At 71.4% G+C, this 43,501-nt stretch carries 34 protein-coding genes and 1 pseudogene; 20 read left to right on the top strand and 15 right to left on the bottom strand.

Annotated features, from left to right (window positions below; translation table 11 throughout):
- Nucleotides 1-1,005, bottom strand: a 1,005-nt coding sequence (locus tag VGB24_RS03805; protein WP_331071631.1) for a tetratricopeptide repeat protein, incomplete at its 3' end; no start/stop codon positions are given.
- Nucleotides 1,006-1,590: 585 nt separating this feature from the next.
- Here VGB24_RS03805 and VGB24_RS03800 point away from each other — a divergent pair.
- The gene (locus VGB24_RS03800; RefSeq protein ID WP_331071630.1) at nt 1,591-1,782 is read left to right on the top strand and encodes a type II toxin-antitoxin system PrlF family antitoxin; all 192 of its coding nucleotides are present in this window, start codon (nt 1,591-1,593) and stop codon (nt 1,780-1,782) included.
- Nucleotides 1,783-1,950: 168 nt separating this feature from the next.
- Nucleotides 1,951-2,292, top strand: a pseudogene (locus tag VGB24_RS03795) (type II toxin-antitoxin system YhaV family toxin); the annotation flags it as partial.
- A gap of 85 nt (nt 2,293-2,377) precedes the next feature.
- On the opposite strand, the gene VGB24_RS03790 reads toward VGB24_RS03795, so the two are convergent.
- From VGB24_RS03790 to ggt, 7 genes are all read right to left on the bottom strand, one after another.
- Nucleotides 2,378-3,751 (bottom strand): M56 family metallopeptidase, encoded by a 1,374-nt coding sequence (locus VGB24_RS03790; RefSeq protein ID WP_331071629.1) that lies wholly within the window; start codon nt 3,749-3,751, stop codon nt 2,378-2,380.
- The gene (locus tag VGB24_RS03785; RefSeq protein ID WP_331071628.1) at nt 3,748-4,131 is read right to left on the bottom strand and encodes a BlaI/MecI/CopY family transcriptional regulator; all 384 of its coding nucleotides are present in this window, start codon (nt 4,129-4,131) and stop codon (nt 3,748-3,750) included. The genes VGB24_RS03790 and VGB24_RS03785 overlap by 4 nt, the downstream gene beginning before the upstream one ends.
- A gap of 190 nt (nt 4,132-4,321) precedes the next feature.
- Nucleotides 4,322-5,341 (bottom strand): tetratricopeptide repeat protein, encoded by a 1,020-nt coding sequence (locus VGB24_RS03780; protein ID WP_331071627.1) that lies wholly within the window; start codon nt 5,339-5,341, stop codon nt 4,322-4,324.
- Nucleotides 5,342-5,432: 91 nt separating this feature from the next.
- Nucleotides 5,433-6,002, bottom strand: a complete 570-nt coding sequence (locus tag VGB24_RS03775) for a hypothetical protein (RefSeq protein ID WP_331071626.1) — start codon at nt 6,000-6,002, stop codon at nt 5,433-5,435.
- A gap of 47 nt (nt 6,003-6,049) precedes the next feature.
- A complete protein-coding gene (locus VGB24_RS03770) occupies nt 6,050-7,699 on the bottom strand; it encodes a HAMP domain-containing sensor histidine kinase (RefSeq protein WP_331071625.1) in 1,650 nt (549 codons plus the stop codon).
- 306 nt (nt 7,700-8,005) lie between these two features.
- The gene (locus VGB24_RS03765; protein ID WP_331071624.1) at nt 8,006-8,389 is read right to left on the bottom strand and encodes an endonuclease domain-containing protein; all 384 of its coding nucleotides are present in this window, start codon (nt 8,387-8,389) and stop codon (nt 8,006-8,008) included.
- 234 nt (nt 8,390-8,623) lie between these two features.
- Complete coding sequence (gene ggt, locus VGB24_RS03760) at nt 8,624-10,411, bottom strand: gamma-glutamyltransferase (protein ID WP_331071623.1); 1,788 nt, start codon at nt 10,409-10,411, stop codon at nt 8,624-8,626.
- 181 nt (nt 10,412-10,592) lie between these two features.
- Between ggt and murQ the strand changes: the two genes are divergently transcribed.
- The 10 genes from murQ to VGB24_RS03710 all read left to right on the top strand — a co-directional run bounded on the left by murQ (nt 10,593) and on the right by VGB24_RS03710 (nt 25,782).
- Nucleotides 10,593-11,513, top strand: coding sequence for an N-acetylmuramic acid 6-phosphate etherase (murQ, locus tag VGB24_RS03755; RefSeq protein ID WP_331071622.1), 921 nt, complete (start codon nt 10,593-10,595; stop codon nt 11,511-11,513).
- Nucleotides 11,510-11,983 carry a hypothetical protein gene (locus VGB24_RS03750; RefSeq protein WP_331071621.1) on the top strand — a complete coding sequence of 158 codons (474 nt, stop codon included), beginning with the start codon at nt 11,510-11,512 and terminating at the stop codon, nt 11,981-11,983. Before murQ ends, VGB24_RS03750 begins: the two co-directional genes overlap by 4 nt.
- A gap of 3 nt (nt 11,984-11,986) precedes the next feature.
- Entirely contained in the window at nt 11,987-13,132 is a 1,146-nt protein-coding gene (locus VGB24_RS03745) for an anhydro-N-acetylmuramic acid kinase (RefSeq protein ID WP_331071620.1), read from the top strand.
- Nucleotides 13,133-13,136: 4 nt separating this feature from the next.
- Complete coding sequence (locus VGB24_RS03740; RefSeq protein WP_331071619.1) at nt 13,137-14,354, top strand: HEAT repeat domain-containing protein; 1,218 nt, start codon at nt 13,137-13,139, stop codon at nt 14,352-14,354.
- Between the two features lie 521 nt (nt 14,355-14,875).
- Nucleotides 14,876-16,345 (top strand): glycoside hydrolase family 3 protein, encoded by a 1,470-nt coding sequence (locus VGB24_RS03735; protein WP_331071618.1) that lies wholly within the window; start codon nt 14,876-14,878, stop codon nt 16,343-16,345.
- A 370-nt stretch (nt 16,346-16,715) separates the two neighbouring features.
- Nucleotides 16,716-17,969, top strand: coding sequence for an AmpG family muropeptide MFS transporter (locus tag VGB24_RS03730; RefSeq protein ID WP_331071617.1), 1,254 nt, complete (start codon nt 16,716-16,718; stop codon nt 17,967-17,969).
- Nucleotides 17,970-17,987: 18 nt separating this feature from the next.
- On the top strand, nt 17,988-19,937 hold the full coding sequence (locus VGB24_RS03725) for an N-acetylmuramoyl-L-alanine amidase (RefSeq protein ID WP_331071616.1): 1,950 nt from the start codon (nt 17,988-17,990) through the stop codon (nt 19,935-19,937).
- Between the two features lie 642 nt (nt 19,938-20,579).
- Nucleotides 20,580-23,561 carry a hypothetical protein gene (locus tag VGB24_RS03720; RefSeq protein WP_331071615.1) on the top strand — a complete coding sequence of 994 codons (2,982 nt, stop codon included), beginning with the start codon at nt 20,580-20,582 and terminating at the stop codon, nt 23,559-23,561.
- 584 nt (nt 23,562-24,145) lie between these two features.
- Complete coding sequence (locus VGB24_RS03715; protein ID WP_331071614.1) at nt 24,146-25,129, top strand: fatty acid desaturase; 984 nt, start codon at nt 24,146-24,148, stop codon at nt 25,127-25,129.
- Entirely contained in the window at nt 25,126-25,782 is a 657-nt protein-coding gene (locus VGB24_RS03710) for a hypothetical protein (RefSeq protein ID WP_331071613.1), read from the top strand. Before VGB24_RS03715 ends, VGB24_RS03710 begins: the two co-directional genes overlap by 4 nt.
- A gap of 15 nt (nt 25,783-25,797) precedes the next feature.
- Here VGB24_RS03710 and VGB24_RS03705 read toward each other — a convergent pair whose 3' ends face one another.
- Nucleotides 25,798-28,479, bottom strand: a complete 2,682-nt coding sequence (locus VGB24_RS03705) for a histidine kinase N-terminal 7TM domain-containing protein (protein ID WP_331071612.1) — start codon at nt 28,477-28,479, stop codon at nt 25,798-25,800.
- Nucleotides 28,480-28,736: 257 nt separating this feature from the next.
- On the opposite strand from VGB24_RS03705, the gene VGB24_RS03700 reads away from it, so the two are divergent.
- Nucleotides 28,737-29,405: a lytic transglycosylase domain-containing protein gene (locus tag VGB24_RS03700; protein ID WP_331071611.1), complete on the top strand. Its 669-nt coding sequence runs from the start codon at nt 28,737-28,739 to the stop codon at nt 29,403-29,405.
- Between the two features lie 324 nt (nt 29,406-29,729).
- Here the strand turns inward: VGB24_RS03700 and VGB24_RS03695 are convergent, their stop codons facing one another.
- The gene (locus VGB24_RS03695) at nt 29,730-31,067 is read right to left on the bottom strand and encodes a hypothetical protein (protein WP_331071610.1); all 1,338 of its coding nucleotides are present in this window, start codon (nt 31,065-31,067) and stop codon (nt 29,730-29,732) included.
- Nucleotides 31,068-31,787: 720 nt separating this feature from the next.
- Between VGB24_RS03695 and VGB24_RS03690 the strand changes: the two genes are divergently transcribed.
- Entirely contained in the window at nt 31,788-33,158 is a 1,371-nt protein-coding gene (locus tag VGB24_RS03690; RefSeq protein WP_331071609.1) for a M24 family metallopeptidase, read from the top strand.
- A 919-nt stretch (nt 33,159-34,077) separates the two neighbouring features.
- Complete coding sequence (locus VGB24_RS03685; RefSeq protein ID WP_331071608.1) at nt 34,078-35,265, top strand: M14 family zinc carboxypeptidase; 1,188 nt, start codon at nt 34,078-34,080, stop codon at nt 35,263-35,265.
- A 110-nt stretch (nt 35,266-35,375) separates the two neighbouring features.
- On the opposite strand, the gene VGB24_RS03680 is transcribed toward VGB24_RS03685, so the two are convergent.
- From VGB24_RS03680 to VGB24_RS03665, 4 genes are all read right to left on the bottom strand, one after another.
- Nucleotides 35,376-36,284: a dihydrodipicolinate synthase family protein gene (locus VGB24_RS03680; protein ID WP_331071607.1), complete on the bottom strand. Its 909-nt coding sequence runs from the start codon at nt 36,282-36,284 to the stop codon at nt 35,376-35,378.
- A complete protein-coding gene (locus tag VGB24_RS03675) occupies nt 36,275-37,156 on the bottom strand; it encodes a HAMP domain-containing sensor histidine kinase (RefSeq protein WP_331071606.1) in 882 nt (293 codons plus the stop codon). The genes VGB24_RS03680 and VGB24_RS03675 overlap by 10 nt, the downstream gene beginning before the upstream one ends.
- 24 nt (nt 37,157-37,180) lie before the next feature.
- A complete protein-coding gene (locus VGB24_RS03670) occupies nt 37,181-37,546 on the bottom strand; it encodes a hypothetical protein (RefSeq protein WP_331071605.1) in 366 nt (121 codons plus the stop codon).
- Between the two features lie 109 nt (nt 37,547-37,655).
- Nucleotides 37,656-38,783, bottom strand: coding sequence for a site-2 protease family protein (locus VGB24_RS03665; protein WP_331071604.1), 1,128 nt, complete (start codon nt 38,781-38,783; stop codon nt 37,656-37,658).
- A gap of 186 nt (nt 38,784-38,969) precedes the next feature.
- Between VGB24_RS03665 and rho the strand changes: the two genes are divergently transcribed.
- From rho to VGB24_RS03645, 4 genes are all read left to right on the top strand, one after another.
- Nucleotides 38,970-40,223 carry a transcription termination factor Rho gene (rho, locus tag VGB24_RS03660; protein ID WP_331021123.1) on the top strand — a complete coding sequence of 418 codons (1,254 nt, stop codon included), beginning with the start codon at nt 38,970-38,972 and terminating at the stop codon, nt 40,221-40,223.
- 126 nt (nt 40,224-40,349) lie between these two features.
- Nucleotides 40,350-40,775 carry an NYN domain-containing protein gene (locus VGB24_RS03655; protein WP_331071603.1) on the top strand — a complete coding sequence of 142 codons (426 nt, stop codon included), beginning with the start codon at nt 40,350-40,352 and terminating at the stop codon, nt 40,773-40,775.
- Nucleotides 40,776-40,789: 14 nt separating this feature from the next.
- Entirely contained in the window at nt 40,790-40,969 is a 180-nt protein-coding gene (locus VGB24_RS03650) for a hypothetical protein (RefSeq protein ID WP_331071602.1), read from the top strand.
- Between the two features lie 120 nt (nt 40,970-41,089).
- On the top strand, nt 41,090-41,761 hold the full coding sequence (locus VGB24_RS03645; protein ID WP_349263889.1) for a thymidine kinase: 672 nt from the start codon (nt 41,090-41,092) through the stop codon (nt 41,759-41,761).
- A gap of 69 nt (nt 41,762-41,830) precedes the next feature.
- Here VGB24_RS03645 and VGB24_RS03640 read toward each other — a convergent pair whose 3' ends face one another.
- Nucleotides 41,831-42,406: a pyridoxamine 5'-phosphate oxidase family protein gene (locus VGB24_RS03640; protein ID WP_331071600.1), complete on the bottom strand. Its 576-nt coding sequence runs from the start codon at nt 42,404-42,406 to the stop codon at nt 41,831-41,833.
- Between the two features lie 154 nt (nt 42,407-42,560).
- Here VGB24_RS03640 and VGB24_RS03635 point away from each other — a divergent pair, with 154 nt between their 5' ends.
- Nucleotides 42,561-43,445: a DMT family transporter gene (locus VGB24_RS03635; protein WP_331071599.1), complete on the top strand. Its 885-nt coding sequence runs from the start codon at nt 42,561-42,563 to the stop codon at nt 43,443-43,445.
- Nucleotides 43,446-43,501: the final 56 nt, after the last annotated feature.

Below are 43,501 nucleotides of genomic sequence, written 5' to 3'. Positions count from 1 at the left end.
GTACGCCGCGGCGCGCGCCATCTGCTCGTCGGCCGTGGGCTCCGTGGCTACCTCGCCCAGCCGGGCCGCCGCGCGGACGCGGACGGAGCCGGGCACCGCGTCGTCGCCGGCCACGCGGCGAAGCGCGTCGCGCGCGTCGCCCAGACGTCCGCCCGCGATCAGCAGGCGGACGCGCTCCAGCGCCAGCTCGGCCGCGTGCGGGTCCGCCCCGGCGCCGCGCAGGATGCCTTCTTCGCGCGCCAAGCGGTCCATCGCCTGGGCCGTGTCGCCCTGCGCAAGCCAGTACCTGCCCTCGGCACGCGCCAGCCGCACGCGCACGGGGGCGCTGGAGCTGGCCGCGCCCGCCACCGCCAGCGCGGCCTTGTCGCCCGCCTTGGACAGCGCCTCGGCCTGCAGGACGCGCAGCCAGTCGCCTTCGCGCGCCAGCGCCTGCGCCGCCTTGTCGTAGGCGTCGGCCGCCCCGGGATGGTCGTTCAGCCGGCCGAGCGCGCGGCCCAGGCGCGCGGCCGCCTCGGCCTGGCGGGGGGCGCGGCGCACCTTGGCGTAGCGGCGGTAGCCGTCGGCCGCGGCGGGCCAGTCGCCCTTGGCCTCGTGGGCGCGGGCCAGCAGGAACAGCCCCTCGCCGCCCGCGCGCTGCGCCAGCCAATCGCGGCCGTTCAGCAGGCGGCGGACCTGCGTCCATCCTTCCCACCCCGCCGCCGCCCGCGCCGCCAGCAGCACCACCGCGTCGGGCGCGTCATCCGGGTTGTTGACGAACGGGCGCAGCTCCTTCCACGCCTCCCAGGGACGCCCGCCCTCCACCAGCCCCTGCGCCTCGCGCACCGCCAGCGCCATCCGCGCGTTGCTGAACGCGGGCATGGGGTCGGCAGGAAGGCTGGGCGTGAGCTCGGAAACCGTGGGGACGCTGGACAGGAACGCACGCTCGCCCGCGGCGTTGCTGATTGCAAGGCCGGTTGCAAGGCCCACGAGGGCCGCCAGGGCGGGTGCGAAGCGATGCTGGATCATTGGGTACCACGAAACCGCGAGTGGGAACGCGCTCGCTCCCGGCACGGAAGGGCCTGAGTCCGGCCCAACCACGCGCTGCCACCCGCGCGAAAGAGCACGAACCGTTCCCCAAATCTTGCCGTGACAGCGAGTTGGATCGTGGCGGGGCACACGGGCGTTTCCTGGAGATACCCCGGCGGACGGCCGGATGGTTCCGTCTACGGAGGGCTTTGCGTTTCCGAGCTCGTCCTGCGCGGGTCACTCTCCCGGTCTGTGCTGAAAATTAGCACAGGCGCCCGACGGATCAATGTCGCTTCATTCGTCAGCCGCTCCGCGTCGCGGGCGATTGCGGCGGCAGCCAGTTGAGCAAGGCGCCAGTGCCCGGCTCCGCCGCGGAACCTTGACGCGCGCAGGGAGGTAATTACGTTTGTACTAACCGATGGGTTAGGGTCGATTGCAAGGGAGGGATGCATGCCATACAAAGGACGCTTCACCAGGACCGGGAACTCGAAATCATTCGCATTCGAGTCGGCCCTCTTCCGTTCGCATCCAGAGTTCGATTCCCGGAACGTCGAAGCGGATTACATCGGCCCGGGTGTGCTCCTGGTGCGCACCGTCGAGAGCGCGGATGAGTGGGTGCCGGGCGACGACCCCGTGCTCGGCGCCTTCCTTTCGTTCATCGAGCGCGACATGCTCGACAACCCCGAAAGCATCCAGCCGCTGTCAGCAGATCTTCTTGCGCGCGCGGAGCGGCTGGTGGGCGGGATGCAGGTGAACCTGGATGCTCCGCTCGACTAAGTGACGGACCTCCGCAATCGCTCGCGTGCGCCTGACAACCGCCGCGAGCCACCCGCCAGGAACGGGTGGAAGCTCTACCAGTGGCGGGCATTCGGCGAAGTTTTCGCCGATCTCATCCACGAGGTGGAGCAGCTCCAGCGTGCCGAGCCACGGTGATTCCAGTCTCACCGCTCGACGAAGCGGCTCGCCGCGATCTACCGCCTGATCACAGAAATCATTCCGGCGAACCCGAACTCGCCGGAGTTTCGGCAGGGAAATACGCTAGGCCGAGAGAACAAGCATTGGTTCTCAGCCGGATTCTACGAACGATATCGCCTGTTCTTTCGATTTCGCTCCGACACTCGCGTCATCGTGTACGCCTGGGTGAACGATGACGACACGCTCCGCGCCCGCGGTGCGCGTTCAGATGCCTACGCCGTCTTCCAGCGGATGCTCGAGGCCGGGGCGCCTCCGGGAGACTGGGATGAGCTGCTGGCCCAATCCGAAGGTCTGGAGCTTCCCGGCGAGTAGCTCCCCTCGAAGCGCGCTACCAGCCCGACGAAAGCTCCGGCGAACCCTCTCGCCGGAGCTTTCGTTCACATTTCATGGGTCCGAGCTACCGGACGCTCGCGGTCTTCATGGCGGGCCCCATGGTGAGCTGAAGATCCATTTCCTGCGTGCCGCGGCGGACGCGCACGGCATAGCGAGTTCCCGGCCGCCGGTCCTTGAACGGGTTGCCCCGGAACTCCCGGGCATCGCGGCCGTCGACGCTCAGGATCTGGTCCCCGTCTCGCAGTCCGCCCTTCCATGCGCTTCCGCCTTCCTTCACCCGCACAGCCGCATGCGCCGTCGGGTTCAGCATGCCCTTGCCGGGCTCGTAGCGCGGGCCGCCCCCCGCGGGCCACGAGATGGAATTGATGTCCAGGCTGCCGAGCGAAGGGTCACGCGGCCCCGTCGGCGCGCTCACCACCGTGTCGACCTCCTGTTCGGGCGCCGTGCCGGCCCCGGCGCTTGCGTCCGGCAGCTGCGGCGCGGCGGTGAGCGTGTTCGGCTCGACGCCGGTCCGGTCCGCGACATCGCACGCGGCGGCGGTCACCGCGGCGGCAATCGCGAGCAGGGGAATGGAGTTCAGCAGGCGGTGCTTGGGGGGGCGCGCGGTCATGGCCATGATTCTCCGCTCCAGTTCGCGGGTTGACTCGCCCCAGGCCGGAATGCCCAGAGGCAAAGGAGGGATGCTCGCGGCGGCGCGGAGCAGCGCGCGGCCGTACAGCTTGCGGCTGGCGCCCCGGGCGACCACACGGCGGTCGCAGTCGGTTTCCACCGCCAGCCGCAGCCGCCGATGCTGCCACCAGAGCGGCAGGTTCCACGGCATCGCGCCGACCGCGACGGTGGCGACAAGGAGCAGCCACGTGTCGCGCCCCGCCACGTGCTCCTGCTCGTGCAGCAGGATCAACCGGCGCTCCTCGGCAGATGCGTCCACCACCCACCGCGGGACCAGGAGCACGGGATGCAGCAGCCCGATGACCGCTGGCCCCGTGCGTTCCGAAACGCGAACCGTCACGCCATCCACTTCCGTTGGGATGGAGCGGGCGCTGATCGTCCGCAGCTTGCGGCCGGTCCACAGAAGCGTGGTGAAGATCGCCAGCGAGGATGCTGACCAGGCAAGGCCCAGGATCGTGAAGAGGCTGACCGCCCGGCGACCGTCATGATCGGGGAGCGGCGAGCTCTGCGCGCCGTCCGCCATCGGCTGCGGGACGGGCGCATCCATCGCTGCGATCGCGGCGGCGGGATCCGGAATGAGGCCGAGGTCCGGGAGGAACCCCGGGGCGGACAGGGCGAGTGCCGGCAGGAGGACGGAGCCCAGCACCGCAGCGGTCCAGATGCCGCGCCGCGGCGCCCCGAACCACCCGGCGACCCGTTCCGCCGCCAGGGCAGCGGCGCCCAGCAGCACGCCAACGAGAACGCTTTGGAATATCCAGTGCGGAGTCATGCGTCCTCCTCCTCGGCAAGGCGCCGGTCCAGCAGGTCGCGCATGCGTTCCAGTTCCCTGGCGGGGAGGTCGCGTTCCTTGACGAGCTGGGCCAGCAGCATCTCGGCGGAGCCGTGGAACACCCGGTCGACGATGCGGCTCAAGGCCCCACCGCTGGCCTCTTCCTGCTCGATCGCCGGAAAGTAGCGGTGCGCGCGGCCCTCCTTCTCGCGCCGCACGAATCCTTTTTCCTCCAGCGTCTGCAAGAGCCAGAGGACGGTGGTGTAGGCCAGGTCGTCGGGAAACTGCTCACGGACTTCGTTGACGGTTCCGGAGCCATGCTTCCAGAGGATGCTCATGGCGTCCAGCTCGCGATCGGTCAGGCGGGGGCGATCGGGCATTCCGCTCTCCTTTCTACGGGTCTGCCCGTAGTTTAATCGGCTTGCGGAACTTTGTCAACGGGTTCGCCCGTAGTTCGATCACGAGGACGCCCATTTCGCGGAAACGAGGGAAAACGAGAGCCGCGGAGGGGTGCGATCCCCCTCCGCGGCTCTCCCGCATCTTTCGTCGTCGTGAGGGCTGGACGTGCAGCTACGCCGCCACCGGCTCGTCCTCCCAGAGCATCTCGGCGACGCGCCCGGCGTCGCGGTCGGCGCCGATGCGGGTGAACAGCTCGCGGGCGCGCTCCAGCGAGGCGCGCGCCTCGTCCCCGCGGCCGCGCAGGCGCTGCAGGTCGCCCATCTCGCGCAGGGCCTCGGCCTCTTCCAGCTCCAATTCCGCGTCGCGGGCGATCTCTACCGCGCGCGACAGGTGCGCTTCGGCGTCGCCCAGGGCGCCCTCGGCGCGCGACACCATGCCGCGGAAGCGCGCCACGTCAGACAGCGCGCCGTGCGCCCCCACGCGCAGGGCCAGCTGCTCGGCGCGGTCCAGCGACTCGCGGGCCTCGCGCACCTTGCGCAGGCGCAGCAGCGGCTCGGCGCGGTTGGCGTACATGCGCGCCAGCAGGGGGTTGCCCGACATCCGCCCGGCGATCTCGATGGCCCGTTCGAAGCACACCTGCGCCTCCAGCCACTCGTTCAGGTCGGCGCACACCATTCCCAGATTGTTGTACACCAGGGCCGCGTTCTGCTTGTCGCCCGACCGCACGAACGAGCCGATCCCCTCCAGGTAGCGCGTGCGGGCCTCGCGCAGGTCACCGCGGATGTTGGCCACCACCCCCAGGTTCAGGCACGCCCACCCGATCAGCGCGTCGTCGCCCACGTCCAGCGCGCGCTCCAGCGCGGCCTCGAACAGGGTGCGCGCCGCCCCGTACTGGCGCTGGAAGTAGCGGATGGCGGCGCAGGTGTTGACGGCACGCGCCGCCGCCTGCCGCAGCCCGTTGCGTTCGGCCAGCTCCAGGCTGAGCTCCGCCAGCTCCTCGGCCTCTTCCCAGCGCTCTTCCTGCTGGCGGATGCGCGCCTGCCCGCGCACCGCGTCGGCGGCGGGCGCGACGTCGCCACCGCGGACGGATGCGTGGAACACCGCCGCGTACGCCGTGTCGGCGGCCGGCCAGTCGCCCTCCCGCTCCAGCCTGGACGCCTGCGCCTGCAGCGCGGCCATGTCGTCCGTCATGGGCTCATCGGCACTGGGGATGGTCGCCATCGGCAAAACGGGCCCCGCGACGTTCTGCCGCGGGGCCCCCTGTTCGCAGCGCGGGCGGCGGTCAGTTGCTGCCGTCGCCGCCCGAGTCGCCGCTGCGGCCCTGCCCGATCAGGTATCCGCTGAAGTGGTCCGTGGCCGTGGTGACCGTGCGGGTGAGCTTGTTGTCGACGCCGCCCTTGTCCTCCAGGATCTCCCGCGTGCCGGAATCGACGTAGTAGATCCGCAGGTTTCCCCGGTCGATGTCGGCGCGGGTGCAGCGCGCGTAGCTCAGCGACAGCACAACTGGCTGCAGGAACTCGAAGTGCTCCAGCCCCGCGGCCTTCACGTCCACTTCCACGTACCGCGACGCCGGGACCGTCATGGTGAAGCGGGTGGGCATCAGCACCGCGTTCGCGGGGATGATCACCCGGTGGCCTCCGGCCTCGAGGACACCTCCGAGGGCTCCGATGGTCGTCGTGCTGCTGGTGGCGGGGGCCGCCGGGCACTCCAGCGGCGACACGTCCGTGGAACGGGCCAGCAGGGCGGGCTGCACGGCGGCCGGGGGCGCAGCCGGGCTGTCGGCGCACGAAGCTGCCGCGCCTGCCAGGACGGCGAGCATGGTGAAGTGTAGCGTAGTCCGGAGCGTGTACATCGTCCGACTGCCTGCTGGAGGAAAACAATCCGTTTACCGCGAGCCGGTCATTTCGCAATCGTCGTGCCCGCCGGCGCGGCGGCGGGGAGGCGAACGATGAAGCTGGAGCCCTCGCCCACGCAGCTCTCCACCACCAGGTCGCCCCCCAGCATCTTCGCCAGCTTGCGGGAGATGGGCAGTCCCAGCCCGGTCCCTCCCCGCGTGCCGCGCACCTGCTCGAACTCGTGGAAGATGCGCTGCTGGTCTTCGGGCGCGATGCCCGGGCCGGTGTCGCGCACCCGAAGCTCCACGCCTCCGTCGCCCAGGGCGTCGGCGGAAACCGACACTTCGCCGCCGGCCGGGGTGAACTTGACAGCGTTCGAAAGAAGGTTCACCAGGATCTGCCGCACCCGCGCGGCGTCGGTGCCGATGACGGACGCGCACGGCGGCTTCTGCAGCGACAGGCGCACGCCCTTTTCGTCCGCCACAGGCTGCAGCGTGGCGGCCGCGTCTTCCACGAGCTCGCGGACGGCGGCGGGCTGGATGGTAAGCTGCACGCGTCCGGCCTCGATCTTGGCGTAGTCGAGGATGTCGTCGACGATGCGCAGCAGGTTGCGGCCGGCGGTGCTGGCCTTTTCCAGGAAGCCGCGGGCCGTCGGCGGGATGTCGCCGGCCAGTCCGTCGAGAAGCAGCGCCTGGTATCCAAGGATGCCGTTCAGCGGCGTGCGCAGCTCGTGGCTCATCGACGCGAAGAAGCGCTCCTTGGCCCCCGACGTTTCGCGCAGCTCGTCCAGCGCGTGCGCCAGCTCCTCGCCCCGCCCGGCCAGGGCGCGGTGAAGGCGGGCGTTGGAGATGGCGACCGCGGCGTGCCCGGCCAGGGTGAGCGCCAGCCGCGTGTCCTGCGGCGACGGCTGGTAGGCGCGCCGGTAGCCGATCACCAGCGCCCCGAACGTGCTTCCGAACAGCGCCAGCGGAACGCCGAGGCCGGCCTGCATCTGCTCGCTGGCGTGGAACGGGTATTCGGCGGGGGAAAGGCCGTCGGCGCCGCCGAGTGAGATGGGGTTCTCGGCCTCGATCACCCGCCGGGCGAACGGGTCGTCGTCCAGCACCGGCGCGTCGGTTCGCAGCCCCACGGCCGCCATCGTCCGCACGTTGTCTCCCTCGCGCGTGCTGACGGTCACGTAGTGCGCACCCAGCAGCGTGCGGGTGAACCGGGCGACCAGGGTCAGGACCTCGTCGGGGTCCAGCGTGCGGTTGGCGGCCAGCCCCAGGATGTGAAGGGCCTCGCTTTCCTCGGCGCGGCGCAGCAGGGTTTCGCGCTCGGCCTCTACCTCGGTGCGCTCGCGGTCCTGCTGGGCGACGGCGTGCAGCGCCAGCCGCACCCGCTCCCATCCACCATCCTGGCCAAGGGGCACGCCGAACGCCTCGCGATCCGCCAGCACCACCACGCTTCCCAGCGGGCCCCCCAGGGCCAGCACCAGGGCGGCACCCCGCTCCGTCCCGTGGCAGGAAACGCCTTCGGGCGAGGCGGCGAGGGCGGGGGGCTCCGAGCCTTCCGGCCACGCCGCGGGCGAGCTGCCGCCCACCCACCACGCACCGTGGACGAGCGCCGCCTCGCGCAGCGGCTCCAGCAGCGCGCGGAACGCGGCGGCGCAGGTGCCGCTCTCGCGGATGAGGAGCGCAAGCTCGGTCGGGGAGATAGCGGGTGCTTGAATCACGATCGCCCGGCGATGCAGAAATCGTTCTTGGGCGCCGCCAGCATTGGGTGCAACGAGAGCCGCGCCAAAACTTCGGTCGGCAGTAGAGATTCCGACCGTGCTCCACGGGGCGAGTGCACGAAAATCGGGAATGGGGCGATAAAATGGGGCGCCGGGGCGGTTGCTGAGCCTGGAGGCGAACACGAGGACGGGATGAGGTGCACACGGGGCTGGGGGGCGCGTCCTCGGCTGCCGTGGGGCCCTCACCCGTCCGCGCTGACACGCGTCCACCCTCTCCCACAAACAGCGTGGGAGAGGGGGTACACTTCAGCCCCGTGCGGTCCGGCAGTCATGTGTAGCGGCCCTAGCGATGCGCTGGAGCACGGTAGGCAGATCGTCCAGGACTTCTTCGTTGCGGAAGCGGATTACGCGGATGCCATGGGCTGTGAGATGTGCGGTGCGGGCCGCGTCGCGCTCGCGCTGGAGTGGATCATCGTGAACGCTGCCGTCGAGTTCTACGCAGAGTCTCACCTCGGCACAGAAGAAGTCGAGCACGCAGGAGTGCAGCGGGTGCTGGCGGCGGAACTTGAGCCCGTTGACCGCCCGTCCCCGGAGCACGCGCCACAGCTTCTCCTCGGCAGGAGTCTCCGCCCGCCGAAGCGCCCGGGCGGCGGCGCGCACCTCTCGCGACGAATGCCGGCTCTGCTTCATACCAGACCTCGCACCGAACTCAGAAGTGTACCCCCTCTCCCACGCTGTTTGTGGGAGAGGGTGGACGAGCCTAAGCGAGGACGGGTGAGGGCCCCGCGGGGCGGAGGACGAGCACTGTAACATCCGTCCACACCACCGTCCAGGTTCTTGTCTGTCGTACCATGCGCAAGGCAAGAAGAGAGGGCCGCCCCGGCACCAGGGGCGGCCCTCGTCTTCTCCGCGCCGGCGCGCCGGTTACTGCACCACGCGCCTCACCTCGCCCACGCCGACGGCGGCGCCGCCGCGGCGGGGGTCCGCCACGCCCGACTGGTAGCCGTTGGGCAGCACGATGATGGACTGCACGTCGCCCTGGAACCCCCCGCGCTCCGCCACCGCGTGCCCCATGGCCCGCAGCCGCGCCGCCGTGGCGTCGGTCAGGCCGTTGCGCTCGTAGCGCAGGGTGTCGGGCAGGTGCTGGTGGTGAAGGCGCGGCGCCAGCGTCGCCGTCGCCACGTCCATCCGGAAGTCCACCACGTTGCTGACGATCTGCGCCACCGAGGTGATGATCGTGGATCCCCCCGGCGTCCCCGTCACCAGCAGCACCTTGCCCGCCGGGTCCAGCACGATGGTGGGCGTCATCGCCGACAGCATCCGCTTGCCGGGCTGCACCGAGTTGGCCGCGCCCTGCACCAGGCCGAACTGGTTGGCCACCCCCGGCTTGCTGGTGAAGTCGTCCATCTCGTTGTTCAGCAGGAACCCGGCGCCCTCCACCGTCACCAGGTTGCCGTACAGCGAGTTGATCGTCGTCGTCACCGCCACGGCGTTGCCCCGCGCGTCCACGATGGAGTAGTGCGTGGTGTGCTCGCCCTCGGACGGCGCGCCCAGCCCCGGCGCCACCTGCGTGGAGGGCGTGGCGCGCGCCCGGTCGATCCCCCGGCGGCGCTCGGCGGCGTACGCGTCGGACACCATCCGCTCCGTGGGCATCCGCACGAAATCGGGATCTCCCAGGTACGCGTTGCGGTCCGCATAGGCGCGGCGGGTGGCCTCGGCGAAGGCGTGCACGTGCTCGGGAGACAGGTAGCCCATCCGCGGAACGTCGTATCCCTCCAGGATGTTCAGGATCTCCGCCATGGTCACCCCGCCCGACGACGGGGGCGGCATGGAGATCACCTGGTGCCCGCGGTATCCGAAGTTCACCGGATCGCGCCAGATGGCCTTGTAGCGCGCCATGTCTTCGCGGGTGATCAGCCCGCCCCCGCGCTTCATCTCCGCTTCAACCAGTTCCGCCGTGCGCCCGCGGTAGAAGCCGTCCATCCCCTCGGCGGCGATGCGGCGGAAGGTCTCGGCCAGGTCCGCCTGCACCAGCCGCTCGCCCGTGCGCGGCACCCGGCCGGCGGGCACGAACACCTTCGCGGTGCCGGGAAAGCGGCTCAGCCGGTCTTCGTACGAGCGCAGCGAGCTGGCCAGCCGCTCGTGCACCACGATCCCCTCGGCCAGGGCGATGGCGGGCTGCACCAGCTCGGCCCAGGGGAGCGAGCCGAAGCGCTTGTGGGCCTCCCACATCCCCGCGACCGAGCCCGGCACCCCCGCGGCCTTGTGGCCCACGATGGAAAGCGAGTCCGACACGTTGCCCAGCGAGTCCAGGAACATGTCGCGGGTGGCGGCAAGGGGGGCCGCCTCGCGGAAATCCAGCGACGCCGTGGTGCCGTCGGCCATGCGCACCACCATGAACCCGCCGCCGCCGATGTTCCCCGCCTCGGGGTTCACCACGGCCAGGGCGAAGTGGGTGGCGACGGCCGCGTCCACCGCGTTGCCGTTGCGGCGCAGGACCTCGGCGCCCACCTCGCTGGCCACGCGGTCCGTGGTCACCACCATCCCGCGGGCGGCCAGGGTGGGCGAGATGGAGCCGCGCGGAAACTCCCAGTCGGTGGCGAACCGCACGGTGTCGCCGGCGGCCGCCTCGGCGCGGGCGGGGCCGGACGGGCCGCAGGCGGGCGCCAGGGCAAGGAGGAACAGCGGGAGCGCGCGATGGATCGTAGTCACGGTTCGGCCGCCTGGCAGCAGGGGACTGGTCGGCACGGCGCGGGTGCCGTACGTTGCCGGAACTAAACTACGGCGGAGCGCGGCGGGGGCAACCGGGCGGCGACCCGGAACCTTCCTTGCGTTCCCCTTCGGAACGGCGCACGTTGCGTCCGGCTCCGTACTTCTCCCGCGTCACCGACGGATGACTCCCAGGCCGCCGCTGGACCCCCGGCTCACCGAGCAGCGCAACCCCGCCACCGCGGAAATCGACCGCCTGTCGGCGCTGGAAATCGCCCGCATCATCAACCTCGAAGACCAGAAGGTGGCGCCCGCCGTGGCCGCCCAGATCGACGCCGTGGCGCGCGCCATCGAGTTCGCCGAGGCGGCGTTCCGCAAGGGCGGCCGGCTGGTCTACGTGGGCGCGGGCACCAGCGGCCGGCTGGGCGTGCTCGACGCGTCGGAGATGCCGCCCACCTACGGCATCGATCCCCAGATGGTGCAGGGGATCATCGCCGGCGGATACACGGCCCTGCTCAACGCCGTCGAGGGCGCCGAGGACAGCCGCGAGGCGGGGTGCGAGGAGATGGATGCGCGCGAGGTGGGGCCCAACGACTTCATCTTCGGCATCGCGGCCTCGGGAAGCACGCCGTACGTGCACGGCGCGCTGACGCGGGCCAAGCAGCGGGGGGCCCGCACCGGCTTTCTCCTCTGCACCCATCCCGACGAGTGGATGCTGCAGGTGTACGACGTGGTGATCTCCGTCCTGGTGGGCCCCGAGGTGGTGACGGGGTCCACGCGGATGAAGGCGGGAACGGCGACCAAGCTGGTGCTGAACATGGTGACCACCGGCGCCATGATCCGGCTGGGCAAGGTGTATGGCAACCTGATGATCGACCTGCGCGCGACGAACGAAAAGCTGCGCGACCGCAGCGAGCGCATCCTGATGGAAACGCTGGACCTGGAGCGCGAGCCGGCCCGCGCGCTGCTCAAGGCGTCCGGCGGAAGCGTAAAATTGGCGATGGTGATGAAGTGGACGGGCGCCGACCGCGAGCGCGCCTCGGCCGAGCTGGCGCGCCATGGCGGCCGCGTGGGCGAGGTGCTGAAGGAAAGCCGCGCCCGATGACGCCCTTTCCGGGCGGGTTCGACCGCTTTCCCCAGCGCCCGCCCTCCGAGGTGGAGTGGGAAGACCTGCTCCTTCGGCTGGAGATCGCTCCGCGCGCCCTGGCGCTGGCGGTGGAAGACGCGGGCGGGCGCGGCGCCTCGCTCCTTCCCGAGCTGAAAACGGCGGTGCTGTCCGACGAGTGGCTGGGGCAGGCCATCGAGGCGCTGTCGGAGGGCCGGCCGCTGGCGCGCGGCGGCGACTTCCTGCTGCAGCTTCCCAACGAGCACGACGTGGGCAAGCGTTACCTGGGCGCCTTCGCCTCGCGCCGCGCCCGCAACTTCGCCATGCTGCAGCGGCGCGGGATCAACGTGTGGGACTGGCGCGCCGACGTGGACGGCGAGCCGGTGAGCATGTACCAGCTGGTGTCTGCGGTGGTGGATGCAGACGGCGAGCGGCTGGCCCGCGTGCGCCAGGCCGGCCGGGAGGGCTGACCCGTGCGCATCGTCGGCCTGATGTCGGGCACCTCGCTGGACGGCATCGACGCCGCGCTGGTGAAGGTCTCGGGCGAGACGACGGACGACGTCGCCGTGCGCATGGACGGCTTCGTCACCCTGGCCTTTTCCGAGGCGCGCCGGACGGCCATCCACGACGCCATCCTGGCGGGTACGGCGGAAGCGCTCTGCGACCTGCACGCCGACCTGGGCGAGTGGCTGGCCGAGGCGGCGCTGGCGGTCTGCGAACAAACGGGGACGCCCGTCGAGCGGGTGGACGCCATCGGCTCGCACGGGCAGACGGTGTGGCACCGCCCGCCGGGGAATGGACGCCGCGGCGCCACCCTGCAGCTGGGCGATCCCGCGACCATCGCCGAGCGCACCGGCCGCCCCGTGGTGGCCGACTTCCGCCCCCGCGACGTGGCGGCGGGCGGCCAGGGAGCGCCGCTGGTGCCGTGGGTAGACCAGCTGCTGTACGCCCTGCCGGACCAGGCGCGGGCGCTGCAGAACCTGGGCGGCATCGGCAACGTCACGCGCGTGCCGCCGAAGGGAAGCGGCGAGCAGGTGTTCGCCTTCGACACGGGCCCGGCCAACTCGCTGATCGACGCCGCGGTGGAGATCGCGACGGGGGGCCGGCACCGGTACGACAAGGACGGCCGGCTGGCGGCGCGCGGGACGGTCGACCAGGCGCTCCTGCGGGACCTGCTGCGGCACCCGTACTTTGCCGCCGAGCCGCCCAAGTCTACCGGGCGCGAAGAGTTCGGCCGGCCGTTCGTGGAGCGGCTGGTGGAGGCGATCAAGCCCGAGGGCGACCAGGACTGGATGGACCTGGTGGCCACGCTGACGGAACTGACGGCCCGCACCGTCGCCGACGCGTACCATCGCTGGGTGATCCCCCTGGGCGTCGGCGAGGTGATGCTGACGGGCGGCGGGGCGCGGAATCCCACGCTGGCGGGGCGAATCCGCGAGCTGCTGGCCCCGCTGCCTGTCACGGATGGGGGGGGGCTGGGCGTTGATCCCGACGCGAAGGAAGCCGTGGCCTTCGCCCTGCTGGCGTGGGCGCACCTGAAGGGCATTCCCGCGAACGTGCCCTCCGCCACGGGTGCCGCCGGCCCCCGCGTGCTGGGCTCGCTGACGCCCGGCGCCTGACCCGATGACCCTGAGGCCGATGCCGCCGCACCGCACCCTCGCCCTTTGCCGCCTGGCCCGCCGCGCATTCGTGCTGGCGGGCATGTGGGCGCTGGGCGGATGCGTGCTGTGGGGCGGCCCCGGCGGCACGCGCCACGGCTCGCGGCCCATGATGGCCGACGTCAGACGGGTGCTGGACGTGGACGAGCCCTCGCCCGCCTACTTCCGGGCGCGGGCGCGCCTGGAGGTGCTGGGGCCGGAGCTGGACGCCATCCTGATCGGCCTGGTGGAAGACGCCACGGCCGACGAAAACGTGCGCGCCAACGCCATCGCCCTGCTGGCAGAGCGGCGGGCGGCGGGGTCGCTGGACCTGATCCGCCGTCAGCTGGCCGGCAGCGCGAGCGACGTGGTTCGCGCCGCGGCGGCCCGGGCGCTCCAGCGATTCCTCCCCGACTCGGCGGGGGCGCGCAACGCGCTGCGGGCCGCCGCGGGCGATCCCTCGTCGCTCGTGCGGCTCACGGTGCTCCAGCGGCTGGACGTGGAGGACGCGCCGCTGGTGCGCACGATGGTGATGCGCGACGAGAACGCCGAGGTGCGCACGATCGCCCGCCAGGTGCTGGAGCTCCTGGAGGCGCGCGGCGCCCCGCTGACGCGCGACGCCCGCCGGGACCTGCGGACCAGCGGGCCGGAGGACGCGCCCACCATCGTCTTCCATCCCGCGTGGACCGACTCGCTGGGCGGGGTGCAGGTGGGGGCGCTGTGGGTGGAGGTGCGGGGCGCGCCGTCGCTGGTGCCGCTGGGCCAGCAGGTGGAGGTGGTGGGGAACGTGGTGCCCGGGTTCTTCGACGCGACCCGTTCGGTGGTGGTGTTCGAGGCCGACCGCGAGATCCGCATCCGCGACCTGCGCACCGGGAACACGGTGACGCTGGGGCCCGGGGTGGCGCCCCGCGTGGTGCCCTTCACGGGCGGCTTCGTTTTCGTGCGCGAGGTGCCCGGCGCGCGCCGGGAGCTGGGCGGTGACGTTACCGAGCTGGACTACGAGGTGCTGCGCGCCTCGTTCTCAAGCACCACGGTCGAGGTGGTCGGCCGGATCACGGCGACGGCGCGGCCCGAGGTGAGGCGCGGGGCCTCGCCCGTGCGGTGGATGGTGGTGGGCGAGGGGGCCGAGGGATTCGTGCTGCGCGGGCCGGGCATCACGCCGTTCACCCTTCCCGGGCCGGTCGACTCGTATCCGCAGCCCTGATCCGGCTCTCCTTCCCGCCGGATCGCGCGTCTTCCCAGAACCGTTGGACCGCAGGTTGCGTCGGCGCGGCGGGCCCTCACCCCGCCGCGTTGACACGCGTGCGACCCTCTCCCACAAACAGCGTGGGCGAGGGGGTACACTTCGGGGTCGGACGCGGGAGAATCCAGGGCGCGCGCTCCGGGTCGATCCCGGGCGGTTGAAACCGCGGCTGGCACGTCACGAAGTCCGCCTGCGCGGACTGGGCGGGCCGGTGCCGTGCACACGCCCGCCGGAGCGCGCCCGACTGGCTCCCTTCCCCCGCGGGGGTTTGCGGGGGAAGGGCTGGGGATGGGGGCGGCCGACGCATGAGCCAGAGCCCGTCGACCGGGATCGAATTCTCCCCCTCTCCCGCTTGCGGGAGAGGGGGCCGGGGGGAGAGGGCAGCCGGGGACCGCGCTGGAGTGACCGAAGCGCACCGCCTCGTGTCCGCCGGCCGGGGGAGGGGCCTCCCGCGCAAGACGACAACGACAGAATCGGAATCGATGAGCTACGAGGGTCTGAACGTCGCGCGGCTGCTGCTGCCCGCGGTCCGCTGGAGCAGCGAGATCGGGTGGGACGGCTACCGCGACGCCATCGAGCGCGGGCTGGAGATGGGCGTGGGCGGGTTCATCCTGTTCGGCGGCCCGGTAGACGCGGTGCGCGCGCTCACCGCGGAGCTGCACAGCCGCTCGCGCCACGCCCTGCTGATCGCCAGCGACCTGGAGCGTGGCGCCGGCCAGCAGTTCCGCGGCGCGACGCCGCTGCCCCCCGCCGCCGCCATCGGGTGGCTGAACGACCCCGCCGTCACCGAGCGCGCCGGCGAGCTGACCGCGCGGGAGGCGCGGGCGCTGGGCGTCAACTGGATCTACGCCCCCGTGGCCGACGTGGACCTGGAGCCCGAGAACCCCATCATCGGCGTGCGGGCGTTCGGGACGGACCCGGACAACGTGGCGCTGCACGTGGCGGCGTGGGTGCGGGGGTGCGCGCGCGGCGGCGCCCTGTCGTGCGCCAAGCACTTTCCCGGGCACGGCCGCACCGTCGGCGACTCGCACGTGGAGAAGCCCACCGTTCGCGTGGACCGCGCGGCGCTGGAAAAGGACCTGGCTCCCTTCCGCTCGGCCTCGCAGGCGGGGGTGGACTCGGTGATGACGGCCCACGTGGCCTATCCCGCGCTCGATCCGGACGGGCAGCCGGCCACGCTGTCGACCCGCATCCTGGTGGACCTGCTGCGCGAGGAGATCGGCTTCGAGGGGCTGGTGGTAACCGACGCCATCATCATGGAGGGGCTGACGGAGGGCGGCAGCGAGGCCACGGCCTCGGTGCAGGCCCTGGCCGCCGGGTGCGACGTGCTGCTGTATCCGCAGGACGCCGAGGCGGTGATCCGCGAGGTGCAGGCGGCCATCGGCGACGGACGGCTGAGCCGCGCGCGGGTGGAGGATGCGCTGAACCGCACCGCCGCCGCCGCGGAGAAGTACGCCAGCGCTCCCGAGGGCGGATACGGCTCGGACGCCGACCGGCGCTGGGCGCTGGACATCGCCGTCCGCTCGCTCCGGGTCTGCCGCGGGACGCCGGAGCTACCGGCGCGCGTGCGGCTGGAGGAGGTGGAGGACGACCTGGGCGGCCCGTGGCCCCCGTATCCGCGCGACGCCTTTCCCGCGTCCCTCCGCGCGGCCGGGATCGAGATCGCGGACGACGGCGCGCCGCTGGTGGCGGTGTACTCCGACATCCGCGCGTGGAAGGGGCGGCCCGGCATCTCGGCCGCGGCGCAGGAAAAGGTGCGCGCGATCACCGAGGCGCACCCGGACGCGACGGTGGTCCTGTTCAGCCACCCGCGCCTGGCGCACGAGCTTCCCACCGCACGCCACCTGCTGGCCGCGTGGGGCGGCGAGGCCATCATGCAGCAGGCGGCGGTTGCTTGGCTGACAGGGATGGAGGGTGGGCTGGTGGAACTGGCGAGCGGGCTGGACCGGTAGGGGCCCCACCCCCGGCCCCACCCCGCACAAACTGCGTGCGGAGAGGGGAGGATTCGAACGCGCTCTGGCAGGTGTGGCGCGCGTGCAGGTGAAGCCCCGAACCGCGGCGCGCAGCGGCGGCGTGTCGGGGCTTTCCGCTTTCCGAGCGGCGGGTTCACCCGCTCACCAGGGCGGGAGATGCGCCGCGATGGTGGATGGCCGTCCCGGCTGATGCACACCTCGCTGATGCACACCCGCGCTGGACGTGGACATCTGGTGCCGAACTTGCGACCCCGCGCCCCAGGCACTCACACAGCCCCCGCGAACCCACACCGCCGTGAACCAGCCACACGCGTCCCGGTCCGTCTTCAGTGTCTTCGGACAGCGAAAGATGGCCGCGCTGCTCGTCCTGGGGTTCTCCTCCGGGATGCCGCTGTTCCTGACCAGCAAGACCCTGCAGGCCTGGATGACGGTGGAAGGCGTGGACCTGGCCACCGTGGGCAGGGTGAGCTGGCTGGCGCTGCCGTACACGCTCAAGTTCCTGTGGGCGCCCATCCTGGACCGCTACATCCCGCCCTTCCTGGGCCGCCGCCGCGGGTGGCTGCTGATCACCCAGGTGCTCCTGGGCCTGTTGATCGCCGCGATGTCGCTGCACGATCCCAAGCAGGCGCTCTTCATCCTGTTCGTCAACACGCTGCTGATCGCCTTCTTCAGCGCCACGCAGGACATCGCCGTGGACGCGTACAGCGTGGACGTGCTGGAGGATCGCGAGATGGGCGCGGGCGCCTCGCTCAAGGTGATGGGCTACCGCATCGCGCTCATCCTTACCGGCGGGCTGGCGCTGGTGATGGCCGACCGCATGCCCTGGGGCACGGTGTACATCATCATGGCGGCGTTCATGCTCCTCGGCATCCTGGGGACGTTCCTGGCGCCCGAGCCGGTGCTGCGCGAGGGCCCGCCCGCCTCGCTGGCCGACGCAGTGGTGAAGCCGTTCATGGAGTTCTACCACCGGGCGGGCCCCACGATGGGGCCGCTGCTGCTGCTGTTCATCATCCTGTACTCCATGGCCGACCGGTTCGTGCAGAACATGGCCAACCCGTTCCTGCTGGACGTCGGCTACACGCTCACCGAGGTGGGGGCGATCACGCAGGCGTTGGGGCTGGCGGCCACCATCGCCGGCGTTCTCGTGGGCGGAGCGTTCATCGCCAAGCTGGGCATCAACCGCTCGCTGTGGATCCTGGCCGTCATCCAGATGGGCAGCAACCTCGCCTACTATCTCCTGGCGGTGCGGCCCAAGGACCTGTCGCTGCTCACCGGCGCCATCCTGGTGGAAAACTTCAGCGGCGGGCTGGTGACGGCGGGCTTCGTGGCCTTCATGATGTCGCTGTGCAGCCGCCAGTTCTCGGCGACGCAGTTCGCGCTCCTCAGCAGCTTCATGGCCTTCGCCCGCGATTTCGTGGCGGGCTTCGCCGGCGACATCGCCAAGGCCACGGGATGGCCGCAGTTCTTTTTGATCAGCATCGCCGCGGGGATCCCCGCGCTGCTGATGCTGCCCATCGTGGCGCCGCTGACGCGCGAGAACCCGCGGGGCGCGGCGGAGCACACCGGCGAGGTGGCCGACGAACCGCTGACGCGCCCGGCCTGACCCTTTTCCGATGGATGCATGACGACGCGCACCCCCGCCCGTTCGCTGCTGGCGCTGGCCCTGCTGGCAGCGTGCGGCGGCCCGCCCCCGCCAGCGCCCGTGCCGCCGCCGGCCGTGGGGCCTGAAACCAGCACCCTGCGCCCCGGCGAGGCGCCGCGCATCCGCAACCTGCTGCCGCCCGTTCCGGCGGGGACGGGCACGCTGCGCATCCAGGTGATGTACCCCGGCGAGAACGCCGCGCTGACGGCCGCGGACAGCAACTTCATCTTCGGCAACGTGGGCACCGGCGGCGCCTCGCTCACCATCAACGGCGCCGCGGTGGACGTGGCGGCGAACGGCGCCTTCCTGGGCTTCGTGCCCGTCCCGGCCGATGGCGTGTACCGTTTGCGTGCGAGGGCGGGCGGGCAGGCGGCGGAGATGGAGCGGCGTGTCCGCGTTCCCGGTGGGCGTGGCGGCGGCCGCACGTCCGCGGGGATCGTGGGCGGCTCCGTCCTGCCGCGCGGAACGATCACCGCGATGGAGGGCGAGGCGGTGACGGTGCACTTCCGCGGCTCGCCCGGCGCGCAGGCGCGGATCGTGTTTCCCGGCGGAAGCTCGGTTCCGCTGGTGGAGCGCCGGACGGTGGAGCGCGACGAGGGCTTCATGCAGGACCGCACCTCGGTGCCGCGCGAGTTCACCGAGTACGCGGGAAGCTTTGCGCTCTCGCAGCCGCTCGCGGCGCGCGACACCGCCATGCGCGCGCCGACGCTGGCGGGTTCGGGCGGGCGCGCGGGGACGGCGATGATCGAGTACGTGCTGGACGGGCGCACGGTCCGCGAGCCGCTGGAGCTTTCCGCCGCGGTCCTGCGCGCGGGCGAAACGCGGACGGGTGTGGCCGCATCGGCCCGGCCGGACGGGATGGTGATCGGCACGGCACTGCCGGGGAGCGGCACGCCCTACCACTGGAGCTTCCCCAACGGTACCCGCTTCACCATCACCGGCGAGCGCGAGGGGGCCTACCGGGTGCGGCTTTCGGGCGACCAGTCGGTGTGGGTGCCGGTCGGGGACGTGCGACTGGAGCCCGCCGGTGCGCCGGCGGTGACGGGAACGGTGGGCGCCGTGCGGCTGGACCCGGCGCCGGGATGGATCGACGTGCGGCTTTCCACCTCCGACCGCCTGCCCTTCGAGGTGCGGGCCGAGGACGACGCGCTGACCATCAGCGTCTACGGCGCGGAGAGCCGCACCAACTGGCTCCATTACGGCCACGCCGACCCGCTGGTGAGGCGGGCGGAGTGGAACCAGCCGCGCGACGACCTGTACACGCTGCGGCTGGAGCTGGCGGAACCGGTGTGGGGGTGGCGCACGTTCTGGGACGAGTCCGGCGCGCTGGTGGTCCGCGTCCGCCGTCCGCCGCACATCGATCCACGGATGCCCATGCGGGCGCTGCGCATCGCCATCGACGCGGGCCATCCGCCCGGCGGCGCCATCGGGCCGACGGGGCTTACGGAGGCCGAGGCGAACCTGGCCATCAGCAAGCACCTGGTCCGCATGCTCCGCGAGGCGGGCGCAGAGGTGCTGGAGACGCGGCCCGACGCGCAGGCGGTGGACCTGGGCGCGCGCCCGCTGCGTGCGACCGTGGAGGACGCGCACCTCCTGGTGTCGGTGCACAACAACGCGTTCCCCGACGGGGTGAACCCGTGGGAGAACAACGGCACCACGGTGTTCTACAACCAGCCGCAGTCGCTGGACCTCGCCCGGCACATGCAGGCTGAGATCCTGGCCGAGATCGGCCTGCGCGACCTGGGGATCGCGCGGGCGGACCTGGCGCTCACCCGCCCGACGTGGATGCCCTCGGTGCTGACGGAAACCATGTTCCTGATGATCCCGCAGCAGGAGGCCGCCCTCCGCGACCCCGCGGTGCACGAGCGCATCGCCGCCGCGCATCTCCGCGCCATCCGCGCGTTCCTGGAGGGGCGCGCGGGGAGGTGAGTGCGTGAGTGCGAAAGTGCGAAAGTGCGAAAGTGCGTGAGTGCGAAAGTGCGAAAGTGCGAAAGTAAGTCCGGGGACGCGCTAAGGCCTGTCATCCTGAGCCCCAGGCGCACCAAACTGGCCCGCACGCCATGCCTCGCGGGGCGAAGGATCTAGCAGCGGAAACGTACAAGCCAGGGCGCGGCAGCGGTCACGGATGCTTGGACCTCGGCTGCCGTGGGGCCCTCACCCGTCCGCGCTGACACGCGTCCACCCTCTCCCACAAACAGCGTGGGAGAGGGGGTACACCCCAATCGGGTGCACCGAGCCAGCCGGGACGCAGTCGAATTCTCCCCCTCTCCCGCTTGCGGGAGAGGGGGCCGGGGGGAGAGGGCAGCCGGGGACTGCACGGCCGATCTCGAAACGCCTCGCCGCTCGCCAGGGTCTCAGCCGACGCACTGCAGACCGCCGCGCGCACCGGGCTGGCTCCCTTCCCCTGCGCAGTTTGCGGGGGAAGGGCTGGGGATGGGGGGCGCCCGCCGCCGCCCCGAATCAGCCTCTCCCCGACCGAAGTTCCCCCCTCTCCGCACGCAGCTTGTGCGGGGAGGGGCCGGGGGAGGGGCGCCCGCCCCCTCAGGATGACAATCTTCCGACGAGTGCTTCATGACCCGAATCCGGGCCGTTCGCTCCATTCTCCTCCGCATCGCCGCCGCCGCTTTCGCGGTGGCCGCGCTCGTGCCCGCGCCGGCTGGCGCGCAGCTGGCGCCGGATGCGCGGTGGCGTACGTTCGACACCGAGCACTTCCAGGTGCACTACTCGGAAGGGCTGGAGGACTTCGCCCGGCGCGCGGCCGCGCGGGCCGAGGAGGCGCGCGCGCTGCTGAACGACGCGCTGGTCCCCGCCCCGGCCGGCCGCGTGCACCTGGTGCTGGCCGACAACGTGGACTTCGCCAACGGCTTCGCCACGCCGTTCCCGCGCAACCGCGTGGTGGTGTACGCGCATCCGCCCGTCGATGAGCCGACCCTGGCCTACACCTACGACTGGCTGGAGCTGGTCGTGGGGCACGAGCTGGCGCACATCCACCACCTGGACCATGCCAGCGGAATGCTGGCCAACCTGCGCCAGGTCTTCGGCCGCAACCCGCTGCTGTATCCCAACCTGTTCGTTCCGCGCTGGACCACGGAGGGGCTGGCCACCTACCTGGAATCGCGCCTGACCGGCGCCGGCCGCGTCCACGGCAGCTACCACGAGATGGTGCTGCGCACCGCCGTGCTCGAGGACGAGTTCTTTCCCATCGACCGGCTGGCCGGCAACCCGGCGGACTGGCCCGGCGGCGGCGCCGCGTACGTCTACGGCTCCGAGTTCGCCGACTGGCTCTCGCACCGCTACGGGCCGGAGCGCGCGGGCAAGTTCGTGCGCACCGTGGGCCGTCGCGTGATCCCGTACGCGGTGGATGCGGCCGCGCGCGCCTCGTACGGGGTGTCGTTCTCCAGCGCGTACGGCGAGTGGCGGCAAGAGCTGCAGGCACGCTACGCCGCCAGCGCCGATTCCATCCGCGCCGGCGGGCTGACCGAGCCCGAGCTGCTGACCACCTCCGGCCGCAACACGGAATGGCCGCGGTACTCGCCGGACGGCTCGCGCATCGCCTACTCCGCCTACACGGGGCGCGACGACCCCTCCACCCGCATCCTGGGGCCGGAGGGCGAGGTGCAGGTGATCGCCGGGCGCACGTCCATCGGCCCCGCGTCGTGGCGGGGGGACGGGCTGGGGCTGGTGACGGGGCAGGTGGACCTCGTCGATCCGTATCGCGCCTTCTCCGACCTGTACGCGGTGGGCGTGGATGGCGGAGTGGAGCGGATGAGCCGCGGCGCTCGGCTGCTGGAGCCGGACGTGCGGCGGGCGGATGGGTGGATCGTGGCGGCTCGGGGTGGGGGAGAGTCTACGGAGCTGGTGCTGGTGGATGCGGACGGCCGCAACCCGCGCCCGCTGACCGGCGACGATCCCGACGTGCGCTGGTCGATGCCGCGCTGGTCGCCCGACGGCTCGCGGATCGCCGCCAGCCGCTGGCGCACCGGCGGGCTGTTCGACGTGGTGGTGATGGACACCGCCGGCCGCGTGATCCGCGAGTTGACGGCCGACCGCGCGCTGGACCTGCATCCGGCGTGGTCGCCCGACGGCCGCTACGTCGTCTTCTCGTCCGACCGCACGGGCATCAGCAACCTGTACGCGTACGACCTGCAGGCCGGGCGGCTGATGCAGGTCACCAACCTGCTCTCCGGCGGCTTTCAGCCCGACGTGTCGCCGGACGGGCGCTGGATCGCCTTCGCCTGGTACCGCGCGGACGGCTATCACCTGGCGCGCATTCCCTTCGATCCCGCCACCTGGCGCACGGCCCCGCCGGTAACGGCCGAGTTCGCTTCGCCGGCCCGTGAGACGGAGCGGTACCAGCGGACGGCCGGCGGCCCCTCGCGTCCGTACTCCCCCTGGCGCACGCTGCTCCCGACCACCTGGACGCCGCTGGTCTTCGAAGACGAAATCCTGGGCCCGGCCTGGGGCGTGGCCACGGGTGGGTCCGACGTGGTGGACCGGCACGCGTGGGGGATCGCGGCGCAGGTGTACCCGGTCAGAGGGCAGGTCGGCGGCGCGGCGGCGTACCTCTACTCCGGGCTGGGAACGCCCGTGCTCGGCTTTTCGGCGCGCCAGGAGTACGACGGATTTCGACAGGACACCTTTCCCAACCTGGTGCGGCGGGAGCGGTCGGCGTCGGCGATCGCCACGTTCCCGTTCCCGCGCTACCGCTCGTTCGGGTGGATCAGCACCGGCCTGAACCTTCGCGAGAGCACCTTCGACTGGCTGAACGACGTGGATCGCGCGTTCCCGTTCTCCCGAGGCAACGGGTTGGACCTGGGCGCGGTGCTCACCGTCGGCCGGTCGAGCGCGAGGGGCTTCGACTACTCCATCAGCCCGGAAGAGGGATGGCTGATGGCGGGCACCGTCGAGGGCCGCCGCTACCTGCGCGCACCGGAGGAGGAGGGAGATCCACAGGGTTACGTGCGCCTGGCGGGGCGCGGAACCGGGTTTCAGCCGCTGGGCAGGGTGAGCTTTGCGCGGAGCGTGCTGGGCGCGCGTGCGGTGGCGGCTGGCGACATGGGCGCGCGCAGCCCGGGATTCCAGCTAGGCGGCCTGAACGGCGGAAACGTCGCTGGGCCGCTGGGTTCGGAGACGGGAATCGGAGGGCGGCTGGAGTTTCCGGTGCGCGGGTACCAAAGCGGGGTGCAGTTCGGAGACCGCGCGGTTTCGACCAGCCTGGAGTATCGCGTTCCGCTGGTGCTGGTGGACCGCGGGTACCGGATGCTCCCCGCGTTCCTGGGCCGCAGCTGGGGCGCCGTGTTCGCGGACGGCGGCGCCGCCTGGTGCGTGGATGCCTGCTCCCCCGTGTTGGCTCCCACCCGGGAGATTTCGCCCATCTACTCCATCGGCGCCGAACTGGGCGCGCGTACGACGCTGTTCTACTACGCGACCATGGACATCATGGCGGGCGTGGCCGTGCCGCTGAACGAAGTTGCGTGGAGCGACGGCGACGACATCTACACGGTCGAGCGTCCAAAGCCGAGCTTCTACCTGCGGCTCGGACGGGCGTTCTAGGTAGATGGGGAGATGGGGCAACTCTGGTTTTGAGGCGCTCCGACGTGACCCGGCGCATGCCGTGGGCGCCCCCCTCTCCCGGACTCTCCCCCATAAACCCCATGGGGGAGAGGAGAATTCGATTGCGCTTCGGCTGGCCCCGCGCGCTCGATTGGCTCCCTTCCCCCGCGCGGTTTGCGGGGGAAGGGTTGGGGATGGGGGGCGCCGGCCCGAGCAGCCAACCCCGTCTGAAGGCTCCAAACCCCGAAGTGTACCCCCTCTCCCACGCTGTTTGTGGGAGAGGGTCGCACGCGTGTCAGCGCGGCGGGGTGAGGGCCCCACGGCAGCCGAGGCCCCGGGTTGGGTGTCCGCTGCCGCGCCCGGGCTTGTACGTGCCCTCTGCTGGATCCTTCGGCCCGCGAGGGTTGTGCTGCGGGCGGGTGTCGCTCGCCTGGGCCTCAGGATGACAGGCTTCGGTGCTCGCGAGGTGGATTGCGTGAGGTGGACAGAGTCGGACATCCACGCGGTGGATTGCGTCAGATGTTTTGTTCGATTAGCGTAGCAGGCGTTCCCGCACGAACTTCCCCGCACCACACCTCCGCCCGATGACGACCGCCACACTTCCCCAGGCCCGGGTATCCTTTCGCCTGCTCGCCGAAACCTTCCTTGTGTTCGGCATTTTGATGGCGGCCAGCATCGCCTGCCTGGGCTGGGAATCGCCCGCGCGGTGGCTGGTGCTGGCGGGGCTGATCGTGGCGCAGGGGCTGTGGCTGGACCGCATGTACATCGCCGCGCACGAGGCCATCCACAAGAAGCTCTTTCCCGACCACCCGGCGCTGAACGACGCGCTCGGTACCCTCCTGCTGCTGCCCGTCGCCGCCCCGTTCACCGTTTACCGGAAGATCCATTTCTTCCACCACGGCCACAACCGTCGCGACGCGCACACCGCCAACCTCGACACCTTCGCATCCGCGCGCCCGCTGACGCCGCTGCGGCGGGGGTACTACCACGCGGTGTGGATCTTTTTCGTATTCCTCGGCGGTTTCTTCGTCCACTCCATCGCAGCGGTGCTGATCTTTCTGCTGGTGCCCACCGCGCGCGCCGAACGGATCGCGCCCGTGTTCAAGCACTGGCGGGGCTCGCGACGGCTGCGCGCCTGGGCCGAGTTCGCCGGCGGCCTGGGCTTTCACGCCGCCGTGTGGTGGGCGCTGGGCTTCGAGGCGTGGCTGGTGGCGCTGGGGCTGCCGCTGGCGGTGTTCGCCTGGGTGTGGTCGCTGCTCCTGTACGTGTACCACTACGACACCACCGTGGGGCCCGACGTGCGCCACAACGTGCGCTCGCTTCCGCGGCAGCGGTTCTTTTCGTGGCTGCTGCTGAACTTCAACGAGCACGCCACGCACCACTACGATCCCAACATCCCCTGGCACCAGCTGCCGGACCGCCGCCACATCCTGCCCGAGGCGCACCACCACAATCAGGGCGTCACCTCGCTCTGGCAGGCCATCTGGCAGCAGACGAAGGGGCCCCACATCGAGGAAATCGCCGAGGTCGGCGAGTTTTCGGTGGACCTGGGGCTGATGCGCAGATGAAGATCCGCCCCGCGCGGCCGGACGACGTAGAGGGGATGCTGCGGATCAAGCAGGAGCTGAGGCTGGATCCCGCGGGAGGTGATGCGCCCGGTGGCGGCTTTCTGCTGGGGGCCACGCGCGAGCAGTACGAGTTCCTGGTGGCGAACGCGCAGGTCCTCGCCCTGGCGGATGATGGCGGGGCGCTCGGCGGCTTCGCGATCGCGCTCCCCGACCCCGTGCTGCGAGCGACGGATGTCTGGACCCGGCGCCGGTCGATTGCGTGGGGCGATGGAAACTGGGACGCGCTGGAGGGCGCGCGCGTGGCCTACTTCGACCAGCTCGCCGTGCGCCCTGGCCGGCGCCATCGCACGTACGCACCCGCTCTCGCCCTCGCCGCCCTGGAACGACTCGCCGAAAAAGGGCACCAGCACCTGTTCGCCACCGTGGTCCGCGAACCGGTGATGAACCTCACCTCGCCCCCGCTGCTGCACGCCATCGGCGCGGCGCGGGTGGGCACCATCGACGAAGAATATCCCGGGGTCGGCCGCGTCCTTTCCGACGTCTACCACCTCGCTCTCCATCCCGGAACCGCCGCGGACCTGGCCTCCGGGTCCGCGCTGGGGCGGCGGATCGCCCGCACCCTCGCCGCTGCAGCCGAGCCCTCCATCCCCTGACGCGACGTCGTCGAATCAGGCCACTGGCAATGTGAACCAGAAGTCGGCGCCCTCGCCCGGCACGGTGTCGACGCCCACGCGGCCGCCGTGCGCCTCGACGATGCCGCGGACGATCGGCAGCCCCAGCCCCGCGCCGGCGCGGCGGGCGGGGCCGTCGGCCTGCCAGAAGCTTTCCCACAGCCGCTCCACGTGCTCGGGCGCGATGCCAGGCCCGGTGTCGCGCACCCAGAACCTCACCTCGCGCGGCCCGGGATCGGCCCCCAGCGTCACCGTGCCGCCAGCGGGCGTGAACTTCAGCGCGTTGCCCACCAGGTTGCTGAACACCTGCATCACCCGGTCGAAGTCGGCCGCCACGTCGGGGCACTCCGCCAGTGGCACCTGCTCCAGCGCCGTCCCCCGCTCGCGTGCCAGCGGCATCATCATCCCCGCCGCCTGGTCCAGCAGCCCGCACGCGGAAAGCGGAGCGGCCTCCACCCGCAGCTGGCCGGCCTCGATGCGGGCCACGTCCAGCAGGTCGCGGATCATCCGCTCCATGGCCTCGGCGCCGCGCACCACCTGCTCGGCCGATTCGCGCGCGTCGGCGGGGAGGCCGGGGTCGGCGAGCAGGAAGTCGGCGTGCAGGAGGATGGCGGCCAGCGGGTTGCGCAGGTCGTGCGACACCACGCCCAGCACCGAGTCGCGCGCCCGCACCGCCTCCTGCGCCTCGGCGTACAGGCGGGCGTTGTCGATGGCCAGCGCCGCGCGGCGCGCCATCTCCTGCGCCACCGTCAGGTCCTCCCGCCCGTAGCGGCGGCCGGAGTGGTCGTACGCCAGGGTGATGGCGCCCAGCGTGCGCCCCCGGGCGATCAGCGGCACGATGATAAAGGAGCGCGGCTGGATGCGGGTGAAGGCGGCGCGCGTGCGGTCGTCGTGCCCCAGCCGCGAGATCACGTCGTCCGTCACCTCGGGCACCAGCAGCGGCGCGCCCGTGCGCACCACCTGCAGCACCGGGCGCCGCTCGGGATCGCCGTCGGGCGGGTTGACGGCGTCGGGCACCAGCAGCGCCTCGCCCCGCGGGTCGCGGTGCGCCAGCGCCACCCGCCGCGTGCCGCCGTCCGGCGTCACCTCGTCGATCAGGCAGTAGTCCGCCAGCTCGGCCACGGCCAGCCGCGCCAGCTCCTGGTACCCGGCCTGGCGAACGAAGGCCGCGCTCAGCAGCGTGCCCACGTCGGCCAGGAAGCCGGCCCGCCGCGTGGCCGTCTCGGCCGCGGCGCGCGCCTCCCGCTCGCGCTCCAGCAGGGCCGCGCGGGCGCGCTCCTGCGCCTTGCGCTCGCTGATGTCGTGGTAGATGCCCCAGGTGCCCACGCGCTGCCCCCGGGCGAACACCGGCGCGCCCGTGATGTGCACGTCGGTGACGCTTCCGTCCTTGCGCCGGCGGACCGTTTCCGCCTCCGTGCGGGCGCCCGAGGCCACCTGCGCCGTGATCTGGGCGCCCTCCCCGCGCAGGTGGTCGGGAACGATCAGGTCGTTGATCTGCCGGCCCCGCGCCTCGTCGGCGGGATAGCCGAAAAGGCGGCTCCACTCGGGGTTCACGTCCAGCACCTGCTCGGACTCGTCCAGCAGCGCCAGCCCCTCGGGCGTGGCATCGAAGAGCTGCTCCAGAAAGGCCCGCTGCAGCGCCAGCGCGCCCTCCCGCCGCTCCGTTTCGCCCACGTCGCGGAGCACCAGCAGCCGCCCGTTCACCCGCCCGCGTGCGTCGTGCAGCGTCGTCACGCGCACGTCCACCAGGTGCGCGCCCTCGCCCGTCCCCACCTCCACGCGCACCGGGCCGGCACCCACCTCCTGGTCCATCGTCCCGCCCAGCGCCCCCAGCACCTCCGCCGCCGGCCGCGCCACGAGGTCTGCCTCGCCGAGGGACAGGATGCGGCGTGCCGAGGGGTTCACGTCCAGCAGGCGGCCCGTCTCGTCCAGCACCACCACGCCGTCGGGCATCTCTTCCACCAGCGCGGCGCGGGCCACGGGCACCAGGTCCAGCAGGCGCAGGCGGAAGATGGCCCAGAAGAAGACGGCGCCGCTCAGGGTGAAGAGCACGGGCATGGGGTTGGCCGGGAACCGTACCCATCCCGCCACGTGAAGCACGTTGCCGATCCACGGCACCGCCGCCGCCACCACGATGGCCCACGCCTGCCGGCGGTACAGGTGCGCCGACCGGAGCGCGCGCAGGCTCACCACGCCCACGGCCAGCCACATCAGCCCCCACGAATACACCACGTGCAGCCAGAATCCCCAGGCGGGCACGCTGTCGATGGCCGCCCGCCCGCCGCGCTCCACCAGCGCGAAGCGCGTCCAGAAGGCGTGGTGCACGGGGTTGGTGGCCACCATCACCAGCGTCAGCGCGGGGATGGCGGAGAGTGCGATCCACCAGCGGCGCAGCCACGCATCGCGCCCGGTGAACTGCAGGGCGAACACCGCCCACGCCACGGCGACCACGATGGCGCCGGCCTGGGTGAGAACGGCCAGCAACGCCTTGCCCTGGAAGCTGGCGTTGGCGCGGTAGAAGGCGTACGCCAGCGACCACCACGCCGAAGACGCCATCAGCAAAACGAAGCCGCCGGCCGCGGGAACGCGCCGGTGGCGCCAGGCGAACGCGCCCAGGGCGGCGCACACCATCGCCGAAACGAGGAGCGGGATGAACTCGGGCGTGGACTGCCAGGCCATCGTCACGCGCGGGGCGGGGACAGCGGGGCGAGGCGGAATGGCTTCGCGCCGATGCTGGCGGAAACGGAGCCGGCCAGCGGGTGGATCTCGACTGCAAACTACATCGTCGGCGTTGGCGGGCAACCACTTACAATCCATCCGCCACTCCTTGCACAAACCTCGTACGCGGCGGACGGCGGGTTGACGAGGGCGGGCGTGGAGTGCACGTTGTGCGGCTTGTTCAACCCCGGCTGAGCCGAAAACAAGGAGGAAACGACTTGAGCACGACAGCCGATTGCAGGCGGCCACTCTCCGGCGCCCTGCGAGTTCCCGCGCTGGTGGGCGCCCTGGCCCTGTTCGCCTGGGCCATGCCCGCCCGCGCCCAACAGGCCGACAGCGCCACCGTGGCCCCCGCCAGGGCCGAGGCCGCCGAGCCCATCAACCGCGACTTCTGGCGGTGGGTGCGCGACCGTGCGCGGCAGGTGCGCGAGATGAGCGGCGGGCCCTTCGCGTTCGCCATGCAGTTCCGCATCTCGCCCCAGCTGGCGCGCACCATCCACGACGCCGCCGAAAGCCAGGGGCTGGACCCGGAGCTGGGCTTTCGCCTGGTGCGGGCGGAGAGCGCGTTCAACCCACGCGCGCGCAGCCACGCCGGCGCGCTGGGCTACACGCAGCTGATGCCGTCGACGGCGCGCTGGCTGGACCGGCGCATGACGACGCGCGAGCGCATCCTGGAGCCCGAGCCCAACCTGCGCGTGGGCTTCGGCTACCTTCGCCGTCTGATCGACAAGTACGATGGAGACGTGCGCCTGGCGCTGCTGGCGTACAACCGGGGCGAGGGCGCCGTCGACCGCGACCTGCGCTCGGGCCGCAACCCGGAGAACGGGTACACGCGGCGCGTCCTGGGCATGGGGCGGGACCGGTACCGGGGTCCGGGGCGGCGGTAGGTCGCAGGGAAGTGCGTTAGTGCGTTAGTGCGTTAGTGCGGAGGGGATGGAACTTCGATCGCGGGCTCGATGGGCTGCCGCTCACGCCGCGGGAGCCCCCTCTCCCCGGCCCTCTCCCCCGCTTCGCAGGGGAAAGGGAGAATTCGATCGCGCGCCGGCAGGTGCGGCGCGCGTGCAGGTGAAGCCCCGAACGGGACGCGCCAGCGGCCCGGGTCGGGGCTTTCCGCTGTTCCAGCCGCGGGTTCACCCGCCCTCTGGCTCCCCCGCCTCTGATTCACCCGCCCCTCGTCGGGGACACGCTCTCATCCCGGCAGGTTCATCCGCTCACACTGGGCGGCGCACCGGCTGCGAGTACTGCCGTTCGCGCGAACTCTCCGAAACGAGCGCCGACATCCACGCCGCGGTCACCGGGTCGTCGGGTAAAGCCAGCAGGTCGCGCGAGGTGCCGGTCGCCGGGCGAGGCCCGCCGCGCTGCGGGTCCAGTGTGCGGGCCACGCCGCGGCGAAGGAGCAGGTCGCATCCTTCGTCGATGCGGGCCAGGGCCGCGTCGGCGTCCTCCGCGGCGGGAACGGGGCGGGGAATGCGGGCGCCGAACAGCCCGTCGGCGATGGTCGCCTCCACGGCCATGGCCAGGGGCAGCCGGCCCGACGTGGCAAAGGCGCGCACGTCCGCCGTCAACGCGCGCAGGTCGGCGGGGTCGTCGGCGGCCACCAGTTCGGTGGAGAGCGCGAACACGTGCTCCTCGCCGAACGGCAGCGCCCGGCCCATCACCACGCGTCCGGGAAGCGCCTCGCCGTTGGGGTCGCGGACCGCGATCTCCCGTCCGTTCGTCAGCGACCGCGCGAGCGCCGTCTCGTGCCCCGTGCTCCGGAACACGTGCCACGCGTCCGCCTCCGAATCCACCAGCGCCCGCGCCGCCCTCCGCCGCGCGGGCGTCCATCCCTCCGCGTCGGCCGAGGCGAGCAGCGAGGCCAGGATCGGCTCGCCCAGGCCGAGGGTGCGGCGGTCGGCGAACACCCACTCCATCCGCCGCGTCACGGAGCGCTCCCCGCGCTCGCTCTCCAGGTCGGCATCGGCGGCCCAGCGCTCGCTGAACCAGTACGACGCTTCCACCTCCAGCTCCAGCAGCTCGTCGTGCGACGCCCACCCTTCGACGCCGTGCAGCACCCGCTCGGCCGTGCGCGCCAGCGCCTCGGCGGGGTGCAGCGCGCGGGTGCCCAGCACCAGCTGGTATTCCGGGTGCGCCAGCAACATCAGCGCGTGCTCGTGCCGCTCCAGCGCCGCCTCTCGCAGCCACTCGTCGGCCAGCGGCAGCGGGGGATCGTCGATGGAGGGCATCAGCTCGGCCGCGCTGGCCGGAATCATCCGCCGCACCCGCTCGATCAGCCGCTCCAACTCCCGCGCGGACGTGGCCAGGCTCGCGGCCGGCGCCGCATCGGCGGTACCCAGCGCGTGCGCCACGATCTGGCGGGCAAGTGAGGCCGCACCCCGTACGATGTGCTCCGACGGGTCTTCGCCGTCGGCGGCCAGGGTGCCCAGCGCGGCGCCCCCGGCCGCGGCGGCCAGCACGCGGACGGCGTACGCGGCGTCCGGGGCCAGGGCAATCAGCCGCGCTCCGGCGGGGAGCGCGCGCGTGGGCCTGGATAGCACGGAGGCGGTCATCGGCACCTTGGCTTGCTGGTGGCTGGCGACGTGTACATCGTCCACATCGCCGCGAATGCAACATCTTCGCCATCCGTTCGGGAAACGGCAGTTGTTGGCGCTGAGACGTGACGCATCACCCGCGCCACAACATGCGGGCATCCCCCAACCGGGCATCTACCACCTGTTGCGCTCGGCAGCGATGGAAGGCCCACGATGTCATCCCGATGGAGCGGCCAAACCGTACTCGCCCGAACACCGAACTTCGCAGCGACTGAGGGATCCGCCACACAGCCATCGAAGCGGACGCAAGCTTCGGCGTGCACCGTGGCTCCCGTGAGCGGTGGCAGCGAGAAGTGGGGTGCTCGGGCGGGCGCCCCCCATCCCCAGCCCTTCCCCCGCAAACTGCCGCGGGGGAAGGGAGCGAGTGCCGTGCGCTTCGGCGAATGCCGTGGTAATCAACGTGTCGTTTGGCGCAACACTCTTGGATCTTCGCCCAGGACGCGGGTCCACACCGAGCTAGCGCCTCTCTCCCGCGCAGTTTGCGGGGGAGAGGTTGGGAGAGGGGGGCGCCACGGGCGCGCGCCCGATTCAGCCGGATCCCAGCCGAACCTCTCCCTCTCCGCACAGCGGTATCGTGCGGAGAGAGGCCGGGCGTGGGCCTGCAGCCTTGCCCGACAGTGCTCCCGCGCGCAGACTCCTTCCTCGCACTCGCCGCCATCCACTCGAACGATCCATCGCATGACCGCCCGCCGTCTCACGATCGCGCTCGCCGCGCTGACGATCGCCGCCGCCCCGGCTTCCACCGAGGCGCAATCCGAGCCCCCGCTCGGCACGCTGCGCGAGCAGGCGCAGACCCGGCAGGAGTGGCTGCGTCTGCGGCTGGAAAGAGTGCTGCCGCGGCTGATGCGCCAGGAAGGCGTGTCGATGTGGATCGTCCCCGTCCGCGAGTACAACGAAGACCCGGTGTTCTGGTCGCTCGTCTCGCCCACGACGATGGCGGCCCGTCGGCGGACGATCTACGTGTTCTGCGATCACGGGGCGGAGCGCGGGGTGGACCGCATCGCCATCGGCGGATCGCCGCAGGGCGGGCTGTACCGCGTGGTGCGCGACCCGCAGGCCGCGATGGGTACGGCCGGGCCCACCGTGCGCCCCGCCGAACCCTACGGCGCCGACCAGTGGCGGCTTCTGCCTCCGCTGGTGGACGCGTGCGACCCGGCGACCATCGCCGTGAACATCTCGCACACGCACGCCTTTTCCGACGGCCTCACCGCCGGCGAATGGGAGCAGCTGCGCGAGGCGCTCCCCCCGCGCTACCGTGAGCGCGTGGTCCGGCGTGAGATGCTGGCCCTGCGCTACATCGAGGAGCGGCTTCCGGAGATGATGCCGTCGTACGTGCGGATGCAGCAGGTGGCGCACGACATCATCCGCACCGCGTTCTCCAGCCAGGTGGTCAAGCCGGGCGAAACGCGCACGCAGGATGTCGTCTGGTGGATGCGGCAGCGGCTGTCGGAGCTGGGGCTGGGGACGTGGTTCCAGCCGTCGGTGACGGTGCAAAGGGCGGGCGTGGAGATGGGCGACTCGGCAGACCCGGTGATTCGCCGGGGTGACGTGCTGCACACCGACTTCGGCCTGACGGCGCTGGGGCTGAACACCGACACGCAGCACATGGGCTACGTGCTTCGCGAGGGCGAAACCGACGCGCCCGCCGGGCTGTACGCGGCGCTGCGCCGCGCCAACCGCCTGCAGGACCTGCTGCTGGAGGAGATGCGCCCCGGTGCCACGGGCAACGCGGTGCTCCGGGCCACGCGCGAGCGGATGCGGCGCGAGGGGATCGACGGGACCGTGTACACGCACCCCGTCGGCGACCACGGCCACGGCGCGGGGCCGCTGATCGGGCTGTGGGACCGGCAGGAGGGTGTTGAGGGGCGCGGCGAGGTGACGCTTGTGCCGAACAGCTGGTTCTCCATCGAACTGCAGGCGACCACGCCGGTCGCGGAGTGGGGCGGCCAGCCGGTGCGGATGGCGCTCGAGGAAGAAGCCTGGATCGACGCCGACGGCACCCGCCGATGGGTGCTCGCCCGCCAGGAGCGTTTCCACCTGGTCAGGTGAGAAGCCAGGCGGAGGGCGGGGAGCACGAGTCGAGGCGCACCGGTTCCAAGGTCCGGTGCCGTGAGCGGGGTGCCGTGAGCGGGTGAACCCGCCGCTGGGACAGCGGTAAGCCCCGGCTCGGGCCGCTGTCGCGTCCCGCCCGGGGCTTCACCCGCACGCGCGCCGCACCTGCCCAAGCGCACGATGTCATCCCGATGGAGCGGCCACCCGCGCCGTCCCTCACGCCGAAGCCAGGCAGCGACTGAGGGATCCGCCACACAGCAGGGTGCCCGCTCCACGGAGTCGGACGCATCGATCCCATCACTTCTCGCCATGGCGAGAGCCGTGAACAGCGGTCATGGTGACGGGAGAACCTCGGTGCGACCGCCGAAATGTGTGGCGGATCCCTCAGTCGCTGCGGTCGCCGGTGTACGGGCAGGCTCACCGTGGCCGCTCCATCGGGATGACATCGGCTGCGGCCGAAGCTACCGAACCGCAGTCGAAATCTCCCCCTCCCCTGCGCAGCGGGGGACGGGGGCCGGGGGGAGGGGGCTCCCGCAGCATGCGCCGAAGCCAGTCGAACCCCGCTCGAAGTTCTCCTCTCTCCCGCGCAGTTTGCGGGGGAGAGGCCGGGGGAGGGGGCTCCCGCAGCATGCGCCGAAGCCAGTCGAACCCCAGCCGAAGTTCTCCCCTCTCCCGGCGCAGTTTGCCGGGGGAGGGGCCACCCCCGCCCGCGAAACCGGCAGTCGAACCCCGACCGAAGTCCCCTTCGCCCATCACACGGAACCCGATGAACTTCCATCCCCTCCGCCTCCGAGCGACCCTCCCTCTCCTGACGGCCCTGTCGATTGCCGGCTGTGTGCGCGCCGCCCCGTCAGCGGCTGTATTCCGCGACGACGCAGCGGTCGCTGAACTGGTCCGGCTTCACGACCAATATCGGGTGCCGGCGCTCACGGCCCGCCAGTTCACTCACCGGGAGCTCTGGAACGCGCTCGGCACGGTCGTGGACGCTCCCGGTGGCCCCGAGCGCGAGGAGGTCGGCCGCTCGGCCGAGGGGCGGCCAATCTACACCGTCAGCTACGGGCGCGGCGCCACCCGCGTCCTCCTCTGGTCGCAGATGCACGGCAACGAGTCCACCGCCTCGATGGCTCTGGCCGACCTGTTCCGCTTCCTGGCCGCCGCGCCCGACGACCCGCGCGCCCGCCGCATCGCGGAGCGCCTGACGATCGTCGCCGTGCCGATGCTGAACCCGGATGGTGCCGAGCGCTTTCAGCGGCGGAACGCGATGGGCATCGACGTGAACCGCGACGCCCGCGCGCTCGTCACCCCGGAAGCGCGCATCCTCCGCGCGGTGCACCAGCGCTTCCGGCCCGAGTTCGGCTTCAACCTCCACGACCAGGACGTCCGCGCCCGCGTGGGAAGCAGCGACAGGCTGGCGGCCATCGCGCTGCTCGCGCCTCCTTTCGATCGTGCGGGTGACGACAACCCGGTGCGGATGCGGGCCAAGCGCATCGCCGCGGTCATCCGCGTCGCGGCCGAGCCCCTCGTCGCGGGCCACGTCACCCGCTACGACGACACCTTCAACCCGCGGGCGTTCGGCGACCTGATGCAGAGCTGGGGAACGAGCACCGTGCTGATCGAGTCCGGCGGATGGAGGGACGATCCGGAGAAGCAGTACCTGCGCAAGGTGAACTTCGTGGCGCTGGTGAGCGCGCTGGACGCCATCGCCACGGAGTCGTACACGGCCGCGGATCCTGCGCTGTACGAGGAGCTTCCGGAGAACGGGCGATCGGTGAACGACCTGCTGGTGCGCGGCGCCACCATCGTGCTGCCGGGCATCGAGCCGTACCGGGCCGACCTGTCCATCAACTTCGCCGATGCCCTGGCGCACCGGGATGGCCGCATCACGGAAATCGGGGACCTGGCGGAAGCCGCGGCGCGCGACACCATCGACGCGACGGGGCTGTACCTGCACCCCGCGCCCGCGATGCTGTCGCAGGAAGGCCCGGCTGCGCCAGTGCTGACGGTGGACAGCCCCGCCATTTTCGTGCTGCGCCGCACTCCCGACCGTGCGAGCGAGGGGGTGTGGAGCGTGGGGGCGAGCGGCTACCGCAGAACTCCGGATTGAGGCCGAAACGAAAAACCGGGCGCGCCCGCAGGCCGCCCGGTTCTCGATCACTAACGCACTAAACGCACTAACGCACTAACGCACTAACGCACTAACACTAACGCACTCCCCTAGGCCGCAATCGGATTCGGCAAAATCCCCGCCGCCGCCAGCGCGTCGGCCAGTCGCCCGCGGTCGCGGTTGCGCAGCGGCTGGATGGGCGGGCGCGGCGCCCCGCCGCGCATTCCCATGGAGTCCAGCGCCGCCTTCATCCCCGGAATCCCCAGGTCGCCCACCACCACCTTGTGCAGCGGGGCGATGCGCTCCTGCAGGCGCCCCGCCTCGCCGAACCGCTCCTCGCCAAAGGCGCGCACCAGCGCCGCGCACTCGTGGGGAAGCAGGAGCGAGACGGCCAGGATGCCGCCCACCGCGCCCATCTCCAACGCCGCGTACATGATGGCGCCGCTCCCCGACAGCACGTCGCACCCGCCGCGGCAGGCGTCGGCCAGGTCGCCCAGCGTGCGCAGGTCGCCCGACGAGTCCTTGATGCCGATGATGTTGGGGTGCTTGGCCAGCTCGTGGACCAGCCCCGGTTCCAGCTCCATGCCGCTGAACTTGGGCGGCACCTGGTACAGGATCACGGGAACGGGAGCCGCCTCGGCCACGGCCAGGTAGTGGTCGCGCAGGGCGGCCGGCGTAAGCAGGGGCTTGTAGAAGGTGGGCGGCTGCACCAGCACCGCGTCGGCCCCGGCCGCGGCCACGGCGTGCGTCTGCCGGATGGCGGAACGGGTGCTCTCCGCGCCCGTGCCCGCCAGCAGCAGCCGGCCGCCATCCACCACCTCGCGGGTGGCCGCCGTCAGCCTCACCTTCTCTTCCTCGTCCAGCAGCACGCCCTCGCCGGTGGACCCGAACAGCACCACGCCGCTCAGCGGCGCCTCCATCCAGCGCCGCAGGTTGGCGCGCATGGAGATCACGTCCACGTCGCCGGTCACGGGATCGAAGGGCGTGGTGGCCGGGGCGAAGACGCCGCTCAGCTCCATGCGGCCCCCGCGGAGTGCGGCTCGGGGGCCAGCCCCGGCAGCGCGCCCGTGCTCACGCCGTCGCCGTACAGGGGAATGCGCAGGGTGAACGTGGTGCCCTCGCCCAGCGCCGACTCCACCTCCAGGCGCCCGGCGTGGGCCTCCGCGATCTCGCGGCAAATGGCCAGCCCCAGCCCCATTCCCTTCCCTTTCGTGCTGACGAACGGCTGAAAGATCTGGTCCAGCTTTTCCGGGGCGATCCCCGGCCCGTTGTCGGAAACCCGCACCACGGCGGTGCCCCCCTCGCGGTCCACCGAGATGGCCAAGCGGGCGTCGTCCTGCGCCGCCATGGCCTCCGCCGCGTTGCGCACGAGGTTGTCGAGCGCCTGGCGAACGTAGTACGGGTCCGCCAGCACCACGGCGGGCGACACCCGGGAAACGTCCACCCGCATTCCCGTTCCGCCCGACTCGTAGCCCGCCACCTGCCGGACCAGCTGGTGAAGCTCCATCGGCTGGCGGTTCATGGCCCGCTGCGCGCCCGAGGCGTACACCGACAGCTCGTCGAGCATGGCCACCAGCCGCTGCGACTCGCCGATGATGGCCTCGGCCACCTCGCGCCGCTGCAGGGGGTCGGCCACCATGCGCTCGTTCTGCAGCAGGTCGGCGTGCAGCACGATGGTCTGCAGCGGGTTCTTGATCTGGTGAAGGATGCGCGCCGTGGCGGTGCCCATGGCCGCCAGCTTCTCCTCTTCCGCGCGCTGGCGGTCGGAGCGGCGCAGCAGGGTGACGATGACGCCGGCCGCGAACAGCACCACGCTGGCCACCACCACCACGCTCACCACGAAGAGCAGGCGGTTGTCGGGCACCGCCAATCCCGTCTGGGCCAGGGTCATGCGATGCGGCGCACGGACAGGCGTTCAGCCACGGCTGTCGGCCCGGCGCGTATCGGGAATGCGCGACACGATGAACGAAACCGTTTCGCCCTTTTCCTCGCCCTCGGGGACGATGGTTTCCACGATGATGCGGCGGACGACGCCGCGGTCGTCGCGCAGGTTCACCTCGAACTCGATGCCCAGCTCGGGCGCGGCGATGTGCGTCCGCACGCGCGGGCCGGGGTCGGCCAGCGGCGTCTCGGAGTTGCGCAGCAGGATCTTGGTGGACTGGCGCCCGCTGTCCAGCCCGCGGGCCACCTTCACCTGATGGAACCAGTCCGGCTGGTAGCCGATGATGTACCGGCGTCCGTGCTGGTCCTCTCCTTCGCCTTCGCGGTTGTGGCGTGCCATCCGGACCTCCGGTAAGGCGTGCACTTTGGGTGCTACTCCCCGGGTGGAGAATTTCCGTTTTTGTGGCGTGCTCGTCAAGGGAAACGGCAACCGGAGCGCCGCCCGGCTCTCACCCGAGCGGCACGGGCACCGGCACCCACGCCAGAACGAACAACACGAAGCACGCCCACGCCACCGCGCGGCGCGGCCCGTTCAGCCGGAACGACGCGTCCCACACGGGCGGGTGCGCCAGCCGCCCGCGCCCGATCAGCAGCACCAGCGCCGCCCACACCCACCATCCCGGGTACCACGCGCCCAACACCAGCAGCACCCCCACGGTCACGCGGCTGGCGGCGAGGTGAAGCCGCGGCGACAGGGCATAGGCCACGTGCCCGCCGTCCAGCTGGCTGACGGGAAACAGGTTGAGCGCGGTGAAGAACAGGCCGAACCACCCCGCCACCGCCAGGGGATGAAGGACGATGGTCTGCGCGTCGGCCAGGGGCGAGAGGGCGCGCAGGGCCCACAGCAGCGGCGACTCGCCCAGGGGAAGATGGCTGTCCGGGTACAGGGCGACGACGCGGGCGCCGCTGGGCGTCTTCTCGCCAAATCCCTGGCTGAACATGAGTCCCGCGGCGTAGACGGGAATGGAAAGGACGAAGCTGACGACGGGGCCGGCGGCGCCCACGTCCAGGAGCGCGGCGCGGTTGATCAGCGGCGAGCGCAGGCGGATGAACGCCCCGAAGGTGCCCAGGGGGCTCAGCACCCACGGCGCGGGGGCGAAGTACGGGGGCGAGGCATCCATCGCGTGGCGCCGGGCGAAAGCCCAGTGGCCCAGTTCGTGCGCGCCCAGAATGCACAGCAACGGAACGGAGAACCACAAGCCCGGCGCCAGCGCGAGCGGTGTGAATCGCGCAGGCACGGGAATCGCTTGCCCCGCGACGCTCGCGTTCGCCATCGCGAGCGGGTTGCCCGGGGTCATCCACGCGCCCGCGATGGTGGCGGTCAGCAGGGTGAGCGCCAGGAGCACCGCGTGAAGCCACCACCGCTCGCGAGGGCGGGGCGCCACCCGGCGAACCAGCGTCGCCTCCACTCCGTAGGGGCCGTCCTGCAGGTAGCGGGGCCCGGGCCAGCGGGCCAGCCAGTCGGAAACCTGCGGGTCATCCGCCGTAACGCCGGGGTGCAGGTATGCGTGAACCACCTGCTGGCCGTGCAGCTCCACCATTCGCCAGGGCGCGAACGGCCCCCAGTCGTCGGGCACTTTTTCCTTGACGCTCGTGTATACGGTGCTTAGGTTGGGGCCAACGTCCCCTGAAACAAAGCCTGCACAGACCCGGGCGCGGCGCGCCTCTCTTTTTCGCCTCCCCGCACATATCGCGGAACGATCCAGCGAACCCGGCAGCCGCACCATCGAGGCCGGGCCGTGCTGATACATTCGGAGCAGAACGTGGACATTAGCACCATCAAGACCAAGAGCATCGCCGAGCTGCACGAGATGGCGGAAGGGCTCAACATCTCCAACTATTCCGGCCTCCGCAAGCAGGACCTCATCTACCGCATCGAGCAGAACCTGCTCGACAGCGAGGTGGTGCTGCGGGGCGAGGGCGTGCTGGAGGTGCTTCCCGAGGGCTACGGTTTCCTGCGCTCGCAGGACTGGAACTACCTGTACGGGCCCGACGACATCTACGTTTCGCCCAGCCAGATCAAGCGCTTCGACCTTCGCACCGGCGACACGGTGATGGGGCAGGTGCGCCCGCCCAAGGAGGGCGAGCGCTACCTGGCGCTGCTGAAGGTGGAGCGGGTGAACGGCGACGAGCCCGACCGGGCCAAGCACCGCGTGGCCTTCGACAACCTGCGCCCGCGCTATCCGGACGACCGCATTCACCTGGAAACGGTGGGCGGCGACCTGTCGCTGCGGGTGATGGACCTGATCGCCCCCATCGGCAAGGGGCAGCGCGGCCTGATCGTGGCGCCCCCCAAGGCGGGCAAGACGATCCTGATGCAGAAGATCGCCAACGCCATCACCGAGAACCATCCCGAAGTTCACCTGATCGTGCTGCTGATCGACGAGCGGCCCGAAGAGGTGACCGACATGCAGGAAAACGTGAAGGCCGAGGTCATTTCCTCCACCTTCGACGAGCCCGCCGACCGCCACACGCAGGTGGCGGAGATGGTGCTGGAAAAGGCCAAGCGCCTGGTGGAGCACGGCCGCGACGTGGTGATCCTGCTGGACAGCATCACCCGCCTGGCCCGCGCGTACAACGTGGTGGTGCCGCACTCCGGCAAGATCCTGTCGGGCGGCGTGGACGCCAACGCGCTGCACAAGCCCAAGCGGTTCTTCGGCGCGGCGCGCAACATCGAGGAGGGGGGCAGCCTCACCATCATCGCCACGGCGCTGGTGGAAACGGGCAGCCGCATGGACGAGGTGATCTTCGAGGAGTTCAAGGGCACCGGCAACCTGGAGCTCGTGCTGGACCGGCACATCGCCGACAAGCGCATTTTCCCGGCGATCGACCTCAACCGCTCGGGCACCCGCCGCGAAGATCTGCTGCTCAACGAGCTGGAGCTTACGCGCGTGTACCTGCTGCGCAACTTCCTGTCGGACATGCCGCCGGCCGAAGCCATCGACTTCTTGCTGAGCCGCATGCGCAAGACCAAGGCGAACAAGGACTTCCTGGATTCCATGGCCCGCGGCGGCTGATGCCCCGCGCGGGCTCGCCCCTGCAAAGGCCGGCCTCCGTCGCGGGGGCCGGCCTTTCGCGTACGCCTGTTGCATTGCCTTGGCGACCGTCGTTGCCGTGGCTCCCGTCTTTCCCTGGTTCCTGAAATGCCGGACGATCCGAAGGAAGAAGGCCGCGAGGAGCGGGTGACCGTGCTGATCGACGCGAGCAACGTGGCGCACTCCACCGAGGGCGAGCACCCCCGGCTGGAGAACATCGCCATCGTGGTGCGCAAGCTCCGGGAAGAGGGGTACGAGCCCGTGGTGATGGCCGATGCCGCGCTCCGGCACCAGATCGACGACCGGGAGGGGTACGAGCGGCGGATCGAGGAGGGAAAGATCCGCCAGGCTCCCGCGGGCACCGACGCCGACTACTTCATCCTGGCGTTCGCGCGGGAGCTGGATGCCCTGATCGTGAGCAACGACCGCTTCCGCGACCGCGCCGAGGCCTTTCCCGAGGCCCACGAGCGGATGATCCGCTACATGATCGTCGCTGACGAGGTGGTGTTCGAACGCCGCAACAAGCCGCGCTGAGGGGCTTGGGACTGATGGACACCGACCCGACCGCGGAATCCTTTGCGGATGTCCTGGAAGCTGTCGCTGAGATGCAACGTGGCGAAGGCTCCCCCGCCGCGGCATCGCTGGCGCGGCTTCGCGAGAAACTTGGCGTCCAGCCGCCCCCCGGCGATCTGAGAAACTCCGGCCGTCCGGACAACGACGCACAATGACAACTTGTCCGGGTCGCCCGTGCCCGGTAGGTTGATGCTTCAGCCGCCCGCCCGGCGCGGCGCCCACGCAGGGTTCCCATCCCGAAGTTCCAACGCAGCACTCACTTGAGAGACATCGCGCTGTACCACGGCGACGGCCGCGGCTGGATCGAGGTCATCACCGGGGTGATGTTCAGCGGCAAGAGCGAGGAACTCATCCGGCGCGTCCGCCGGGCCCTCATCGCCAAGCGCAAGGTGCAGGTGTTCAAGTCGGCTCTGGACGACCGCTACGCCGGCATTCGCACCATCAGCTCGCACGCGGGCTCCGACGTGGAGGCCATCCCCGTGCAATCGTCGTTCGACGTAGCCAGCAAGGTGATGCCCGGCGTGCAGGTGGTGGGCATCGACGAGGTGCAGTTCCTGGACGAGGGGATCGTCGACGTGATCAGCGCGCTGGCCGATGGGGGCGTGCGGGTGATCGCGGCGGGGATCGACATGGATTTCCGCGGCGAGCCGTTCGGCCCCATGCCGCGCTTGCTGACTGTGGCGGAAACGGTGGACAAGCTGCACGCCATCTGCCTGATGTGCGGCAATCCCGCCACCCGGAACCAGCGCCTGGTGAACGGCGAGCCGGCTCCGTACGAGGGCCCCACCATCCAGGTGGGCGGCGACGAGGCATACGAGGCGCGCTGCCGCGGCTGCCACGAGGTGCCCAGCGCCCAGCGCTACCAGACGTCGCTGCTGGAACTGCTGGAAAGCACCCCCGACGATCCGGTGATCCTCACCCACGAAAGCCTGCAGCGCCGCGCCTGACCATCCGTGCGGACAGCAGAAGCGGCCCCGGCGCACACGCGCCGGGGCCGCTTTCTTCGCTCGACGGAATCAGCCGCCGGTGCCGCCGTGCATCTCGTGCCCGCTGACGACGTGGGTTTCGCCGACGTTCGGCTGCTGGCCGGTGAGGATGCCCTTCACCACCTCGAACAGCACCACCGGCCGCGGCGTGTTGCTCACCATGTAGACCACCGTGTCGGCGTCCACGGCGATCAGCGCCAGGCGCGGGTCGTCGGGCCCGCCGTCGCGGTCCGGGCCGTCGTCGGGGAACCACGCCTTCCAGTCGGGCTTGTACAGCTCGTGGATCTTTGCCCGGTCCGTCACCACCCGCGCCCGCCCGCTCACCGACACCCACTCGCGCGTGCGGTCGCGGTAGAACGACAGGTTCACGTGCGGGTCGGACTCCAACTCGTCCATCTTGTGGGTTTCGCCGTCGGTCACGAACCACAGGTCCGCCCCCTCCTGCCGCCCCTGCACCTGCATGGGCCGGGACACCAGATTTCCGTCGGGGCGGCGCGTGGTGAACATGGCGACCGAGATCCCGTCGATCAGTCCGAAGAGCTGGTCGAGCTTCTTTTCCGTCGGTGCGGGCGTGGCGTCGTGCGGCCCGCTGCTGAATTCCGGCATCTTCGACAGTCCATCGAGAGAAGGTTTGGCCAAGGTTGGGGCGGGACGCCGCCTGCGCAGGCCGCGTGCCGGGCGCCCGGCACCTTGCCGGCTCGGAGGGCGCAGGGCATCCTTCCCGCGGATTCGCCCCGTTCCCGACACCGACGACGATCTCTTGGCTCCCGCAACCACGCACCGCCTGCAGATCCTGGGCGCGGCCCTGCTGTTCTCCACGGGCGGCGCCGCCATCAAGGCTACCACCCTCACGTCGTGGCAGGTAGCGGGCGGGCGCTCCGTCATCGCCGCGGCCGCCATCTTTCTGCTCCTTCCGGCGGCCCGCCGGGGGTGGAGCTGGCACGTGCTCCCGGTGGGGGTCCTGTACGCCGCCACCCTCGTCCTGTTCGTCACCGCGAACAAGCTCACCACCGCCGCGAACGCCATCTTCCTGCAGGCGACGGCGCCGCTGTACATCCTGCTCCTGAGTCCGTTCCTCCTGGGCGAGCACGTGCGGCGGCGCGACCTGGTCCTGATGGCCCCGGTGGTGCTCGGGATGCTGCTCTTCTTCATCGGTGCCGACCAGCCCCTGCACACCGCTCCGGACCCGCCCCGAGGGAACGTTCTCGCGCTGCTCAGCGGCTTCACCTACGCGCTGATGCTGATGGGGCTCCGCTGGATGGGGAGCCGGGAGGGGGGGCAGGGCTCGACGCTTCCGACCGTGGTGGCGGGGAACCTGATCGCCTTCCTGGCCTGCCTCCCAGCCGCGTTGCCGGTAACGGGCGCGACCGGTGGCGACTGGCTGGCGGTCGGCTACCTGGGGATCTTCCAGATCGGCGCGGCGTACCTGCTTCTGACCGACGGCCTCCGGCACCTCCCCGCCCTGGAGGCCTCGCTGCTCCTGCTGCTGGAACCCGCGCTCAGCCCGGTGTGGGCCTGGCTTTCGCACGGCGAGCGGCCGGGCGCGTGGCCCATCGTAGGGGGCGTGCTGATCCTGGGCGCCACGCTGCTGAGGACGCTGGTCGATGCGCGGGCGGAGCGACGGGACCAGCCGCCCGCGGTGTGAGTGGGGAGGGGGGAAGTGCGTGAGTGCGCGAGTGCGTGAGTGCGTGAGTGCGTGAG

It is taken from the genome of Longimicrobium sp. (genome assembly GCF_036399935.1).
Lineage (GTDB): Bacteria > Gemmatimonadota > Gemmatimonadetes > Longimicrobiales > Longimicrobiaceae > Longimicrobium.
Note: the sequence above shows the minus strand (reverse complement) of the source record. Positions and strands in the feature narration are given on the sequence as shown.

What these genes read in the sequence shown, in the direction of transcription:
- VGB24_RS03750 (WP_331071621.1), top strand. Translation starts at nt 11,510, where the DNA reads ATGACGCCCTTTCCGGGCGGGTTCGACCGCTTTCCCCAGCGCCCGCCC.
- murQ (WP_331071622.1), top strand. Translation starts at nt 10,593, where the DNA reads ATGACTCCCAGGCCGCCGCTGGACCCCCGGCTCACCGAGCAGCGCAAC.
- VGB24_RS03735 (WP_331071618.1), top strand. Translation starts at nt 14,876, where the DNA reads ATGAGCTACGAGGGTCTGAACGTCGCGCGGCTGCTGCTGCCCGCGGTC.
- VGB24_RS03715 (WP_331071614.1), top strand. Translation starts at nt 24,146, where the DNA reads ATGACGACCGCCACACTTCCCCAGGCCCGGGTATCCTTTCGCCTGCTC.
- VGB24_RS03655 (WP_331071603.1), top strand. Translation starts at nt 40,350, where the DNA reads ATGCCGGACGATCCGAAGGAAGAAGGCCGCGAGGAGCGGGTGACCGTG.
- VGB24_RS03680 (WP_331071607.1), bottom strand. Translation starts at nt 36,284, where the DNA reads ATGGAGCTGAGCGGCGTCTTCGCCCCGGCCACCACGCCCTTCGATCCC.
- VGB24_RS03670 (WP_331071605.1), bottom strand. Translation starts at nt 37,546, where the DNA reads ATGGCACGCCACAACCGCGAAGGCGAAGGAGAGGACCAGCACGGACGC.
- VGB24_RS03690 (WP_331071609.1), top strand. Translation starts at nt 31,788, where the DNA reads ATGACCGCCCGCCGTCTCACGATCGCGCTCGCCGCGCTGACGATCGCC.
- VGB24_RS03790 (WP_331071629.1), bottom strand. Translation starts at nt 3,751, where the DNA reads ATGACTCCGCACTGGATATTCCAAAGCGTTCTCGTTGGCGTGCTGCTG.
- VGB24_RS03740 (WP_331071619.1), top strand. Translation starts at nt 13,137, where the DNA reads ATGACCCTGAGGCCGATGCCGCCGCACCGCACCCTCGCCCTTTGCCGC.
- VGB24_RS03640 (WP_331071600.1), bottom strand. Translation starts at nt 42,406, where the DNA reads ATGCCGGAATTCAGCAGCGGGCCGCACGACGCCACGCCCGCACCGACG.
- VGB24_RS03765 (WP_331071624.1), bottom strand. Translation starts at nt 8,389, where the DNA reads ATGAAGCAGAGCCGGCATTCGTCGCGAGAGGTGCGCGCCGCCGCCCGG.
- VGB24_RS03725 (WP_331071616.1), top strand. Translation starts at nt 17,988, where the DNA reads ATGACGACGCGCACCCCCGCCCGTTCGCTGCTGGCGCTGGCCCTGCTG.
- VGB24_RS03730 (WP_331071617.1), top strand. Translation starts at nt 16,716, where the DNA reads ATGGCCGCGCTGCTCGTCCTGGGGTTCTCCTCCGGGATGCCGCTGTTC.
- VGB24_RS03675 (WP_331071606.1), bottom strand. Translation starts at nt 37,156, where the DNA reads ATGACCCTGGCCCAGACGGGATTGGCGGTGCCCGACAACCGCCTGCTC.
- VGB24_RS03780 (WP_331071627.1), bottom strand. Translation starts at nt 5,341, where the DNA reads ATGACGGACGACATGGCCGCGCTGCAGGCGCAGGCGTCCAGGCTGGAG.
- VGB24_RS03705 (WP_331071612.1), bottom strand. Translation starts at nt 28,479, where the DNA reads ATGGCCTGGCAGTCCACGCCCGAGTTCATCCCGCTCCTCGTTTCGGCG.
- VGB24_RS03785 (WP_331071628.1), bottom strand. Translation starts at nt 4,131, where the DNA reads ATGCCCGATCGCCCCCGCCTGACCGATCGCGAGCTGGACGCCATGAGC.
- VGB24_RS03775 (WP_331071626.1), bottom strand. Translation starts at nt 6,002, where the DNA reads ATGTACACGCTCCGGACTACGCTACACTTCACCATGCTCGCCGTCCTG.
- VGB24_RS03650 (WP_331071602.1), top strand. Translation starts at nt 40,790, where the DNA reads ATGGACACCGACCCGACCGCGGAATCCTTTGCGGATGTCCTGGAAGCT.
- VGB24_RS03695 (WP_331071610.1), bottom strand. Translation starts at nt 31,067, where the DNA reads ATGACCGCCTCCGTGCTATCCAGGCCCACGCGCGCGCTCCCCGCCGGA.
- VGB24_RS03710 (WP_331071613.1), top strand. Translation starts at nt 25,126, where the DNA reads ATGAAGATCCGCCCCGCGCGGCCGGACGACGTAGAGGGGATGCTGCGG.
- VGB24_RS03720 (WP_331071615.1), top strand. Translation starts at nt 20,580, where the DNA reads ATGACCCGAATCCGGGCCGTTCGCTCCATTCTCCTCCGCATCGCCGCC.